General features: G+C 67.4%; 52 protein-coding genes and 2 tRNA genes (1 of these 54 only partly in view). 32 read left to right on the forward strand and 22 right to left on the reverse strand.

The window, feature by feature from the left end; translation table 11 throughout:
* A partial coding sequence (locus tag A3ES_RS49590) for a hypothetical protein (protein ID WP_040456338.1) occupies window positions 1-278 on the forward strand: 278 nt, incomplete at its 5' end.
* A 71-nt stretch (window positions 279-349) separates the two neighbouring features.
* Here the strand turns inward: A3ES_RS49590 and A3ES_RS0135770 are convergent.
* Window positions 350-1576 (reverse strand): MFS transporter, encoded by a 1227-nt coding sequence (locus A3ES_RS0135770; protein WP_026163513.1) that lies wholly within the window; start codon window positions 1574-1576, stop codon window positions 350-352.
* 72 nt (window positions 1577-1648) lie between these two features.
* Entirely contained in the window at window positions 1649-2890 is a 1242-nt protein-coding gene (locus tag A3ES_RS0135775; RefSeq protein WP_020391655.1) for an MFS transporter, read from the reverse strand.
* 320 nt (window positions 2891-3210) lie between these two features.
* Here A3ES_RS0135775 and A3ES_RS0135785 point away from each other — a divergent pair.
* The 3 genes from A3ES_RS0135785 to A3ES_RS0135795 all read left to right on the forward strand — a co-directional run bounded on the left by A3ES_RS0135785 (window position 3211) and on the right by A3ES_RS0135795 (window position 6477).
* Window positions 3211-3299 (forward strand) — tRNA-Ser (locus A3ES_RS0135785).
* Window positions 3300-3620: 321 nt separating this feature from the next.
* The gene (locus A3ES_RS0135790; protein ID WP_020391657.1) at window positions 3621-4700 is read left to right on the forward strand and encodes a hypothetical protein; all 1080 of its coding nucleotides are present in this window, start codon (window positions 3621-3623) and stop codon (window positions 4698-4700) included.
* Window positions 4701-5457: 757 nt separating this feature from the next.
* On the forward strand, window positions 5458-6477 hold the full coding sequence (locus A3ES_RS0135795) for a hypothetical protein (RefSeq protein WP_157630919.1): 1020 nt from the start codon (window positions 5458-5460) through the stop codon (window positions 6475-6477).
* Window positions 6478-6553: 76 nt separating this feature from the next.
* Here the strand turns inward: A3ES_RS0135795 and A3ES_RS0135800 are convergent, their stop codons facing one another.
* Window positions 6554-6967 (reverse strand): hypothetical protein, encoded by a 414-nt coding sequence (locus tag A3ES_RS0135800; RefSeq protein WP_020391659.1) that lies wholly within the window; start codon window positions 6965-6967, stop codon window positions 6554-6556.
* A gap of 136 nt (window positions 6968-7103) precedes the next feature.
* On the opposite strand from A3ES_RS0135800, the gene A3ES_RS0135805 reads away from it, so the two are divergent.
* Genes A3ES_RS0135805 through A3ES_RS0135815 form a run of 3 tightly spaced genes read left to right on the forward strand, consistent with a single transcriptional unit; the run spans window position 7104 to window position 9144 of the window.
* Window positions 7104-7760, forward strand: coding sequence for a class I SAM-dependent methyltransferase (locus A3ES_RS0135805; RefSeq protein ID WP_020391660.1), 657 nt, complete (start codon window positions 7104-7106; stop codon window positions 7758-7760).
* A gap of 39 nt (window positions 7761-7799) precedes the next feature.
* Entirely contained in the window at window positions 7800-8540 is a 741-nt protein-coding gene (locus tag A3ES_RS0135810) for a class I SAM-dependent methyltransferase (protein WP_020391661.1), read from the forward strand.
* Between the two features lie 49 nt (window positions 8541-8589).
* Window positions 8590-9144, forward strand: coding sequence for a dihydrofolate reductase family protein (locus tag A3ES_RS0135815; protein ID WP_020391662.1), 555 nt, complete (start codon window positions 8590-8592; stop codon window positions 9142-9144).
* Here the strand turns inward: A3ES_RS0135815 and A3ES_RS0135820 are convergent.
* Window positions 9085-10011, reverse strand: coding sequence for a phosphotransferase (locus tag A3ES_RS0135820; protein WP_083933912.1), 927 nt, complete (start codon window positions 10009-10011; stop codon window positions 9085-9087). The genes A3ES_RS0135815 and A3ES_RS0135820 overlap by 60 nt on opposite strands.
* On the opposite strand from A3ES_RS0135820, the gene A3ES_RS0135825 reads away from it, so the two are divergent.
* On the forward strand, window positions 9991-10344 hold the full coding sequence (locus A3ES_RS0135825) for an NUDIX domain-containing protein (protein WP_020391664.1): 354 nt from the start codon (window positions 9991-9993) through the stop codon (window positions 10342-10344). The two genes, A3ES_RS0135820 and A3ES_RS0135825, sit on opposite strands and share 21 nt — an antisense overlap.
* On the opposite strand, the gene A3ES_RS0135830 is transcribed toward A3ES_RS0135825, so the two are convergent.
* The 3 genes from A3ES_RS0135830 to A3ES_RS0135840 form a co-directional block, all read right to left on the reverse strand.
* Complete coding sequence (locus tag A3ES_RS0135830; protein WP_020391665.1) at window positions 10341-10766, reverse strand: nuclear transport factor 2 family protein; 426 nt, start codon at window positions 10764-10766, stop codon at window positions 10341-10343. The two genes, A3ES_RS0135825 and A3ES_RS0135830, sit on opposite strands and share 4 nt — an antisense overlap.
* Before the next feature lie 78 nt (window positions 10767-10844).
* Complete coding sequence (locus A3ES_RS0135835) at window positions 10845-11798, reverse strand: sigma-70 family RNA polymerase sigma factor (RefSeq protein ID WP_026163514.1); 954 nt, start codon at window positions 11796-11798, stop codon at window positions 10845-10847.
* Window positions 11799-11924: 126 nt separating this feature from the next.
* Window positions 11925-12257, reverse strand: a complete 333-nt coding sequence (locus tag A3ES_RS0135840; RefSeq protein ID WP_020391667.1) for a LamG domain-containing protein — start codon at window positions 12255-12257, stop codon at window positions 11925-11927.
* A gap of 92 nt (window positions 12258-12349) precedes the next feature.
* Between A3ES_RS0135840 and sigJ the strand changes: the two genes are divergently transcribed.
* Window positions 12350-13225, forward strand: a complete 876-nt coding sequence (gene sigJ, locus A3ES_RS0135845) for an RNA polymerase sigma factor SigJ (protein WP_020391668.1) — start codon at window positions 12350-12352, stop codon at window positions 13223-13225.
* Between the two features lie 96 nt (window positions 13226-13321).
* Window positions 13322-14611: an FAD-binding oxidoreductase gene (locus A3ES_RS0135850; protein WP_020391669.1), complete on the forward strand. Its 1290-nt coding sequence runs from the start codon at window positions 13322-13324 to the stop codon at window positions 14609-14611.
* Between the two features lie 56 nt (window positions 14612-14667).
* Here the strand turns inward: A3ES_RS0135850 and A3ES_RS0135855 are convergent, their stop codons facing one another.
* Window positions 14668-15639 carry a VldE C-terminal domain-containing protein gene (locus A3ES_RS0135855; RefSeq protein ID WP_237745153.1) on the reverse strand — a complete coding sequence of 324 codons (972 nt, stop codon included), beginning with the start codon at window positions 15637-15639 and terminating at the stop codon, window positions 14668-14670.
* Between the two features lie 176 nt (window positions 15640-15815).
* On the opposite strand from A3ES_RS0135855, the gene A3ES_RS0135860 reads away from it, so the two are divergent.
* The 4 genes from A3ES_RS0135860 (at window position 15816) to A3ES_RS0135875 (ending at window position 18052) form a co-directional block, all read left to right on the forward strand.
* Window positions 15816-16595, forward strand: coding sequence for an enoyl-CoA hydratase/isomerase family protein (locus tag A3ES_RS0135860; RefSeq protein ID WP_020391671.1), 780 nt, complete (start codon window positions 15816-15818; stop codon window positions 16593-16595).
* A 97-nt stretch (window positions 16596-16692) separates the two neighbouring features.
* Window positions 16693-16848 (forward strand): DUF6131 family protein, encoded by a 156-nt coding sequence (locus tag A3ES_RS55230; RefSeq protein WP_020391672.1) that lies wholly within the window; start codon window positions 16693-16695, stop codon window positions 16846-16848.
* Between the two features lie 76 nt (window positions 16849-16924).
* A complete protein-coding gene (locus tag A3ES_RS0135870; RefSeq protein ID WP_020391673.1) occupies window positions 16925-17269 on the forward strand; it encodes a YciI family protein in 345 nt (114 codons plus the stop codon).
* Between the two features lie 45 nt (window positions 17270-17314).
* Window positions 17315-18052 (forward strand): GNAT family N-acetyltransferase, encoded by a 738-nt coding sequence (locus A3ES_RS0135875; RefSeq protein WP_020391674.1) that lies wholly within the window; start codon window positions 17315-17317, stop codon window positions 18050-18052.
* On the opposite strand, the gene A3ES_RS0135880 is transcribed toward A3ES_RS0135875, so the two are convergent.
* Window positions 18023-19429, reverse strand: coding sequence for an MFS transporter (locus tag A3ES_RS0135880; RefSeq protein ID WP_020391675.1), 1407 nt, complete (start codon window positions 19427-19429; stop codon window positions 18023-18025). The genes A3ES_RS0135875 and A3ES_RS0135880 overlap by 30 nt on opposite strands.
* 186 nt (window positions 19430-19615) lie before the next feature.
* On the opposite strand from A3ES_RS0135880, the gene A3ES_RS0135885 reads away from it, so the two are divergent.
* The 3 genes from A3ES_RS0135885 to A3ES_RS0135895 all read left to right on the forward strand — a co-directional run bounded on the left by A3ES_RS0135885 (window position 19616) and on the right by A3ES_RS0135895 (window position 21965).
* Entirely contained in the window at window positions 19616-19969 is a 354-nt protein-coding gene (locus tag A3ES_RS0135885; RefSeq protein ID WP_237745155.1) for a YciI family protein, read from the forward strand.
* Complete coding sequence (locus A3ES_RS0135890; RefSeq protein ID WP_020391677.1) at window positions 19966-21198, forward strand: RNA polymerase sigma factor; 1233 nt, start codon at window positions 19966-19968, stop codon at window positions 21196-21198. The genes A3ES_RS0135885 and A3ES_RS0135890 overlap by 4 nt, the downstream gene beginning before the upstream one ends.
* Before the next feature lie 71 nt (window positions 21199-21269).
* Window positions 21270-21965 carry a hypothetical protein gene (locus A3ES_RS0135895; RefSeq protein ID WP_020391678.1) on the forward strand — a complete coding sequence of 232 codons (696 nt, stop codon included), beginning with the start codon at window positions 21270-21272 and terminating at the stop codon, window positions 21963-21965.
* A gap of 116 nt (window positions 21966-22081) precedes the next feature.
* Here A3ES_RS0135895 and A3ES_RS0135900 read toward each other — a convergent pair whose 3' ends face one another.
* The 3 genes from A3ES_RS0135900 to A3ES_RS0135910 form a co-directional block, all read right to left on the reverse strand.
* A complete protein-coding gene (locus A3ES_RS0135900; RefSeq protein WP_020391679.1) occupies window positions 22082-22627 on the reverse strand; it encodes a DUF4240 domain-containing protein in 546 nt (181 codons plus the stop codon).
* A gap of 69 nt (window positions 22628-22696) precedes the next feature.
* A complete protein-coding gene (locus tag A3ES_RS0135905) occupies window positions 22697-23644 on the reverse strand; it encodes an aldo/keto reductase (RefSeq protein WP_040456342.1) in 948 nt (315 codons plus the stop codon).
* A 109-nt stretch (window positions 23645-23753) separates the two neighbouring features.
* Complete coding sequence (locus A3ES_RS0135910) at window positions 23754-24938, reverse strand: LacI family DNA-binding transcriptional regulator (RefSeq protein ID WP_237745154.1); 1185 nt, start codon at window positions 24936-24938, stop codon at window positions 23754-23756.
* Between the two features lie 206 nt (window positions 24939-25144).
* Between A3ES_RS0135910 and A3ES_RS0135915 the strand changes: the two genes are divergently transcribed.
* The 11 genes from A3ES_RS0135915 (at window position 25145) to A3ES_RS49595 (ending at window position 40679) form a co-directional block, all read left to right on the forward strand.
* Complete coding sequence (locus tag A3ES_RS0135915) at window positions 25145-26650, forward strand: sugar ABC transporter ATP-binding protein (RefSeq protein WP_020391682.1); 1506 nt, start codon at window positions 25145-25147, stop codon at window positions 26648-26650.
* Entirely contained in the window at window positions 26647-27696 is a 1050-nt protein-coding gene (locus A3ES_RS0135920; RefSeq protein WP_020391683.1) for an ABC transporter permease, read from the forward strand. The genes A3ES_RS0135915 and A3ES_RS0135920 overlap by 4 nt, the downstream gene beginning before the upstream one ends.
* Window positions 27686-28708, forward strand: a complete 1023-nt coding sequence (locus A3ES_RS0135925; RefSeq protein WP_085955599.1) for an ABC transporter permease — start codon at window positions 27686-27688, stop codon at window positions 28706-28708. Before A3ES_RS0135920 ends, A3ES_RS0135925 begins: the two co-directional genes overlap by 11 nt.
* 26 nt (window positions 28709-28734) lie before the next feature.
* The gene (gene rhaS, locus A3ES_RS0135930; RefSeq protein WP_020391685.1) at window positions 28735-29826 is read left to right on the forward strand and encodes a rhamnose ABC transporter substrate-binding protein; all 1092 of its coding nucleotides are present in this window, start codon (window positions 28735-28737) and stop codon (window positions 29824-29826) included.
* A 22-nt stretch (window positions 29827-29848) separates the two neighbouring features.
* Window positions 29849-30184, forward strand: a complete 336-nt coding sequence (locus A3ES_RS0135935; RefSeq protein WP_020391686.1) for an L-rhamnose mutarotase — start codon at window positions 29849-29851, stop codon at window positions 30182-30184.
* Window position 30185: 1 nt separating this feature from the next.
* The gene (rhaI, locus tag A3ES_RS0135940) at window positions 30186-31343 is read left to right on the forward strand and encodes an L-rhamnose isomerase (protein ID WP_020391687.1); all 1158 of its coding nucleotides are present in this window, start codon (window positions 30186-30188) and stop codon (window positions 31341-31343) included.
* Window positions 31340-33379 (forward strand): bifunctional rhamnulose-1-phosphate aldolase/short-chain dehydrogenase, encoded by a 2040-nt coding sequence (locus A3ES_RS0135945; protein ID WP_020391688.1) that lies wholly within the window; start codon window positions 31340-31342, stop codon window positions 33377-33379. Before rhaI ends, A3ES_RS0135945 begins: the two co-directional genes overlap by 4 nt.
* A 10-nt stretch (window positions 33380-33389) precedes the next feature.
* The gene (locus tag A3ES_RS0135950; protein ID WP_020391689.1) at window positions 33390-34850 is read left to right on the forward strand and encodes an L-fucose/L-arabinose isomerase family protein; all 1461 of its coding nucleotides are present in this window, start codon (window positions 33390-33392) and stop codon (window positions 34848-34850) included.
* Window positions 34851-34855: 5 nt separating this feature from the next.
* Window positions 34856-36307: a rhamnulokinase gene (locus A3ES_RS0135955; RefSeq protein WP_020391690.1), complete on the forward strand. Its 1452-nt coding sequence runs from the start codon at window positions 34856-34858 to the stop codon at window positions 36305-36307.
* A 5-nt stretch (window positions 36308-36312) separates the two neighbouring features.
* Window positions 36313-36639 carry a LuxR C-terminal-related transcriptional regulator gene (locus A3ES_RS53065; protein WP_020391691.1) on the forward strand — a complete coding sequence of 109 codons (327 nt, stop codon included), beginning with the start codon at window positions 36313-36315 and terminating at the stop codon, window positions 36637-36639.
* Between the two features lie 110 nt (window positions 36640-36749).
* Window positions 36750-40679, forward strand: coding sequence for a family 78 glycoside hydrolase catalytic domain (locus A3ES_RS49595; RefSeq protein WP_020391692.1), 3930 nt, complete (start codon window positions 36750-36752; stop codon window positions 40677-40679).
* On the opposite strand, the gene ilvA is transcribed toward A3ES_RS49595, so the two are convergent.
* Window positions 40676-41947: a threonine ammonia-lyase IlvA gene (ilvA, locus tag A3ES_RS0135970; RefSeq protein ID WP_020391693.1), complete on the reverse strand. Its 1272-nt coding sequence runs from the start codon at window positions 41945-41947 to the stop codon at window positions 40676-40678. The genes A3ES_RS49595 and ilvA overlap by 4 nt on opposite strands.
* A gap of 231 nt (window positions 41948-42178) precedes the next feature.
* On the opposite strand from ilvA, the gene A3ES_RS0135975 reads away from it, so the two are divergent.
* The gene (locus tag A3ES_RS0135975) at window positions 42179-43045 is read left to right on the forward strand and encodes an HIRAN domain-containing protein (RefSeq protein ID WP_020391694.1); all 867 of its coding nucleotides are present in this window, start codon (window positions 42179-42181) and stop codon (window positions 43043-43045) included.
* 70 nt (window positions 43046-43115) lie between these two features.
* Here A3ES_RS0135975 and A3ES_RS0135980 read toward each other — a convergent pair whose 3' ends face one another.
* The 3 genes from A3ES_RS0135980 to A3ES_RS0135990 are packed head-to-tail and all read right to left on the reverse strand — an operon-like array spanning window position 43116 to window position 46107.
* Complete coding sequence (locus A3ES_RS0135980) at window positions 43116-44075, reverse strand: acetylxylan esterase (RefSeq protein ID WP_020391695.1); 960 nt, start codon at window positions 44073-44075, stop codon at window positions 43116-43118.
* A 39-nt stretch (window positions 44076-44114) separates the two neighbouring features.
* Window positions 44115-44573 carry a hypothetical protein gene (locus A3ES_RS0135985; protein ID WP_157630920.1) on the reverse strand — a complete coding sequence of 153 codons (459 nt, stop codon included), beginning with the start codon at window positions 44571-44573 and terminating at the stop codon, window positions 44115-44117.
* 55 nt (window positions 44574-44628) lie between these two features.
* Window positions 44629-46107 carry an LCP family protein gene (locus A3ES_RS0135990; RefSeq protein WP_020391697.1) on the reverse strand — a complete coding sequence of 493 codons (1479 nt, stop codon included), beginning with the start codon at window positions 46105-46107 and terminating at the stop codon, window positions 44629-44631.
* A 344-nt stretch (window positions 46108-46451) separates the two neighbouring features.
* On the opposite strand from A3ES_RS0135990, the gene A3ES_RS0135995 reads away from it, so the two are divergent.
* Window positions 46452-46541 (forward strand) — tRNA-Ser (locus tag A3ES_RS0135995).
* A gap of 229 nt (window positions 46542-46770) precedes the next feature.
* Here A3ES_RS0135995 and A3ES_RS0136000 read toward each other — a convergent pair.
* Window positions 46771-47160, reverse strand: a complete 390-nt coding sequence (locus tag A3ES_RS0136000) for an LLM class flavin-dependent oxidoreductase (RefSeq protein WP_083933914.1) — start codon at window positions 47158-47160, stop codon at window positions 46771-46773.
* A gap of 44 nt (window positions 47161-47204) precedes the next feature.
* Complete coding sequence (locus A3ES_RS0136005; RefSeq protein WP_020391698.1) at window positions 47205-49541, reverse strand: beta-L-arabinofuranosidase domain-containing protein; 2337 nt, start codon at window positions 49539-49541, stop codon at window positions 47205-47207.
* Between the two features lie 114 nt (window positions 49542-49655).
* Between A3ES_RS0136005 and A3ES_RS0136010 the strand changes: the two genes are divergently transcribed.
* Entirely contained in the window at window positions 49656-50645 is a 990-nt protein-coding gene (locus A3ES_RS0136010; RefSeq protein ID WP_020391699.1) for a LacI family DNA-binding transcriptional regulator, read from the forward strand.
* 77 nt (window positions 50646-50722) lie between these two features.
* Window positions 50723-50956, forward strand: coding sequence for a hypothetical protein (locus A3ES_RS0136015; RefSeq protein ID WP_020391700.1), 234 nt, complete (start codon window positions 50723-50725; stop codon window positions 50954-50956).
* A gap of 144 nt (window positions 50957-51100) precedes the next feature.
* On the opposite strand, the gene A3ES_RS0136020 is transcribed toward A3ES_RS0136015, so the two are convergent.
* The 4 genes from A3ES_RS0136020 to A3ES_RS0136035 all read right to left on the reverse strand — a co-directional run.
* On the reverse strand, window positions 51101-51514 hold the full coding sequence (locus A3ES_RS0136020; protein WP_020391701.1) for a PPOX class F420-dependent oxidoreductase: 414 nt from the start codon (window positions 51512-51514) through the stop codon (window positions 51101-51103).
* Between the two features lie 101 nt (window positions 51515-51615).
* A complete protein-coding gene (locus A3ES_RS0136025) occupies window positions 51616-53490 on the reverse strand; it encodes a phosphoenolpyruvate carboxykinase (GTP) (RefSeq protein ID WP_020391702.1) in 1875 nt (624 codons plus the stop codon).
* Between the two features lie 363 nt (window positions 53491-53853).
* Window positions 53854-55035: a hypothetical protein gene (locus A3ES_RS0136030; RefSeq protein ID WP_020391703.1), complete on the reverse strand. Its 1182-nt coding sequence runs from the start codon at window positions 55033-55035 to the stop codon at window positions 53854-53856.
* A protein-coding gene (locus A3ES_RS0136035; RefSeq protein ID WP_157630921.1) for a hypothetical protein crosses the window boundary here: on the reverse strand, window positions 55032-55521 show its 3' portion. Its footprint extends 107 nt past the window's final position; only the last 490 of its 597 coding nucleotides appear in the window; the start codon falls outside the window, past its right edge; it ends in the stop codon at window positions 55032-55034. Before A3ES_RS0136035 ends, A3ES_RS0136030 begins: the two co-directional genes overlap by 4 nt.

The raw sequence follows: 55521 nt of genomic DNA on the forward strand, positions 1-55521 counted from the left end.
GTGCGGCGGCCGGACCCAACACCACCGGGGCACTGGAGGAGTTCTTCCACCAGCTCGACGAGACCATCGGCGACCGCGCCGCCAAGCTCACCAACAAGGTCCGCACCGACGCCCTGCTGAAGCTCATCGCCGCCCGCCGCAACGGCTGGACCAACCAGACCCGCTGGGCCGAACTGATCCGCGAACACCTCACCCGACACCACGGCCACGCCCCCCAGCAGCGCCAGCACACCGACCCCAAAGGCGCACCCAGCCTCCGCTCACCATATCCACCCTAAGCGACATAGGACACCTGTTCGAAGACCGCAACTCTGTCTGACCCGTCAAATTTCGCCCACTGCACAGCGGCTCAGGTACGACGGGTAGCAGCGTCCGGAAGCACCCGCTCGAGCACCACGATCACCACGCCGGCTGCCAGCGCCAGTACCGACATCGCGATCCAAGGCAGCTCAGGCCGGACCTCGAAGAGCTGAGCGAAGAAGGCCGGCACCAGCACGCTCGCGAAGGTGAACGAGTACTGCCAGTACGACAGATACTTCCCCCGCCCATTGGCAGGCGCCACGGCCGCAGCGAGCGCGTTCCCAGTAGCGGCATGCAGCAGGTCGGCTCCAGCAAAAACCGCCGTCGCCAAGATCAACCCCGGCACCACCAGCCAAGCCGGCACGTGCAGCAACCCCGCCATCAGTACGCCCCACACCGCCCACAGCGCACCGGCGACCACGAGCACCTGCGTACGCCGTCGCTGCTCGGTATGCCGCACCACCAGCGTCTGCCCGGTCGCCAGCACCACCGACGTCGCGGCCAGCAGCACGCCCACCAACCACTTCGGCGCCTCCGGCAGCGCTTCGGTCACGTAGACCGGAAGCCCCACCCCGAACAGCATCGTGCACAACGCCAGGATGGTGTTCGCCGCGATCAGTACGAGGAAGGCCTTGTCCTTCCGCAGCAGTGGCGCCGGCCCGCTGTCCTGAGCGGCCGCAGCCCGCGCGTCATGCTTGGCCCGAAGCCGGAGCAGCAGCACTCCCGCGATGAAGAAGGTCGCCGCGTTCACCGCCATCCCGATCAGGAACGGCCGATCCCCGTCGAAGCTCAGCAGTACGCCGGCTGCCAGCGCTCCAAGCCCGAACCCGGCCGCCTGCATCATCCCGCCGAGCCCGAACCAGCGGTCCCGATCGCCCGGATCCGAGACGTCCGACAGCAGGCTGAAGATCGCTGACCAGAACACCCGCTGCCCGGTCGTCGTCACCAGCGCGCAGAGGAACAGCAACCAGAGCGACCGCCCGAAGAAGAACCCGGTGAACCCCAGCCCCTGCGCGAACTGCGCCCCGATCACCAGGTTCCGCGGTCCAACCCGGTCGATCACCAGGCCGACAACCGCCGGTGCCGCGATGGAGAACATGGTCGCGACGGTCAGCATCAACCCCGCAGTACCGAGGGGAATGTCCGCGACGCGCACGAAGAAGAGCAACAGGAGCGGTCCGGCGCAGCCGCCGCCGAAGGAGTCGATGGCCAGCCCGGCGAGCAGGGGCGCCCGGCCGCGCATGTTCGGCAGTCCGAGGGATGTGGCTGTTGGCATCTGATTTCCCCGGCGGCAGTTGGACTCTCGACCGTGAAGAGTAACAATCCCCGGCCGAGAGCCTCTAACTGTTTACCGCTGCGCGGCCGATTCCCGTACTACGACGTGCCGCAACGGCCGCCACGCGAGCACGGTCATGATCACCATTCCCGCGAAGGCGAAAACGAACGGCACCGTCAGGCCGAACCGCTGAGCAAGTACGCCGCCCAGCAACGCCCCGAGCGCGGCCCCGCCGATCGAGGCCAGCGTGTAGACGTTGTTTACCCGTCCCATCAACGCGTCAGGCGTGGCTAGCTGTCTGGCCGTAGTCGAAACGATGCCCCAGACAACGGCGTGTACTCCGAACACCGTCATCGTCGCGACCACCACGATCGGACTCGTGGCGACAGCCAGGATGAGATGGACCGTCGTTTCCACCACCAGCCCCGCCCGGAGCAGCGCCAGACTCCCGACCCGGGGTTCAAGCAAGTGGTAGACCGGCATCCCCGCGATCGCGCCGACCGCGCTCGCGGAGATCAGCAACCCGAACTGCGTCTCGCTCAGCCCGAGCCGCTGCTTGGCGAACAGCACCCAGGTCGCGAATGCGGCCATGAAGGTGATGTTCATGATCAGGATCGTCCACGCGAGCGTACGAACGCCTGCGTGGTTCCACAGCCACTGAACGCCCTCGCGGACGTCGGTCCACAGCGCAGTACGGGCTGCGTCTTCCCTGGCGACGGATGGCCGGACCGTCACCCTGGCGATCAAGATGGCGGCCGCCGCGAACGTCACGGCATTCATCACCAGCGGTACTCCGGTGCCGACGGCAAACAACAGGGCGCCGATCGGCGGACCGCCGAGTTGGTTGGCAACCGTGCCGGTCGCATAGAGCCGCGCATTCGCCTTGCCGAGATGCTCTCTCGGTACTGCGTTGACGAGCAGCGCGCCTGATGCGCTGTCCGCTAAAGTCTCCGCAGTACCGAGGAGGAAGAGCGTCAGGTAGACCGCCCACAAAGGCGAAACGCCAACCAGTACTGCGATTCCGAGTGCGCCCAAGATGATGGCGCGAAAGGTGTTGGAGGCAACCACCACCAGGCGGCGGTCGAGTCGGTCGACCAATGCCCCACTGAACAACGCGAACAGCAGCCAAGGAAGTTGCTGCACGAAGACAGCGGTGCCGACGGCAAGGGGTTGATCGGTGATAGAGGCAACCAACAACGGGCCGGCGGCAAGCATGGCGCCGTCGCCGAGGTTGGAGATGGCCGAGGCCGGCCAGATCTTGCGGAAGTCCCGTCCCAGTTCAGCGGGCAGGACGAAGGTACGAAGGGATTGCATCGAAGCTCCCAGAGGGCATGACGGCAGACTGGACGGGCGACGTCGACCGACGCCGCCGGATCGTCCGGTCAGTCACCCCGCGTCAGCAGCAGCTGATCAGCGAGCCGACCGGACGGTGCAAGCCATGTCCTCCGATGACCTAGACATCGCTCCCACCTCCGTCTCCGATGCAGGACGAGTGGCACGTCCACCCATCACGCCCCAGACCCTACCGGCGCCCGCAGCCACCCGCCCACCCCTTTACAGCCGTCCCGATCCACCCGCCACTCCCAAGGAGCGCTATCCTCGATCCTCGGCAGCCACCCCTCGGGTGACCGCCTGGAGGGCTCGCATAGTGGCCGAGTGCGCTGGTCTTGAAAACCGGTATGGCGGGTGACCGTCATCGTGGGTTCGAATCCCACGCCCTCCGCTCATCGACGCCAAAAGGGCCTCTCACCTGCGGAAACGCAAGCGAGAGGCCCTTTCCTGTGTCAGTCCGGTGGTGTCCGGCCACGTCCGGCTGAAAGCCGCCAGTTTCGGCCAGCCGTGCAGAATCCGTGCAATGGCTTTGCCGTGGAGGACCCGGCCGGCGCTGAGCCGTCAGCCTGCCTCAGATGGCCCAGTGGAGCTCGCTCGACACAGGACCACTGGCAAGCCTCATACGTGACTCTGGCCGCGCGGTGAAAACCGCAAGGCGGATGTCGGCTCTCCGAGGCACACTTGGTCCGTCTAACGCAGGAGGGCGAAGGGTGTGAATATCGGCTTGAAGGTCCCGATGGCCGAGGAACTCGTGTGGGCAAATGTGATGCGCCCGCGTATCCCGCTGGTGTACCTGGACCTACACGTGGCCATCCGCATGGCGCGCGCATTGAGGGGCGACACCACGGTACCGGCTGAGTACCTCCAGCTTTACCGGGCAGCGCTGCGCGCCAAACTTGAGAGGCGCGCCATGTTCCCGCTCAGCGGCGAGCACATGTGGGAGATCCTGCAGATCACCGATCCCAAGCAGCGCGGCGACCTCGCCGACATCTTTGCGACGCTGTCCGACTACTGCTACTTGCCCGGGCGCACGCTTATCGCAGAACTTGAGATCGAAGCGGGCATGGCGAAGATCTTGGGCGAGGACATCTCTGATCGGAGTATTGCGCTTGTGCGGTCGACCTTCGGACATGCGTTCGGGATGGTCGGCGGAATGAAGATCGTGAACCACGACGGTGGCGACGCCTCCGACGCGGTCCGTGCCCAGATGTCAGACGCCGAGTTCGACACGCTCATTGCGAGGATGAATTACGAGATGGAGCGTCGCATGCTGCGCGGTCCGTCCGATGAGGACCTCGAGCAGCTCCGGGCCGATCCCGCGTTCCAGCCGGAGGTGGCGGCTGAGGGTCAGAGAAGCCGGGTCGAATGGGAGCAGGACACCGAACGGGTATTGAACGAGAATCCGAAGTGGCGCCGCGGTCGTCTTCGTGACCTGATCGACGCCCGCGAGTTCGTGCACGAGTGGATCGACATGTACACCCGCACGCGGATCGAGCGCCAGGAGGCGGGCTTGCCCGACTTCGATCCGCCCGACGACGAGCTGCGACGGTTCATGGGGGCGATGCCCCACACTCAGGTCGCGGTGAGCGTGAAGACCAGGTACCACAACAATCCGCAGCACAAGTGGACTGTGAACGACATCGTCGACATCGACGCTGTGTCGGTGGCATACGCGTACTGCGAGGCGGTGTTCCCAGACAAGGCGATGCGCAACGCTCTGTTGAGTTCCAGAGAGCTACTGTCCATCGGAACATACGTGCCCCGTCGCCCCGGGATCTCGCCGCGTGGCTGAACTCGCTACCGACTGTCATCGCGCCGGACTTCTTAGTACCGCACCCGCTGAACCGGTCGACGCCGACCACCCGCTGACGCGACGAGCGGGCGCACCACCCGACGGAGGACACCGCACAGAGGGACGTCGTTTGCCGAATACTGTGCAGTATTCGTGCAACGGTGCCGACCGGTGGATCGTCAGCAGCTAGCGTTTATGCAGGTCAGCGCCACAATTCGGCGGTCCGGGTAGCTTGGCCTTGAAAACCGGTTTGGCGGGTGACCGTCATCGTGGGTTCGAATCCCACGCCCTCCGCCGATGTGATGTCTCAAGACATCCCGGACAGGTGAACCCACGTTTTGTGGGTTCACCTGTTCTTTTTGGGGATGGGTCCGGGTGGCATTCCGGTGGGTTGGTAGTCCTTGGTGGGGTCGAGGACGAGTTCGCGCAGGAGTTCGCCGGTGGCGGATGGTCGAAGGAGAGCTGACCATGCGCTGCTGGAGCGCACCGAAGTCGAGGCGGTCCCGCGGTCCACACGACCAGCTCGCCGTCGAGGACGCGGTGATCACCAACCGGGCCTTCGACATGCCCGAGCATCCACGACCTGTTCGCCGATGTCGTGAGACACCCGTCCGGTATGTGTTTAACCACAACACCACGCCCTCCGCCGACAGTTAGACCTCAGTCGAATGCCCGGTGCGCCGTGAACTTCGGCTCCCAGGGTGCCGTCTGTTGGGCACCGGCGTTGCAGCCGGGCCCAAGCGGACCTGGAGGGGATATGAGGAGATTCGTCGTCGGAGTGAGTGCACTGGCATTGCTGGCCGGACTGGGGAGTGTTCCGGCTGTTGCGAGTACTGCGGCTGATGCTCGCGTAGGGGCAGCTTGTGCGTACGAGAGGCTGGCTTTGCCGGAGGGGCACTCGTGGGCGAGCAGGGTTCTGGCTGCTGACCAGACTGGGCGTCACCTGATCGGCCAGGTGCGGCATGTCGATGGGACGGACAAGCCGGTGTTGTGGACCGATGGGCAGCCGCAGTGGCTGATTCCGGAGGAAGGGCTGCCGAGTCAGACGGCGGAGGCTGTCACGAATGACGGCCGGGTTGTCGGCAGTACGTTGCAGAAGGACTACAGCCGGACGTACTGGATCTACCAAGCGGGCACGTATCAGCCGCTCGCGGTGCCCGCTGAGCTGAAGTTCTTCGACATCACCTCGATCAACAATCGTGGTGACCTCGTCGGCTACGGCTGGGACGACCAGCTGCAGGCGAACGTCCCGCTCGTCCGGCCGGCCGGCGGCGAGTGGCAGCGGCTGCCGAACCCCGGTGCGGGCGACGCCCGGAAGATCAGCGACGAGGGGCTGGTGATCGGGATGGCCGGCCCGGAGTACCCGAACACCGGCGTGGTCTGGGATTCGTGGACCACCCCGCCGAGGAAGCTGCCGGGGAAGACCCAGGAGACCACCCAGGTGAAGGACATCCGCGGCGAGTGGATCGTCGGCTACGAGGCGATCGGGGCGCAGTTCGAGTTCCGGGGCTTCCGCTGGCCCACCAACGGTGAGCCCGCGGTGAGCTTCGAGGGCTACGACATCGCGTCGGTGAACCGGAACGGCGACCTCGCGACGGCAACCGGCCCGACGGCGGACGGCTCCACCGTGATCCGGCGCGATGGCAGCGAGATCACCTTCCCCATCCAGACCGATCTGCGGCACCTGTTCGACCGCGGTGAGAAGTACACCGCCGCCGGCTACATCGGCACCCAGGCGGACCCGCTCGCGGTCGTCTGGAAGGACTGCGGTCTCTGACCGACCTGGTCGCCCGCCGGCTGGTCCGTGGTTTCGGCCGCGGACCAGCCGGCGACGAGTCAGCCCGGCGAGGGGATCAGATGAGGGTGGTCCAGATCTTCGTGCTCTTCTCAGCGCCGATGAAGGGCTGGTTGACGGCCCACAGCAGACCCTCCTGGTTTTCCGGCAGGTCGAAGTTGCACATCACCCAGCCGCCGTCCGCGCCGCGGTGGTTGAAGCACTCCCGGTACCAGGTGGTCGACGACTCCTGATCCTGGAGCGTGGCCGCGGCGGAGTCACCGTTCGCCGCGGTGTCGTCCACCCAGACGCGGTCTCCGTACTCGGCGAAGCACGCCTTGGCGCCGGTCACCGACACGCACCAGACGCCATATCCGGTCGGCGGTGGGCCGCTCGGAACCCCCGTCGCCGCCGACGCCACGACCGTAGTACCGGCCGTGATGAGTACCGCCGCCGCAGGGATCCCGATCAGCGCGCGCACCAGCCTGTTCATGCACTCTCCTCACTCGACAAATCCAAACACTCGTTTGACCCACGGAAGTCAATCATTTCTCGATCCCGCCTCTTCAGGCGCCCTGGTGGAGTAGCTGGGCATGCACTGTCGGTGGTGGTGTCTAGGGTCTGGGGGCATGGTGGATTCGGGGTTTGTCGCCGCTACGCGGGACTCGTATGACGCTCTGGCTGCTGAGCATGCGGAGGTGGTGGCTTCGGGGCTGGATGACCGGCCGTTGGATCTGGCGCTGTTCGGACTCTTCGCGGAGTTAGTGGTTGCTGGAGGCAACGGTCCTGTTGCTGATGTCGGGTGTGGGCCGGGGCGGGTGACGATTCTGCTGTCCAGGTTGGGGCTGGACGCGTTCGGGATCGACTTGTCGCCGGGGATGCTGGCGTTGGCGCGGCGGACCTATCCGCAGTTGCGGTTCGAAGAGGGGTCGATGCTGGCGTTGGAGTTGCCGGACGATTCCCTTGGTGGGCTGCTCGCCTACTACTCGATCATTCACATCCCGTGGGAACAGCGGGCGCAGGTCTTCGCCGAGTTTCACCGGGTGCTCGCACCGGGTGGGACGGTGATGCTGGTCTTCCAGATCGGCGGGGACCGGGGGCGGCGTACGGAGTTCTCCGGTACGCCGGTCGCGCTCGACTGGTACCGGCAGCAACCGGCTGAGGTGGCCGAGCTGCTCCGGGAGGCGGGCTTTGAGCTGTGGATGACGGCGGTTCGCGAGCGTGCGGATGAGGAGAAGACCACCCAGGGCTACCTCCTGGCCAGGAAGCCCGCGAATGGCGGATAAACCTTTGCGGGGGTGGGCGCAGCTCCATAGCGTGCCCGTATGACTGCGGATCCGTATGGCGATGAGCGGCTGGTCGTGCTTTACGACGGGGACAATGCGGCTGGGGATGATCACGAGTACTACCTGAAGCTCGCCGATGCCATCGGGGCCAGGAAGGTTGTCGACTTCGGGTGTGGCACCGGGCTGCTGACTCGCGCCTTTGCGCGGCCGGGACGGGAAGTGATCGGCGTTGATCCGAGCGCGACGATGCTGGGGTTCGCGCGGAGGCAGCCGGGGGCTGAGGCGGTCACTTGGGTCGATGGTGATGCCGGCGCGATCGAACGCACTGGAGCTGCGGACCTGGTCGTGAGCACCGGGAACGTGATGATGCACATCGGCCGGGACGAGTATCCCTGGGTGCTTGGGTCCCTGGCCGGTGCGTTGCGACCGAGTGGGGTCTTCAGCTTCGAGAGCCGCAATCCGGCGGTACGGGCCTGGGAGCAGTGGAATCCGGAAGCGTCGTACTTCGAGCGCGATACACCGGCCGGGCACCTTCGGGAGTGGGTCGAGGTCACCGAGGTGGACCAAGGGCGGGTGGTCTTCGACGCGCACAATGTGTTCGAGGACGGGAGCGACGCCGTCTACACCACCGTGTTGTACTTCCGCACCGCCGAGGAGATCCGTACCGACCTGGAGAGCGCCGGGTTCGGTGAGATCGAGGTGTATGGCGGCTGGCATGGGGAGCCGGCCTCGGCGGAGTCCCGGCTCTTCGTGTTCCGGACGGCTGCATGTCGAGGGTAGGTGGTTGGCTTCGACGTACCGCCCAAAGGCGATCGAAGGAGGTAGGAGCATGCGGGATCTGGTGGTCACCGAGAACATCACGGTCGACGGCGTGATCGACGCCAGCGGAGGGTGGTTCAACCCGGGTGACGCCGGTGAGGTGGACCTGTCCGACGTACTGGCGGCTCTGGAGGTGCAGCGAGAGAGTGCTGATGCGTTCCTGGTCGGGCGGCAGACATTCGAGGACATGCGTGGCTATTGGCCGCTCCAGACCGACGACCAGACCGGCATCTCCGAGTACCTCAACGCGGTGTCGAAGTACGTGGTCTCCACAACCCTGCAGGACCCGCAGTGGGAGAACTGCACCGTACTGCGTGGCCTGGACGACGTAGAGGCCCTGAAAGCCCAACCAGGCAAGGACATCGTAACCACCGGCAGCATTAAGCTAGTCCACTCACTAGCAGCAGCCGGCCTGGTTGACGAGTACCGCCTGTTCGTCTACCCAGTCGTACTAGGCAAGGGCCAACGCCTCTTCCCCGACACGACCACCCCATCCACCCTCCACCTAACCGAAACCCAACCCTTCCACTCCGGCATCACCCTCCTCCGCTACCGCACCCACTAGCAGGGGAAGGTCCCTCGCGACGGCGGACAGCCGGGCGAGGGTGTCCGCTGTCTCAGTGGCGTTGCCGGTCGCCGCGACGTGGTCCAGCCATCCGCCCTGCGCTCCAACCCATCCAGCGAAGACCCACGGCTCGGCCGGGATCTCAATGCCGCTGGCATGCTCATAGAGCGCTATGGCCGTGCGGAAGCCGTCAATGTCGTCCGTCCAGTCGAGCGCGACAGCTACGGCGTCCTGTACTGCGCTGGTGGGTCCGGCAGCGTCCCAGTCGAGGGCGACCAGTACGCCGTCCGCGCGGCGGAGCGTGTTCTTACGGTTGAGGTCGCGGTGGCTGTCGACCTCCACCCGTTGGTCCGGGCCGGTGTCGACGACACGGGCGAGGGCAACCACATCCTCTGGCCACCCGACGGCCTTCCATCCCGGAGACCGTCCAGCGAGCCGGGGAGCGCCTGCCGCGTGGATCTGCGCCAGTAGCTCGACGGCGCCGTCACAGGAGCGGGGAGTAGTCCCGTCGGTCCAGGTGTGCACGCGGACTACGTCCCCGCTCACGCGAGCCAGCGCGCGACCGGCGTACGGGATCGGCTCGGGCATCGGGACGCCTGCGGCGACGCAGCGGGCCTCGATCGCGTATGCCGCCTCGATGTTGCTCACGAAGCCTGTTGCGGACGCGTTGGTCAGCATGCGCTTAACTGCAAACGTTCCCTCGGTGGTCGTCGCTCGCCAGAGCTCGTTCGACAGCCCGCCCGCGACCGGCTCGGGGGCGGAGACGAGCTCACCAAGTCCGAACAGCCGGACGACCTCTGCGATGTCCACGGTCACAGCGTTCCATGGGTCGGCGATACTGCGGGCATGGTTTTTGAGGGCTCGCATCTGTGGAAGTTGCGGCAAGTGGTTGGCAAGCAGTTGTTGTTGGTGCCGGGGGCTCAGGTGGTGGTTGTGGATGAGCGGGAGCGGGTGCTGTTTCAGCGGAGGGTGGACTCGGGAGCGTGGGAGTTGCCTGGTGGGGCTGCTGAGCCGGGGTTGAGTTTCAGGGAGACTGCGGCGCGGCAGTGGATGGGTGAGCTGGTGCCGGGCGCCGATGAAGTGATTGAGGCACGCTTCTTCGAGCCCGGCGAGGTCCCGGCGCCGTTGCAGCCGCAGCAGGAGGCGGTGTGGGAGATGTACGCCGCCTACCGTGCGACTGGGCTCTTCCAGGGGCGCTAACGATCCCGTACTGCGGACGCCGTGTCGGCCGTGTCCTCCAAGGGGAACGAGTGGTGCTCGTGCGACACCACCCACCGGCCGGCCTCCTTGCGCAGGCCGAGCGTCAGCCGTAGCCGCGACGGATTGGCGGGGAACTCCTCGCCCGGCCCACACCGCAGCAAGGCGAATGCGAACGCCACGTCTTCACCCGTCGTCACCTTCAGCGAGTCGATCTCGAAGACGGCCCCGGACGCCTGCCACTTGAAGAAGCCGGGCCAGGTGTCCCGGTACGCGTCGAGCCCGCGCACACCGGCATACGGCGGCGGTACGTCGAACATCACGATGTCGTCAGCGTGATCCTCGAGGACAACCTCCAGTTCACCGGTGTGGACAGCCGCGGCCCAGCGCTCGATCAGGGTGCGGATCTCTTGCTCGTTCGTCATCGTTCCAGTCCTCTCTCGAAGCAACCTGTCACGACTACAACCCGCGCAACCCGCCAAACTCATCGCGCTGAGCCAAATTCATCCGGGCAGCGAGTCAGGCAGCCCGAAGCTGGGGAAGTCGGCCTCCAGGAACGACACGACCTCAGCGATCGCCGGCCCGCGCAGTACGAGCAGGTCGAGGCCCTTGGGGATGTAGCGGCCGTCCTCCCACAGGTAGGTGCCGAAGGCGAGCTGCCCGTTGGCCCAGACGGGCAGGATCTTCCACTGCCACTTCAGTGGCCCGTCGAGCAGGAACCCGCGGATGCCGTCGCGGCCCTCGAACCACTGCGGCAGCGGCGGCATCGAGTACTTCGCGTCGTCGGTCAACAGCGCCACGATTGCCTCCACGTCACCCGCTTCCCAGGCGTCCATGTACCGGCGAGCCAGGTCCCGCTGCGCAGCCTCACCGAGGCTGGCGAGCGTCGCCTGTTGAGTGGGGGCGCCAGTGACGACCTTCCGCGCCCTCTGCAGAGCGCTGTTGACCGCAGCGACTGTCGTGTCGAGCAGGTCGGCCACTTCGCTCGCGGCGAAGGCAAGAACGTCTCGCAGCAGCAGTACTGCGCGCTGCAACGCCGACAGGTGCTGTAGCGACGCCACGAACGCCAGCTCCACGCTCTCCAGCGCAACTACGCGCGCCTCTGGGGTCAGCTGCGCAGTCCAGGTGAGCCGACTCGCAGGGTACGGCTCTAGCCAGGCCGTCTCGGCCTGCGGCGCGCTGAGATCAGTGGGGAGCTCCCGGCGTCCCCTGCGCTCGATCAGCGTGAGGCAGCGGTTGGTGGCGATCTTGTAGAGCCACGGCCGCAGTGACTCCCCGTCGAATCTTCCCAGGCTGCTCCACGCCCGCAGCAACGTCTCCTGCACGCAGTCCTCGGCGTCGTGGTCCGAACCGAGCATCCGGTAGCAGTGCGCGTGCAGCTCATCCCGCAGCGGCCCGACCAACTCGCCGAAGGCGTCCTCGTCCCCTGCCCGGGCGAGCTCTATGCGGCGATCCATCGTGCCAGTGTTGCAGCAGCCCAGCCGCTGTCGATCGCCTCTGCGCACTGCTCGAGTCCTGCACCCAACTGCTCGACCAGCGGCCGATCAGTCATCTTCGCTACCGCTACAGCCGCGGCAGCATTGCTACGTCCCGCACCGGGCTGGGTCGCCGGCGAGCACAGAGCCAGGTACACAGGCGTTGGCGGCCGCAGTACTACCTCGCAAGTCGGCCAGCGATGACAGCGGCAGGCCTAGCGAGCGGATGCCGGAGACGCGCATCGGTGGCGTGTGGTCGTCCTCACACCACAGGCCCCGATCGGGCGGGATGAACAGCCGCAGACAGGAGTCCTTCCGCTCGTACTGCGCGGCTGTCGCGGCGCGAGAGCTCCACTGGGGCAGGTAATGCGGGCTCCAGACGGCGGGATCGAGCGTCGGCCCGTCGAAGTGGTCCTCGAAGATCAGCTGCCGTTCGGTCATGGTCAATGATCAGCGGCAAATCGGATCGCTGTCACATGATGGGGCTTCGAACCGTCAAAGCCTTGACGGACCGCGACGAGAGATTGTGACCTGTGGACGAATACGACCAGCTGGCGGGCAAGTTCGAGCAGAACCGCGCGCAGTTGCGGGCAGTGGCGTACCGGATGCTCGGTTCGGTCAGCGAGGCCGAAGATGCCGTCCAGGAGGCCTGGCTGCGGCTGAGCCGGTCCGATCCGAGCGAGATCCAGAACCTCGGCGGCTGGCTGACGACCGTGGTGTCGCGGGTCTGCCTCGACCAGTTGCGCAGCCGCAAGACGCGCCGGGAGGACCCGCTCGACGACATGTTCGTCCCGGACCCGATCCTCAGCACGCTGGACCCGGAGGAGGAGGCCGTCCGGGCCGACGCCGTCGGGCTGGCGATGATGGTCGTGCTGGAGAAGTTGTCGCCGGCCGAGCGGCTCGCGTTTGTCCTGCACGACATGTTCGGGCTCAGCTTCGACGAGATCGCGGAGATCGTCGACAAGACCCCGGCCGCCGCGAGGCAGCTCGCTTCGCGCGCCCGCCGCCGGGTCCAGGGCGCCCCGATCGCCGACAACGACCTGAATCGGCAGCGCGAGGTGGTCGACGCCTTCCTCGCGGCCTCCCGCGGCGGCGACTTCGAGGCGCTCCTGTCCCTACTGGACCCAGACGTCATCCTCCGAGCAGACGCCGGTACTACGGAAGCGCGCGGCCCGGCGGTCTCCAAGCTGGTCCGGGGTGCACTCGCAGTCGTCGAGCAAGCCCTCATGTTCTCGAGGATGTCCCCCCACAGCCGCCCGGCCCTCGTCAACGGCCGCCCCGGCATGATCACCGTCGTGGGCGACACTCTGATGGGCGTCATGGATGTCACTATCCGCGATGGCAAGATCACCGAAATCAACATCCTCGCGGACATCCCCCGGCTCAAATCCCTCCCGATCCCGGCCTGACGGGAAACTCAAAGAAAGTTCTCAAGGCCGTGTCTATCCCAGCCGATCTCCTTCGACGTGTGTGTAAGAGCCAGGGACACACGAGGGAGCACCAGGATGACCACGCAGGCGATCTGCAAGACAGAGGCCACCGGTAGCGACGTTGTCGCGGGGCTGCTCGGCGCTGGGTTCAACGGAGAGATCCACCGGCCCGGCGACGCGCAGTACGACGTACTGCGGCAGTCGATCGTGCCGGGCTTCGACTCGCGGCCCCTGGTGGTTGTGGAGGCCTACAGCAGGTCAGACATCCAGGCCGCTGTCCGCACTGCCCGGCAATACGGGTTGCCGCTCGCAGTACAGGCGACTGGGCACGGGACTCGTGTACCGGCCGACGGCGGCATCCTGCTGAGGACCTCCGCCATGACCTCGGTACTGGTCGACCCGCAGCGCAAGGTCGCCAAGGTCGGCCCCGGTACGCGATGGGGCGCCGTGATCGACGCCGCCGGCCAGTTCGGGCTGGCGCCGCTGGCAGGCTCCTCGCGGGACGTCGGAGTCACCGGCTACACGCTGGGCGGCGGTGTCGGCTGGCTGGCTCGCAAGTACGGGTTTGCGGCCGACAGCGTGATCCGCGCCGAGGTAATCACAGCGGACGGCCGGGTGGTCACTACGAGTGCCGACGAGCACCCGGAGCTGTTCTGGGCGATCCGCGGCGGCAGCGGCAACTTCGGCATCGTCACCTCGCTCGAGTTTCGCCTGTACTCCGTGCCGCAGGTCCACTCCGGCATCGTGTACTTCGGTATCGACAACGCCGCCGAGACGTTGAAGTTCTACCGCGACTGGTCCGCCACTATCCCCAACGAGCTGAGCACCGCGATCCTGCTCACCCGCCTCCCCGACTCGGGCACCCGAGCTCTCGCGATCAAGGTCACGTACGCCGGTGAGGCCGAGCTGGCCGAGCACCTCCTCAAGCCACTGTTCGAGGTGGCCGGCCCGGTCCTGGCCGGCGAGCTGAAGACGACGCCGTTCGGTGAGTCGGCGATGGGCGGCACGCCCGCTCGCTACCTCGACCTGGTCGACACGCTCGCGGACGACCTGCTCGACGAGCTGGCCAAGCTGCCCAGCGCGACCGTGGAGATCCGCCACTGGGGTGGCGCGATGGCTCACCCCGGTCCCGGCGCGGGCCCGGTCGGCCACCGCGAGGCGACGTACTCGCTGATCATCAACGAGGAGGTCCCCGAGCTGTCCGCCGTACTGCGGAACTCCGGCCGCACGTTCCTCAACTTCCTGGCCGACCCGGCCAACGCGAAATCGGCGTACTGCGAAGCCGACCTCGCCCGGCTGCGCTCGGTCAAGCGCGCCTACGACCCGGACAACTTCTTCCACCTGAACCACAACATCAAGCCCTGAAACGACGAACGGCCTGGCTCCTCGATGAACAGAGGAGCCAGGCCGTTCGAGTGAGATCAGGCCGTGCCGGAGTTGCCGTAGACCGAGACGTGCACGTGGTCGTAGTGGTTGGCGGTGTCGCCGCCGCGGTCCTCCATCGAGCGCCAGCCTTCGCTGCTGCGCTGGACCGTCCAGATGCGCTGCGACCAGATCAGCTCGCTGACGCCCATGGCCTTGCGGTTGGCCCGGAGCCAGTCGGCGATCTCCTGGCCGGTCCCGCCGCGAACCATGATGTCGAGCGCACGGCCGCTGGAGTGCTCGCTGCCGCTGTCGCCGCTGCGGAGCCCGCCGTACGACGTGACCGACGGGAACATGTTGCAGATCGCCCGGTGCACCCGGATCGCGTCAGGCGTCAGGCCGTCCTCGACACTCGAGCCGGACTTGCAGGCGGCCTGTGAGGGGCTGCCGTCTTCGACGGGCTTGTCGATCGGCTTGGTCGCCGACAGGTACTCCGCCTTGACCCAGCGGGAGACACCGTCGCGGACGATCTCGGCCCAGGCACCCTGGAGCTCGCCGGTCACGGAGACCTTGGTGCCCTTGTCCAGAACGGTCAGCAGACTGCCCGTCAACGGAGTGGACCAGACGTTCAGGTCGGTGGTCGTGTACTTGATGCCGGTGATCTTCGGCGGCAGTTTCGCCTTCACGCTCTCCGACGCCCGCGTCTTCACCGACGACGGCTTGGGGATCGGGGCTTGCTTCTTCAGGTGCTTCGCGACCGGCGGAGCCTTCGGCTTCGGCGCCTGGGTCGGGCTGAGGTCCAGCGGGGGACGAAGAGCGTCCCGGCTGGTCGGTGCCTCACGCTGCAGCTGCAGGGGCGAGCTGGCGGTAGACACTTCCTGCTTCGGTGTTTCGTCGGGAAAAGCTACTGCGGAGCCGGTGGCCAGCAGAGCCACCGCGGCGCCGGGAATCGCAACCTTCACGATGCCGGGGCCGATCACCTTCGGGCGCGGTTGACGGTGCCGCGCCTGTCTATGCCGTCCTTCAGCCACTGAAGCTCACCCAATCTGTCGAGATCAAAACGTTATCGACCGGAGGAGTCAAGCACACATCCCGGCAGGTCTCACAACCGGCGCGGACATTTAACGAATTGCGAACATGCCGCACGCTCAGCGGCGTGTGATCCAGCATGCGGCGCCGCAGTGTGCTCTCTGTTTGACTGCCCGTCATGGATGACCTCGGATTCAGCGTCGAGACCGGTGTGGTGTCACGGCTGGTGATCGACCGGGTTGCCAAACGAAACGCACTCACCCGGGCGATGTGGGAGGTGCTTCCGGGGCTGCTGGCGGAATTGGCCGCAGATCCGAAGGTGAAGGTCCTGGTGGTCACCGGCGCCGGGTCGAGCTTCTCCGCGGGCGCCGACATCGGCGAACTCGTCTCCGGCGCCGACCCGGCCGACCCGATGGCGGAGCTTCGCGCTCACAACCTGAGGGCCCAGGCGGCTCTGCGGGAGTTCCCGAAGCCGACGATCGCGGTGGTCCGCGGGCACTGCATCGGCGGTGGGCTCGAGATCGCGGTCAACTGCGACTTCCGCTTCGCTGCGAGCGGTTCGACGTACGGGGTGACGCCCGCGCGGATCGGTGTCGTCTATCCGCCGGCCGCGATCAAGGTACTGCTCGATCTGGTCGGCCCCGCGACTACGAAGTACCTGCTCTTCAGTGGTGACCTGCTGACGGCCGAGGAGGCCTACGCCAAGGGTCTGGTCGACCGGGTCTTCGCCGAGGACGCGCTCGACGCCGGCGCGGCCGATTTCGCCGCGACCCTGATCTCGCGGTCCCAGCTGACCATTCGCTCGGCCAAGGAGACCGCCAACGCGCTCCTCGCCGAGACCGACGCGGAGCCGCTCGCCTTCCAGCGCTACCAGGAGACGATCGCCGTCGGTGAGCTGGCGGAGGGCATCGCCGCTTTCCAGGCCAAGCGCGCTCCGAAGTTCCCCTGGCGAGGCTGATTTCCGGTCCGGCGGATTGGCGGCGATTACGGCTGGGCACCAGAGGTGGGAGCCGCCAACCCCCGCTCTGGCGGCCAGAGCAAGCTAAGGAGGCTTCATGCTCATCCTCGGACTGATCCTGTTGATTCTGGGATTCGTGTTGAGTATCCCGATCCTGTGGACGATCGGCGTCGTGTTGCTCGTCGTCGGAGCTGTGCTGTTCCTGCTGGGATCCACCGGTCGTGCTGTCGGGGGACGGCGACACTGGTTCTGATCTGCTGAGCGGGCCGAACCTCGCGAGTGGGCAGCTCGCGGGGTTCTGTCCGTACGCCCGGTTACGATCCGGCGGTATGAAGTACCTCGTACTGATCTACGGCGATGACACCTGGACCGGCGCCGCGGCGGAGCTCCAGGCGATCGGAGCCTTGACGAAGTTCAAGGACGAGCTGGCCGGTAGCGGCGAGCTGGTCAGTTCCGAGGGGCTCACCTTCCCCAGCGAGGGCCGCGTGGTCCAGGTCCGCGACGAGCTGAAGGTGGTCACCGACGGCCCGTTCGGCGAGGCCAAGGAGCAGCTCGCGGGCTTCTTCCTGGTCGACGTCGCCGATGACGAGCGGGCCCAGCAGGTGGCCGGGCGGGTCTCCGCCATCGTCGGCGATCGCGTCGAGCTCCGCGGGACCGTGCTCAGCGCTCCCTGAATAAGTATGTTGCAATCGGAATATCCATTCATCTAGCCTGGCCGCATGAGTGATGCCTGGCAGATCGAGCAGTACGCCGCCAAGGCCTGGCCGGCCGCCCGCGCCAAGGAGGCCGGCGGCTGGTTGCTTCGCAGTACGCCGGGTGTGAGCCGACGCCGGTCGAATGCCGCCCTGCCGCTGGGTCCGGGCGAGCAGTCGATCGCCACGGCTGAAGCCTTCTTCGCCGAGCATCAGCTCCCGGTCTGCATCCAGATCGCCCCGGCTGAGTTGCACACCGCCCTCGACGCCGAGCTGGCCGCCAAGGGCTACCAGCAAGCGGCCCCGACTCTGGTTCTCACTGCGCGCACAGAGCAGGTGATCGCCCGGACCGCGCTGCACCCGGCGGTGCCGATCGAGCTGAGCGACAAGCCGACAACCTCTTGGCTACAAGGGTTTGCGGAGCTCGACGACCACGGCGACAGCGCCACCGTGGCCGAGACCGTACTGGCCCGGATAGCCGAGCCGGCGGCGTACGTGAGTGTCACGCTCGACGGTCGCATCGCCTGCTCAGCTGTCTTCGTGGCAGGACCCGGTCTGGCCGGCCTGTTCTGTATGGCGACCCGACCCGAGTACCGCCGCCGGGGCCTCGCCACCGCCGTCATGTACGCCGGTGCCGACTGGGCCAGCCGCCAAGGGGCTGAACAGCTCTATCTCCAGGTGGAGGACGGCAACGGCCCAGCCCGGCGTCTCTATGCGACTGCCGGCTTCACCCGCTCACACACCTACCACTACCGCGTCGCGTGAGGCCGTGCGCTTCTTGCTGACCAGCAGGCTGGTGCCGACCAGACCGACGGCGATGAATGCCCAGCAAGCCGCGAAGGCGACCCGGTAGCCGGACACCAGGTCTGTCGGCGTCGCCCCACTCGTGTTCCCGATGGCGACGGCCGACAGGACCGCGATCCCCACCGCACCACCGATCTGGAACGACGCGTTCTGCAGCCCGGAGGCCACGCCCGAGTCCTCGCCGGCGACCTCGCTCAGCGCGGCGATCGACCCGGCCACGGAACCGGCTCCGAGCCCGGCGCCGAAGATGGTCAACCCCCAGAACGCGACTTCGAAGTACCCGGAAGAGACCGTGAGCAGGCTCATCACTGTACTGCCGATCCCGGCCAGGATCAGCGAGCCGGCAGCGATCGGGCGAGGGCCGATCCGGGTGACCAGGTTCTGCCCGACGATCGATCCACCCACGGCAGCGGCCGCGAGGACCGACGACATCAGCCCGTACCGGACTGCCGACGTTCCCAGCGCGAGCTGCGCGTACTGCGTATAGACGAAGTTCAAGCCAAAAGCCGCCAATCCCCAGGTCATCCCGATCAGGTTGCCGCCCACCACTGCTCGCGACCGGAAGATCCGCAACGGCACGAGCGGTGCCGCCGAACGCTTCTCCACCAGCACGAACAACGCGAAGAGGGCTGCTGAGGCGAGTGCCAGCAACGTGGTCCGCCCGGCCGATGATGACGGCGCCTCGATGACGGCGTACACGAGAACGATCAGTGCAGCGGTAACGGTCACGGCGCCTGCGAGGTCGAACGCGCGTCGCCCGGGTCCACGGCTGTCCTTGAGCAGTACCGGAGCCAGCGCGACCACGAGCAAGCACACCGGCACGTTGATGAAGAAGATCCACTGCCAGCCGAGTCCGTCGGTGACCGGGCCGCCGACCAGCGAGCCCGCCGTACCGCCGACGCCACTGGTCGCTCCCCAGATCCCCAGTGCCTTGTTCCGCTCAGCGCCGTTCGGGAACGTCGTCATCACGATCGAGAGCGCACTAGGAGCCAGTACTGCGGCCGCGATCCCCTGCAGGCCGCGGGCGAACACCAGTGCATCCCCTGTCCAAGCAAGGCCGCACAGCAGCGAGGACGCCGCGAACAGCAGTAGCCCGGCGATGAAGACGCGCCGCCGGCCCAGGAGGTCCGACACTCGCCCGCCGAGCAGCAGTAGTCCGCCGAACATCAGTGCATAACCGCTGGGCACCCACTGCACGCCGCCGCTCGAGAAGGTCAACTCACGCTCGATCGACGGCACCGCGACCAGCAAGATCGACGCGTCGAGGATGATCATGAACCCCGCCAGACAGAGCAGGGCGAGCGCGAACCAGCGCTTCGGATCGGGAGTGTTCTCCATGGTGCACGGCCTCCAGTACTGCGGACGCCCGGGCTGAGCGTCACCTGCCCGGTACGTCGGACTCCGCGCCGGGGGCTCGACATATTTCGCCCGGTACGTCGAAATAGCCTGGGGTTGTTCCGACGTACCGGGTGAGAGGAGGTCGCCGGGACCTCCGCGACCGTCAGGATGGTGCCTGTGAAGTACATGCTGCTGATCTATAGCAACGCGGAGAGCTGGGCCGGTCTGTCGGCCGAGCAGCGCGAGGGCCTGGCCCGGTCGCACGAGGAGCTGGCCAAGGAGCTCACCGAGCAGGGCATGCTGGTCAGCTCCGCCGGTCTGGCCGATCCGATCACCACCAGGACCGTCTCGGTGCGTGACGACGCCCGGACGACCACCGATGGACCGTACGCTGAGGCCAAGGAGCACCTGGCAGGCTTCTACCTGGTGGAGTGCGACAACATCGACCAGGCGATCGACTACGCCGCCCGGATGCCGGACGCGAAGTACCTCGCCGTGGAGGTGCGACCTGTGATGGACAGCTCCGGGCTGGAGATGTGAGCGACTTCGAGCTCCTGCTGCGGGAAGAGACGCCGCAGGTGCTCAGTGCGCTCGTCCGGCACTACGGCCACTTCGACCTGGCCGAGGAGGCTGTGCAGGAGGCTCTGCTCGCTGCTGCCCAGCAGTGGCCGACGGAGGGCGTTCCGGACAATCCGCGCGGCTGGCTGATCCGGGTCGGCTCGCGGCGGCTGACCGACCTGCTCCGCAGCGAGTCCGCCCGGCGCCGGCGGGAGGAGAACGCGGCCAACCTGGCCGCGCCGGAGGAGTTCGTCGCCTCGGCTCCGGATGTCGATGATCCGGGTGGGCGGGACGACACGTTGACGTTGTTGTTCCTGTGCTGCCATCCGGCGGTGTCCGCGGCGTCCCAGATCGCCTTGACTTTAAGGGCTGTCGGCGGTTTGACCACCGCGCAGATCGCCGCCGCGTTTTTGGTGCCTGAGGCAACTATGGCGCAGCGGATCAGCCGGGCCAAGCGCAGTATCAAGCAGGCGGGCAGCACGTTCGAGATGCCGCCCGAGGCTGAGCGCGATGCCCGGATGGGTGCGGTGCTGCACGTTCTCTACCTGATCTTCAACGAGGGCTACACCGCGTCCTCCGGTACTTCGTTGCACAGCGCGGAGCTGACAACGGAGGCGATCCGGCTGGTGCGGGGCGTTCGCCGGTTGCTGCCCGATGACGGCGAGGTCGCGGGCCTGCTGGCGTTGATGTTGCTCACCGACGCGCGGCGCCCGGCCCGGACCGATCCGGATGGCGGGCTGGTTCCGCTGGCCGAGCAGGATCGCTCGAAGTGGAACAAGGACGCGATCGTCGAAGGCGAGGCGCTCGTCACCGACGCGCTCTCCCGGACCCAGCTCGGGCCGTATCAGGTGCAGGCGGCGATCGCCGCAGTACATGGGACTGCTGAGCGGGCCGAGGATACTGACTGGCCGCAGATCGTCGCGCTCTACCAGGTGCTGGAGCAGCTGTCCGACAACCCGATGGTGACGCTGAATCACGCGGTGGCGGTGGCGATGGCGACCGGGCCGAAGGAGGGGCTCGCGCTGCTGGAGCCGCTCGAGTCCGACCAGCGGATCACCGAGCACCACCGGCTCGAGGCAGTCCGCGCGCATCTGCTGGAGATGTCGGGAGATCTCGACGGCGCCCGCGCGAGCTACCTGCAGGCGGCTCGGCGTACGACGTCCATCCCGGAGCGCAACTACCTGCAGTCGAAGGCGGATCGGCTCAGCTGATTTTCGGGGTGATTTCGTGCTGACCCGGATGCCGAGTCGCGATGACCGCCTAGGTGTGTCAGCGTTGAAGCGTGGACCTCACCAAGGCATCGCTCCTGCGCGAGATGCTGACCGGGACTGAGCTCGGCAGCCGCACGACCGAGTTCGCCCACTCGCTGCGCAGGTTCACCACCCGGATTGGGGGCCTGATGCTGTTCGGCCCCGCCGACGACGAACCGTGGCACCTCACCGCACACCTGGACGACGAGCTGCATCGCGCCGGGATCGAGGACATCCGCCCAGCCCTGGTCCGCTGGGCCCCGCCGCCGGACGCTCCACCCCATCTGTCGATCGGCCTCGACCGGCTCCGCGAGGCGGGTCGTGGCGAGTCGCTGCTGATCGTCTCCGAGCAGACGCCCGCCGACACGTTGCTGGAACGCATCGACGACGTACGCCGCCGCGGTACGACGATCTTCAGCATCGACAACGGCAACCAGGACCTGGCGTCGCTCTCCCACGAGTCGCTGGTGCCCGAGCTGCTGGTACCCAACAGCTTCGGCTCAGGCTGGGTCAGCCACCCGGTCGGCCAAGACCACGACGAACCAGACCACGGGCGGCACGCAGTACCGGACGAAACCCTGACCGCACTCCGAGACGCCGTCGCCGGCTTCGAAATGACCCAACACCTGGTCAGCCTCGCCGTAGCCGACGAAGACGCCGCCCAATCCACCGGCTGGCGCCGCACCCTCCGAACCTTCATAGAACGCCTCAGCGGAGAACCCGCCTAAGCACCTCCGTTTGTGTCCCGATGGACAGGACATAGTGCCTCTGCTCCACCTTTTCGCGGAGGCTCTGAGCGTGGAGTGGCGAAGGTGGGGCGACTATGTCCTGTCGGTCGGGACGGTTAGTCCTGGAGGCCGGCCAGCAGCGGGTAGCGGGTTTCGAGTTCGTTGCTGTCGTCGAAGTCGAAGTTTTCGCCGGTCGGGACATCCGGGATGTCGATGCCGGCGCCCTCGACCGCTTCCCAGTAGTCGCCGTTGGAGCCGCCCGAGGACTGGTAGGCGTGGACCGCGACGCTCAGCATCCCCTCGCCGTCGAAGCCCTCGAACCCCTCACCCAGGTCTTCGTCGACCACGTCGGCCAGCGAATCGGGGTCGGCCAGCGCCGCGTCCCAGATCTCCCGGCCCTGCGCGACCAGCCAGCCACGGAAGTAGTCGAAGCCGTCGTCGGAGGCGCCACCGTTGATCAGGTACGCGGCACCCCACAGATCCCACCGGTAAGACTCCGCCTGCAGCCGCTCCAGCTCCACGCCGAACCCGGCGATCTCCGCCAGCGTCAGCTCGCCCAAAACCTTCGTCAACGAGTCGGCGACCCCATCAGGATCCGCGACCGTGTCATCCACCTCAGCCCGAGCCGCCTCGACAAGCTCCCAGAACCCATCCTTGTCCACCCCGAAATCGTGTCACGAAACCTGGTCCACAAGCACGGGGTCAGCTGAACTTTTGGGACAGCTCGTTTGTCACCAGGCTTGGTCGAGGAGGGTTCTCAGGGGGGTGGGGAGGGTTAGGTGGGCGCCGGCGAGGGCGGTGGTGAGGTAGTCGGGGGTGCTGATGCCGATGATGGGGGTGACGGCTGGGGTGCCGCCGGTGAGCCAGGCGATGACTGCTTCGTTTCGGGTGACGCCTAGTTCGGTGGCGACCTTGGTGAGGGCTTCCAGGCGGCGGGTGGTGCCGGGGTGGTCGAAGGCCTGGTGGATGGGGCGGTCCTCGCGTTCGTAGCCGCCGGACATCAGGGGGCTGTAGGCGAACAGTTGCTGTTCGGAGTTGCGGTCGGCGTAGTCGAGGACTTCGTCGGTGATCCAGCCGAAGCGGTGGTCGTGGGCGTTGTCGCGGACGAAGGGCCTCGGCTGCAGGTACGAGTAGCGCAACTGCAGCGCGGTCGGAGCCTCCACACCCTGCTGCTCCGCCAGGCCGCGCATCCTCTCCACCCGCCACAGCGCGTAGTTCGAGAGGCCGATCCGGCCGACCGTGCCGGCTGCGGCGTGCTTGCCGAAGGCGGCGACGGTCTCCTCCAGCGGGGTCTCGAGGTCGTCCCGGTGGGCGAAGTACAGGTCGATGTGGTCGATGCCGAGGCGGCGCAGCGAGGTCTCAACCGCGGAGTCGATCGCCTTGGCGCTCAGGCCTTCGGTGTGCTCCGGGAAGCTCCCCGGCCACAGTGGCTCGCAGCCGACCTTGGTGGCGAGCTTGACCCGGTCGCGGACTCCAGGCCGCGCCGCGAACCAGCGGCCGAGCAACTCCTCGCTCTGACCACCGTGCCCGCTCTCGTGTTGCCAGAAGGCGTAGCAGTTGGCCGTGTCGATCCAGACGCCACCGGCGTCGACGTACGCGTCCAGGAGAGCGAAGGAGGTCTTCTCGTCGATGCGGGTGCCGTACTCCATGGCGCCGAGCGCGAGGTTCATTTCATTCATGTCGCCAGCCTCGATGCTGGAGTTCACTCAAGGTCAATCCCTGCATCCACCAACCGAGACGATCAGTGTCAAACTGCGGCCAGTTGAGCGCTGAGTGGAACCTCCGGTACTACGTATTGCCGCGCGTCGACGTCCTGACCACGAGTTCTGGGGTGAAGGTGACTCGTTGGTGTTCGTGGTCGGGGTTGGAGGACTCGTCGAGAAGTAGCTCCGCCGCGGTGCGGCCGAGCAGGTGGCGTGGTTGCCGGACAGAAGTCAGCGGTACTGCGGCCGCCGCGGCGAACTCGATGTCGTCGTAGCCGACGATGGCGAGGTCCTCCGGTACCCGCAGGCCGAGGCTCACGCATTGCTGCAGCAATCCCAACGCCAGCAGGTCGTTCGCGCAGAATGCCGCGGTGGGCCGGCGATCCGCCGGTAGCCCGGCAAGTCGTTGCCCAGCGCCCCTTCCTTCGGCGACGGTGAGGGCGCCGGTCAGAACGTCGACCAGGTTTCCGGCGGGCAAGCCGGCTTGCCGCAAGGCAGCGCGGGCGCCTGCGCGCCGATCGGTGACCTGGCCGATCGTGTTCGGTCCGCCCACGAAGGCGATCCGCTCGTGGCCTAGCTCGATCAGGTGGGTCAGCGCGACCTCGCCGCCGAGCACGTCGTCGACCGCGACCGAGCAGTGTTCGCCGTCGTCGATCGCGCGGTCCACCACGACGACCGGCGTACCGCGGTCGGGGAGCTTGCTGAGGCGTGCCGAGTCGGGGTCGATCGGGGTGATCAGGACGCCCTGAACGCGTTGCTGTTCGAGCAGGTCGAGGTAGTTCGCCTCGCGGGCCGCGTCCTCGTTGCTGTTGCAGAGGAAGACCGACAGGCCGGCCTTTTCGGCGGCCTCCTCGACGCCGCGGGCGACGTCGGTGAAGAACGGGTTGCCGGCGTCGAGCATCAGGTAGGCGATGATCCGGCTGGAGCCGGCCCGCAGTTGCCTGGCTGACTCGTTCCGGACGAAGCCGAGGGAGGCCATCGCGGCCTCGACCTTGGCGCGGGTCGTGGGGCTGACCATCTCCGGCCGGTTCAGCACGTTCGAGACGGTGCCGAGCGAGACGCCCGCCGCGGCCGCGACGTCTTTCACGCCGGCCGCCGTCCGGCTCGTCGCGCCTTGTCGCAACCGCCGCGCTTGCCGGCGCACGCTGGGCTTGGGGGTGCGCGCGGGCTCGGCCGAGGGCGTCCGGCCGGAGCGGCCTGGCGTCGGGCTCGGGGTACGGGCCGGGTCCGGCGTACGGCGTGCGCGGTCCGCAGCGCCACTCGGTGTCACGCGGCCTCCCCGTGGTTGAAACGTGATAGCGGAGGAAGCGTACCCCGCTTTCTGGTGGAAAACCTCAGTGTCCCCCTTGTGGTTCTCCACAGACTTCCCAACCAGGTCTTGACGGCCGGACTGGCTCGCGCTTACCTTCGTGCAATCTTCTTGAAACCTTTCACAAACTTACTAATCCGTACCAACCGATCCCGCCGGAGGTGAGCATGCCGACCGAAGCCCCTGTACTCCGGGTGCGCGCGGTGTCCAAGTCGTTCGGCGCCGTCGCCGCCGTCCAGGGCGTCTCCTTCGACCTGTACGGCGGGGAGGCGCACGCGCTGGTCGGTGAGAACGGCGCAGGCAAGTCCACCATCGTGAAAATGCTGGCGGGCGTCCATCGCCCGGACGCCGGCACGCTCGAGCTGGACGGCGTGCCGATCGAGCTGAACACCCCGGCGGACGCCAAGGCGGCCGGCATCGCGGTGATCTACCAGGAGCCGACGCTGTTCCCGGATCTGTCCGTCGCCGAGAACATCGCGATGGGCCGGCAGCCACTGGGTCGTTTCAAAACCATCGACCGGACGGCGATGATCGAGCAGGCCGAGCAGCTCTTCACCAGGCTCGGCGTCTCGATCGAGCCGAGCCGTCCGGCCCGGGGTCTGTCGATCGCCGACCAGCAGTTGGTCGAGATCGCCAAGGCCCTGTCCGCGGATGCCCGCGTGGTGGTGATGGACGAGCCGACCGCCGCGCTCACCGGAGTCGAGGTTGAGCGGCTGTTCGCGGTGGCGAGGTCGCTGCGGGATCACGGCGCCGCACTGGTCTTCATCTCGCACCGGTTCGAGGAGGTCACCGCGCTGTGCGAGCGAGTGACGATCATGCGCGACGGCCGGCACGTCTCCACCGATCTGGTCAGCGAGGTCAGCGTCGACGAGATGGTCCGGCGGATGGTCGGCCGCGAGCTGGGTGCGCTGTTCCCCAAGCAAGAGGTGACGCCGGGCGCCGTGGTGCTGAGCGTGGCCGGGCTGACTCGCGATCCGGTCTTCGTCGACGTCTCCTTCGAGGTCCGGGCCGGTGAGATTGTCGCGTTGGCCGGGCTGGTCGGCTCCGGCCGCTCCGAGGTGGTGCAGTCGATCTTCGGCGTCGATCCGCGCGACGCGGGCACAGTCACCGTCGCCGGCAAGACGTTGAAGCCGGCCTCACCGCGGGCCGCGATGGCCGCCGGGGTCGCGCTGGTCCCGGAGGACCGTCGTCAGCAGGGCCTGGTGATGGAGCTGTCGATCGAGCGCAACGTGACGCTGCCCAGGTCCCGCGCGCTCTCCCAGCTCGGCTTCCTCACCGGCAGCAATGAGCGCCGGTCGGCCAAGGAGTGGACCCAGCGCCTGAAGACGAAGTACGGCCGGCTTCAGGACGAGGTCGGCACCTTGTCCGGTGGCAACCAGCAGAAGGTCGTGCTGGCCAAGTGGCTGGCGACAGCGCCGAAGGTGCTGATCGTGGACGAGCCGACGCGCGGTATCGACGTCGGCACCAAGGCCGAGGTGCACCGGCTGATGTCCAGCCTCGCCGCGGAAGGAGTTGCCGTTCTGATGGTCTCGTCGGAGCTGCCCGAGGTGCTCGGGATGGCCGATCGGGTGCTGGTCATGCGCGAGGGCCGGCTCGTCGCCGAGCTCGACCGTGAGCGGGCCACCGAGGAGTCCGTGATGTTCGCCGCGATGGGACAGGAGGCCACGGTATGACGGCCGCACCCGCCCGCGCCGACTCCGCCGTCGAGCTACCCACGGCGGTGACCCGGCGATCCTCGCTCGACCTCGTACTGCGGGCGCGGGAGCTCGGCATCGTGCTGGCGCTCGCGGCGCTGGTTGCCGTGACCGCGATCTCCAACCCGCGGTTCCTGTCCGGCCAGAGCATCCGCGACATCCTGCTCGGCACCGCGATCCTGGCCGTTCTGGCGGTCGGCCAGGCCGTGGTGGTGATCACCCGCAACATCGATCTCTCGGTGGGATCCGTGCTCGGACTGAGCGCGTTCACCGTGGGCACGCTGCTGCGGGACAACCCCGGGCTGCCGGTGGTGGTCGCCCTGTTGATCGGCGCCGCCGTCGGAGGAGCTTGTGGCGCGGTCAACGGCGTACTCGTCCGCTATGGCAACGTCCCGGCCCTGGTGGTCACCCTCGGCACCCTGTACGTCGTTCGAGGCATCACCTACTTCTGGGCAGGTGGCCAGCAGATCAACGCCGACGAGCTGCCAGCCGGCTTCCTCGACTTCGGCAACGCGACCTTCCTGGGTATTCCGTACCTCGTCCTGATCGCGCTGCTGGTCCTGGTGATCACCGGCGTCGTACTACGGAACTACCGCCTCGGCCGCGAGCTGTACGCGATGGGCTCGAGCCCGCAGGCGGCAAGGCTCGCGGGCATCTCGGTCGGGCGACGCACGATCGGCGCCTTCGGAGTGAGCGGTGCACTGGCCGGTTTGGCCGGAGTCCTGTTCGCGGCCCGCTTCGGCACGATCGACGCGGCAGCGGGCACGGGGTACGAGCTGAACGTCGTCGCCGCTGTCGTCGTGGGTGGCGTAGCGGTCTTCGGTGGGAGCGGTTCGGTCTGGGGCGCGGCGCTCGGTGCGCTGCTGCTGACCACGATCGGCAGCTCGCTCGCGGTGCTGGAGATCAACCAGTTCTGGCAGCAGGCGATCGTCGGCGGGCTGATCCTGCTCGCGATCGGCGCCGACCGGCTCGTCGCCGCCCGAGTCGCGGCATCCCTCAAGAAGCGAGGCTCTCATGTCAGCTGAAACCGCTGTGGCCGAGAGCCGGACCGCGGGACTGACGGCCCGGCTCGCCAACTGGAACGTCGCGATCATCGCTGTCACTGTCGTCGTGCTGATCATCGCGGCGGCGACCGTGGACAACTTCGGGACCTCGCAGAACTTCGGCTTCCTGGTGCTCGACCTGTTGCCGATCGCGCTCGTCGCGTTGCCGATGACGCTGGTGATCGTGACCGGCGAGATCGATCTGTCGGTGGCGAGCACGCTCGGTCTGTCCAGTGCCGTGATGGGTTCGCTGTGGAACTCGAACCAGCCGATCGAGACGATCATCCCGCTCTGCCTGCTGCTCGGCGCAGTGCTGGGTGCGGTCAACGGCTTCTTCGTCACCGTCCTCGGCCTGCCGTCCCTCGCCGTCACCATCGGCACCCTCGCCCTGTACCGCGGGCTGGCGTTCGTCGTCCTGGGTGATGGTGCGGTCGCCGACTTCCCAGCCGTCTACACCGACTGGGTGACCGGCAACATCGCCGGTACGTCGATCCCGAACGTGCTGCTGATCATCGCCATCCTCGCCGTCGTCTTCGGTGTGGTGCTGCATGCGACGCCGGTCGGCCGGGCGGTCTTCGCGGTCGGCGCGAGTGAACAGGCCGCCCGGTTCGCCGGCGTCCGCCCCGGTCGGCTCAAGTTCTGGCTGTACGTCGTCAGCGGGCTGGTGGCCGGTCTGGCCGGAGTGCTCTGGACGCTGCGCTACTCCAGCGCCCGGGCCGACAACGGCGCCGGACTCGAGCTGGCGGTGGTCGCCGCCGTCCTGCTCGGTGGCGTCTCCATCTTCGGCGGCAAGGGCGCACTGCCTGGCGTGATCGCCGGTGTGCTCCTGCTCGCCTCGCTGCAGAACGCCCTGCGGCTGTCCGACGTGTCGAACGAGGCGCTCAACGTCGTCACCGGCGTGCTGCTGATCGTCTCCGTTCTGGCTCCCAATCTTGCCAATGCCGTTCGTGGCTCGGTCCAGCGCCGCCGGCACCGGACCACCAAACCCCTGTAAGGCCACTTGTCCAGAAAGGACAGCTCATGTCTTTCCGCTTCTCACGCCGCCTGGCGGTGCCGCTGTCGACGGTGGCCGTCGTCTCGCTCGCACTCACCGCGTGCGGCGGTGGCACCACCAAGTCGAGTACCGCGGGCGAGGCCACTGACGCCCCGAGCAGCACCGGGTCGGCCAAGGCCGACCCGAACGCTCCGCTCAAGGAAGGCCTGAAGATCGCCTACCTGCCCAAGCAGCTGAACAACCCCTACACCGACGTCGAGGTCGGCGGCGGCAAGGTCGCGGTCGGCGAGCTCAAGGGCGAGTACAAGCTGGTCGGCCCGAACGACGCGAGCGCGTCCTCGCAGGTCAGCTACATCAACACGCTGATCCAGCAGCAGCAGGACGTGATCGTGGTCGCGGCCAACGACCCGAACGCGGTCTGCCCCTCGCTGAACCAGGCCCGCAAGGCCGGCATCAAGGTGGTCGCGTTCGACTCCGACGCCTCGAAGAGCTGCCGCGACGCGTTCATCAACCAGGCCACCACCCAGGGCATCGGCGAGAGCCTGGTGAAGATGGCGAGCGAGCTGGCCGGCGGTTCTGGTGAGATCGCCGTCTTGTCCGCGACGCCGAACGCGACCAACCAGAACTCCTGGATCGCGGTGATGAAGACCGAGCTGGCCAAGCCGGAGAACGCCAAGCTGAAGCTCGTCAAGGTTGCCTACGGCAACGATGACGACCAGAAGTCGTTCACCGAGGCGCAGGGCCTGCTGCAGTCCTACCCGAACCTGAAGGTGATCGTGTCGCCGACGACGGTCGGCATCGCCGCCGCCTCGCGGTACGTGAGCGCCTCGGCCTACAAGGGCAAGGTCGCCATCACTGGGCTGGGACTGCCGAACCAGATGCGCCAGTACGTGAAGGACGGCACGGTGAAGAAGTTCGCCCTCTGGAACCCGGCCGACATCGGCTACCTCGCCGCGTACGCCGGTGCCGCGCTCAAGTCCGGCCAGATCACCGGCGCCGAGGGCGAGAAGTTCAAGGCGGGCAAGCTCGGCGACTACACCGTCGGCGCCGATGGCGAGATCGTGCTCGGCCCGCCGACCGAGTTCACCGCCGCGAACATCGACCAGTTCAACTTCTGATCCACCTTCTTCTGGGGAGACCGTGAATCGCTACTGCTTCTGCCTCCAGGTCAGACCTGACCGCCTGGACGAGTACGTCGAACGGCATCGCGCCGTGTGGCCTGAGATGCAGGCCGCACTGCGCGAGTCGGGCTGGCACAACTACTCGCTCTTCCTCCGCGACGACGGACTGCTGGTCGGGTACGTCGAGTCCGACGACCTGGAGGCGGCGCAGCATGCGATGGCGGCGACCGAAGTGAACACCCGCTGGCAGGCGGAGATGACCGAGTTCTTTACAGGAATCGACGGCCGGCCGCCAGACGAGTCGTTCGTGCTGCTGCCCGAGATCTTCCATCTGACCCCGAGTACCGAGGATTGACATGACCAGCGTGACTGATGCCCTCAGCCGTCAGGAGATCGAGCTGCCCTCATGGGCGTTCGGCAACTCGGGCACCCGGTTCAAGGTGTTCAGCCAGCCCGGCGTCCCGAGGTCGCCCGAGGAGAAGATCGCGGATGCCGCGGTCGTGCACAAGTACACCGGGGTGGCGCCGAGCGTCGCGCTGCACATCCCGTGGGACAAGGTCGACGACTACGGGGCCCTCGCGGCGTACGCCAAGGAGCAGGGCGTCCGGCTCGGGGCGATCAACAGCAACGTCTTCCAGGACGACGACTACAAGCTGGGTAGCGTCACCAACCCGGATCCCCGGATCCGGCGCAAGGCGACCGACCACCTGCTCGAATGCGTCGACATCATGGACGCCACCGGTTCGCGGGACCTGAAGCTGTGGTTCTCCGACGGTACGAACTATCCCGGCCAGGACGACCTGTGGGATCGCCAGGACCGGCTGTCGGCAGCGCTCAAGGAGGTGTACGACCGGCTCGGCGACGACCAGCGGATGCTGCTGGAGTACAAGCTGTTCGAGCCGGCCTTCTACGCGACCGACGTGCCCGACTGGGGCACGTCGTACGCGCACTGTCTGGAGCTGGGGCCGAAGGCGACGGTGTGCATCGACACCGGGCACCACGCGCCGGGGACGAACATCGAGTTCATCGTGGCGTTCCTGCTCCGGGCCAAGAAGCTCGGCGCGTTCGACTTCAACAGCCGGTTCTACGCCGACGACGACCTGATGGTGGGGGCGGCCGACCCGTTCCAGCTGTTCCGGATCATGAACGAGATCGTTCGTGGCGACGCGCTCGACCCGGATCGCGGGATCGCCTTCATGCTCGACCAGTGCCACAACATCGAGGCGAAGATCCCGGCCATCATCCGCTCGGTGATGAACGTCCAGGAGGCCACCGCGAAGGCGCTGCTGGTCGATCGGGACGCGCTCCGCAAGGCCCAGCAGGACGGTGACGTGCTGGCCGCGAACGCCGCGCTGATGGATGCCTTCAACACCGACGTCCGCCCGTTGCTCGCCGACCTGCGCACCGCGCAGGGCCTCGACCCCGACCCGGTCGCCGCCTACCACCGCAGCGGCTACTTCGAACAGATCAGCAAGGACCGCGCCGACGGCCAGCAGGCTGGATGGGGAGCATGACAGTGTTTGAAACCGCAGCCGAGCTAGTTGCCCGCAGCAACAGGCTGGGTGCCGATCCGCGCAACACCAACTACGCGGGCGGCAACACGTCCGCGAAGGGCACGGCCACCGACCCGGTGACCCAGCAGCCCGTTGACCTCGTGTGGGTGAAGGGCTCCGGCGGCGACCTCGGCACGCTCACGGAGAAAGGTCTTGCCGTACTGCGCCAGGACCGGCTGAACGCCCTCGTCGCGGTCTACCCCGGCGTAGACCGCGAGGACGAGATGGTCGCCGCCTTCGACTACTGCCTGCACGGCAAGGGCGGCGCCGCGCCGTCCATCGATACGGCGATGCACGGCCTGGTGGACGCCCCGCACGTCGACCACCTGCACCCTGACTCAGGGATCGCGCTGGCCACCGCGGCCGACGGCGAGAAGCTGACCGCCGAATGCTTTGGCGATCGAGTCGTCTGGGTGCCGTGGCGGCGACCCGGGTTCCAGCTCGGGCTGGACATCGCCCAGGTGAAGAAGGACAACCCGCAGGCGATCGGCGTCATCCTCGGCGGCCACGGCATCACCGCCTGGGGCGACACCTCCGCCGAGTGCGAGGCCAACTCGCTCGACATCATCCGTACGGCGGAACGCTTCCTGGCCGAGCGGGGCAAGCCCGAGCCCTTCGGCGCCGTAGTACCGGGGTATGAGGCGTTGCCCGAGGCGGAGCGGCGGCTGCGGGCGGCTGCGTTGGCACCCGTCATCCGTGGGCTCGCGTCGACGGACAACCCGCAGGTCGGCCACTACAACGACTCTGAGGTCGTGCTGGAGTTCACCGCTCGCGAGCGGCTCGGCGAGCTGGCCGCGCTCGGCACTTCCTGCCCGGACCACTTCCTGCGCACCAAGGTCCGGCCGCTCGTCCTCGACCTGCCCCCGACGACTTCGGTCGAGGAGGCCACCCTCCGGCTCAGAGAGCTGCAGCTGCAGTACCGCGAGGACTACGCGGCGTACTACGAGCGGCACGCGACGCCGGACAGCCCGCCGATGCGCGGCGCCGACCCGGCGATCGTGCTAGTGCCGGGCGTCGGGATGTTCAGCTTCGGCAAGGACAAGCAGACGGCTCGGGTGGCCGGCGAGTTCTACCTGAACGCGATCAACGTGATGCGCGGTGCCGAAGCCGTCTCGACCTACTCGCCGATCGACGAGAGCGAGAAGTTCCGGATCGAGTACTGGGCGCTGGAGGAGGCGAAGCTGCAGCGGATGCCGAAGCCGAAGCCGCTCGCCACCCGAGTCGCCTTCGTGACTGGCGGTGGTTCCGGTATCGGCAAGGCGATCGCTCAGCGCTTGGCCGCCGAGGGCGCCTGCGTCGTCGTCGCGGACCTCGACCTGGCCGCGGCCGAAGCCGTCGCCAAGGAGATCGGTACTGCGGACAAGGCGGTGGCTGTCGGCGCGAACGTGTCGGACGGCGCCGCTGTCGACCAGGCGATGCGGGAAGCAGTGCTCGCCTTCGGCGGCGTGGACCTCGTCGTCAACAACGCTGGTCTGTCGATCTCGAAGCCGCTGCTGGAGACGACCGAGAAGGACTGGGATCTGCAGCACGACGTGATGGCCAAGGGCTCCTTCTTGGTCTCCCGGGCCGCGGCCAAGGTCCTGATCGACCAGGGCATCGGTGGCGACATCGTCTACATCTCCAGCAAGAACGCGGTCTTCGCCGGTCCCAACAACGTCGCGTACGGCGCCGCCAAGGCCGACCAGGCCCACCAGGTCAGGCTGCTCGCGGCCGAGCTGGGCGAGTACGGCATCCGCGTCAACGGCGTGAACCCCGACGGGGTTGTCCGGGGCTCGGGCATCTTCGCCAAGGGCTGGGGTGCCAAGCGCGCCGCGGTGTACGGCGTACCGGAGTCGGAGTTGGGTGCGTTCTACGCGCAGCGCACGCTGCTCAAGCGCGAGGTGCTGCCGGAGCATGTGGCCGCGGCCGTCTTCGCGCTAGCTGCCGGGGATCTGTCCCAGACCACCGGCCTGCACGTACCCGTCGATGCCGGTGTCGCCGCCGCCTTCCTGCGCTGAGGAGATCGCTATGTGGAGCAGTGATCCGAGTCGTTCGGTGGACGGGCATGGCGTGCTGCCGTGGGTCGAACCGCGGAAGGCGCGGATCGGGCTGGTCGCCGGCGGGCTCGGCGCCTACTGGCCGCAGTTCCCGGAGTTGCTGCCCCAGTTGCAGGCGTCGGCCCGGCGCGTGTCGGAGCGGTTCTCGGCGCTCGACTGCGAGGTGATCGACGTCGGCTTCATCTCCGACGCCACCGAGGGCGCGGCCGCGGCGGAGAAGCTCAGGCTCGCGGACTGCGACCTGATCGTCGGCTTCCTGACCACCTATATGACCGCGTCGATGCTCGTCCCGATCGCGCAGCGCAGCGGGGCGCCGGTCCTGCTGCTCAACCTGCAGCCGACGGAGTCGATGGATCACGCCTCCTTCGACACTGGCGCCTGGCTCGCGTACTGCGGCGCCTGCCCGCTGCCGGAAATGGCGAACGCCTTCGAGCGCTGCGGTATCGACTTCCGCTCGGTCTCCGGGTACGTCGAGGACGAGCGCGCGTGGGCCCGGATCGAGCGGTGGCTCAAGGCAGCGGGCATGCGGGCCGCGTTGCGGCACGGGCGGCACGGTCTGCTCGGTCATCTCTACCCCGGCATGATGGACGTGATCACCGACCCGACGCTGGTCTCCGCGCAGCTCGGCGGGCACGTCGAGATCCTGGAGATCGACGATCTGCGGGTCCGGGTGGAGAAGGTCACCGCGGCCGAGACGGACCAGCGGATGAAGGTCGCCCGGGAGATTTTCACCCTGGACGACTCGGTGGTCGAGGACGACTTCCGCTGGGGCGCGACGGTCTCGGTCGCGCTGGACCGGCTGGTCGAGGACTTCCAGCTGGACACGTTGGCCTACTACCACCGTGGGCTCGACGGCGAGACTCACGAGCGGGTCGCCGCCGGGATGATCCTGGGCGCATCGTTGCTCACGGCAAGGGGTGTGCCGGCCGCGGGGGAGTACGAGTTGCGGACGTCGCTGGCGATGCTGGTGATGGACAAGCTGGGTGGCGGTGGTTCGTTCACCGAACTGCAGGCATTGAACTTCCACGACAACGTGGTCGAGATGGGTCACGACGGGCCGGCCCACCTGGCGATCAGCGCGAAGAAGCCGCTGCTCCGGGGGCTCGGGGTGTACCACGGTAAGCGTGGCTGGGGAGTCTCCGTCGAGTTCGACGTGAAGCATGGACCGGTGACCGCGCTGGGGCTCGGGCAGTTGCGCGATGGCTCGTTCCGGTTGATCGCGTCCGAGGGTGAGGTCGTTCCCGGCCCGCTGCTTCAGATCGGCAACACCACCTCCCGCGTCGACTTCGGGTGCGATCCTGGCGAGTGGACTGACGCCTGGTCCGCTTCCGGCGTGGCCCACCACTGGGCGCTGGGCACGGGGCATCGCGTGGCAGAGCTGAAGGCAGTGGCCGATCTGCTCCACCTCGACCTCCGCATCGTGAAGGTCTGAGGGCCATGGGCGTGAACCTCGCAGCGGTGGACCTGGGAGCCTCGAGCGGCCGGGTCATGCTGGGCCGCGTTGAAGCCGGCACCGGCGCCGGGCGTCTGGACCTCACCGAGGTGCACCGCTTCTGGAACGGCCCGGTGCGCCTGGGCGAAACCCTGCACTGGGACATCCTCGCGTTGTACCGCGAGATGTTGGTCGGCCTTGGACGAGCGGGTGCGGTGGATGGGGTCGGGATCGATTCGTGGGCTGTGGATTACGGCTTGCTCGACGCTCACGGGAAGCTGCTCGGGAATCCCGTGCACTACCGCGATGCCCGGACGAACGGGGTGATGGAACGCGTTCTCGAGAACATCTCCGAGGACGAGCTGTACGCCGCGACCGGGTTGCAGCAGTTGCCGTTCAACACGATCTACCAACTGGCCGCCGAGGAAGGGCTCGAGCGGGCCACCACCTTGCTGATGATCCCGGATCTGCTCGGCTACTGGCTGACGGGCCAGCGGGGTGCTGAGGCGACGAACGCCTCGACCACCCAGCTGTACGACGTCCGGGCCCGCGGTTGGAACGAGAGCCTGGCCAGGCGGATCGGCGTACCGGGTGGGTTGTTGCCGGAGATTCGGGAAGCGGGGCAGGTGATCGGGGCGTTGCTGCCGGCGGTTGCCGAGGAGACCGGGCTTGATCCGGCGACGCCGGTGATCGCGGTTGGGTCGCACGACACCGCGTCTTCGGTGGTTGCGGTGCCGGCCGCCGAGGGGGAGCGGTTCGCCTACATCTCGTCGGGGACGTGGTCGCTGGTCGGGCTGGAGCTCGACGAACCCGTGCTCACGGCCGAGGCGCAGCAGGCGAACTTCACCAACGAAGGGGGTGTCGACGGCCGGATCAGGTTCCTGCGGAACGTGATGGGGCTGTGGATTCTGCAGGAATGCCTGCGGGTCTGGGGAGACGACGACTTGCCGGGACTGCTGCGTGAGGCCGCCGCGGCGCCCGCGTTCGCAGTACTGATCGATCCGGACGACCCGAGCTTCCTTGCCCCCGGCAACATGCCGGGCAGGATCGAGGAGTTCTGTGCACGCTCCGGGCAGGAGGCGCCGCGGTCGCGGGCTGCCGTCGCCCGCTGCGTGCTGGAGAGCCTCGCGCTGGCGTACCGCCGGACGTTGCGGCTGGCGCAGACCGTTGCCGGCCGGGAGATCGACGTCGTTCACGTGATCGGCGGCGGTTCGCAGAACGAGCTGCTCTGCCAGTTGACCGCGGATGCCTGCGGGCTGCCCGTCCTGGCCGGGCCGGTCGAGGCCTCCGCGCTGGGCAATGTGCTGGTCCAGGCGCGAGCGCTCGGCGAACCGTTGCCCGACCTGACCGCGATGCGCGCACTGGTCCGCGCGACCCACGAGCTGCGGCGCTACCAGCCGCAGGGCAAACCGGCCGACTGGGACGCCGCCGAGTCCCGGGTGTTCGGAACAAGGTGAACCCGATGACCATTCTCCAGAACGACCTGCTCGCCCCAGAGAACCACACCCAACCCCATCCGTCCGATCGCTCCGACTTCCCGCACCTGCGCGAGGTCGGCCGCGATCCACAATTGGCTCGGGCCGGCCGGGGAGCTCCCCGCGAGATCAGCCACGACGATCTCCAGTTGTTGCGGCTGCTCGCGACTGGTCTCCCGATGGACTCGGTCGCGCGCCGCCTCGACCTGTCCGAGCGCACCGTACGCCGGCGTACCCGCGCCGCTTGTGACCGTCTCGGCTTCGGAACCGCTGTGGAAGCCATCGTCTGGGCCGCCCGCCGCGGCCTCCTGTAACCGCCAACCTCCTGCAGCCGTCTACCCGCCAACCCGACCCGCAGCCTCGCCTGCACCGAGTGCTTGCTCCCCCAGTAGATCCGTCCATCTCTTGTGAGGAGTCCGTCCCGATGTCTCTCCGCACCCGTTTCGGCTGCCTGCTGGCAGCTGCCCTCCTGCTGACCCCACTCCTGCCTGCGACGGCCGCGCCAGCCAGCGCGGCCCCTGCAGAGGCGACAAGTCTCCGGACCAACAGCCTCACTAACCCCCTAGGCATCGCCGCCGGCGTGCCCCGCCTGAGTTGGCAGCTCGACGGCAGCCGGCGAGGCACGGCCCAAACGCGGTACGAGATCCATGTCGCCTCCACCGCCGCCAAGGTCTCCAAGCCGGATCTCTGGAACAGCGGCGTCGTCAGCTCCGATCGTTCAGTCGACGTCCCGTACGGCGGCCCAGCCCTCACGCCCTACACGCAGTACTTCTGGACCGTCCGAGTTTGGGACGACACCGGTACTGCGTCGGACTGGTCGCCCGTCGCCACCTTCGAAACGGCAGCCCTCCAACCGCAGGAGTGGCGAGGCGACTGGATCGGCGCCGACAGCCAGCCGGGCGCGGAGTGGACCGACTACACGATCGATTCCGACCTAACTCTCACCAAGGACGCGTTGGGGATCTTCTTCCGCGGTCGCGCCGGCAACGGCTACATGTGGCAGCTCAACCAGGTGGACGACGCCCGTCCACTCCTGCGCCCCCACGTCAAACTGGCCACTGGGTACTCCGTACTCGGCGAGATCCCGCTGAGCGTCAACCTCAAGCAGCGGCATCACCTGCGGATCACCGTCAGCGGGCACACCATCACGACCTGGATCGACGACGTCCAGGTGGACCGAAGGGACCGCTCCGACCATGACGCACCCGGCCTCGTCGGCTTCCGTACCAACGGCGCGGAAGCAGGCATCGTCCACACCCTGAAGGTCACGAATGCGGCCGGTCAGGCCTTGATCGACACCACCTTCCCAGCAGGCGACCAGACGTTCCCCGACGGCACCGTCCTGCCCGCCGGCGGCCTGCAGGTGAAGGGCAACACCGACCTCTGGCTGCCGGGCAAGGCCATCCCGGTCTTCCGCAAGAGTGTTTCGTTGCCCGGGGCAAAGAAAGTCGCCAGGGCCAGGCTGTACGCCGCCGCCCAGGGCATCTACGAGCTGAGCCTGAACGGCCAGAAGGTCGGCGACCAGGAGCTCGCCCCGGGCTGGACGGACTACGCGCACCGGATCCAGTCGCAGAGCTATGACGTCACGAAGCTGCTCGCCAAGGGCACCAACACGATCGGGGCGGAACTCGCGAGCGGCTGGTTCACGGGCAACCTGGCCATGTTCGGCTCGAACAAGTACGGCAGCGAGACCGCCCTCTCCGCCCAACTCCGGGTCACCTACACCGACGGCAGCACCGACACCTTCGCCACTGACTCAACTTGGGAGACGGCGCCGGGCGCAGTACGGGCTGCTGATCTGCTCAATGGAGAGACCTTCGACGCGCGCCGGACGCCGACCGACTGGTCGCCGGTTCAGGTCAGGCCGAGTGCGACCGCCAAGCTTGCCCAGCAGACAGATCAGCCCGTCCGAGTCACGGAGGAGCTAGCGGCCAAGGCGATCCCGTCGCCCACACCCGGCGTCTACCTGTACGACCTCGGCCAGAACATGGTCGGCGTTGCCCGGCTGCAACTGACCGGCACTCCCGGCCAGACCGTCAAGATCCGGTACGGCGAAGTGCTCAATCCCGACGGCACCCTGTACACCGACAACCTGCGCAGCGCGAAGGCCACCGACCGCTACACGTTCGCCACCAGCGGCCCGGAGACCTACCGACCGCGCTTCACCTTCCACGGCTTCCGGTACGTCGAACTGAGCGGCCTGCCCGCCGCGCCACCGGCCAGTGCCATCACCGGCGTGGTGATGGGCACCGACGGCTCCAAGGTCAGCAGCTTCATCACCAACTCGCCCCTGGTGAACAAGCTGCACAGCAACATCGTCTGGGGTCAGCGCGGCAACTTCCTCTCGATCCCGACCGACACCCCGGCCCGCGACGAGCGGATGGGGTGGACGGGTGACATCAACGTGTTCGCCCGCACCGCCGTCTACAACCTGGATTCGCAGGCGTTCCTCATCAAGTGGCTGCAGGACCTCCGCGACAGCCAGGCGTCGAACGGCGCCTATGCCAGCGTCGCGCCAACGGTGCCCAACTCGTTCGACGGCGGTCTGGGCAACGCCGGCTGGGCCGACGCGGGCGTCAACGTCCCGTGGACGCTCTGGCAGGCGTACGGCGACACGTCGGTGATCAGCCAGCACTACGACTCGATGCGCCGGTACGTCGACTACCTGGTCTCCAGCTCCAATGGACTCATCCGCGGCGGCGGTGACTACGGCGACTGGCTGAGCCTCGACGACCCGACCCCGGGCGACCTGATCGGTACGTCGTTCATCGCCAAGGGCGCTCGGCAGTTGAGTCAGATGGCGGCCGCGATCGGCAACACCGCCGATGCCGCGAAGTACCAGAAGCTCTATCAGGACACGCGATCCGCCTTCGCGGCTCACTTCGTCGGGACCGACGGCAGGGTGGGCACGGACAGCCAGACGGGGTACATCCTCGCCTTCACCAGCGACCTGATCCCGGCGGCCAAGCTCGGTGCCGCTGGTCAGCACTTCGCCAACGCGATCCTGCGACGCGACACTCACCTGTCGACCGGCTTCCTCGGCGTCGACGGACTGCTGCCGGTGCTCACCAAGATCGGCCGCTCCGACCTGGCGTACCGGCTGCTGCAGAACACGTCGTACCCGTCCTGGGGTTACGAGATCGGCAAGGGCGCTACGACGATCTGGGAGCGCTGGAACTCGATCAACCCGGACGGCACCTTCAACGACGTCGGGATGAACTCCTTCAACCACTATGCGTACGGCGCCGTCGGCGAGTGGATGTATCGCACGCTCGCGGGCGTCTCCGCGGCCGAGCCGGGGTACCGCAAGGCGCTGATCGCGCCGACTCCTGGCAAGGGGATCGACTCGTCCGACTTCCGCTACCAGACGCCGTACGGTGAGATCGCGAGTCGGTGGAAGGGGTCAGCCGAGTACGGGCTGACGCTGGACGTGACCGTGCCAGCCAACACCACGGCGACCGTGCGGATCCCGGCTCTGAACCCGGCCCAGATCAAGGAGAGTGGCCGGCCACTCGGCGCGGCGGACCAGGTGAAGGACGTCGTCGACGAAGGCTCCACCGTCTCGATGACGGTTGCCTCCGGCACCTATCGGTTCGTGGTCGAGCCGAGGCCGGTTCGCTTCGCAGCATCCATTGCTCCGGCTTCCGGCGAGCCCGGTACGGCGACCAGGGTGGCGGCGGTGGTCCAGAACCGTTCGAGTTCGACAGTGACCGGGCGACTCGACGTGGCCGTGCCCGAGGGGTGGGCCGTCCCTGCGACGGCGCCTGTGACGTTGGCGCCAGGCGCTCAGGCCACGGTTAGCGCGCAGGTCGTAGTACCGGCTGAGGTCGATGCGGGTCTGGTGGGCTTCACGGCGAAGTTCTCGGATCCGCGCGGTGAACTGGCGTCCACGCCGATCGCGTTCAGCGTCACGGAGTCCTTGCAGCCGACGAATGCCATCGACTACGTGGATCTCGGTGAGGCGGCGTCGGAGACGGCGCATTCGCTGACGGCCGCACCGTCGTCGGGGATGACCGTGGAGAGCGGCCGGACGAGACGGTACGCCGGGATGGCGGTGCCTGGCGCGTGGTTCGAGTTCGATCTGGGGATCAAGGCGGGGCAACCGTTCGTGATGCGGCTGGTGGAAACGTACGACAAGGCGCAGGTGAAGGACTACGAGGTGCTGGTGAACGGCACGGTCGTCAAACACCGCGAGATGCGGAAGGCGGGCGGTGGGCTGGAGACGTACCAGTTCGTCGTGGACGATCCTGCGCTGCTGACCGACCCGTCCGTCCGCGTGCGGATCCGGCACAACGCGACCGCCTCGGGTCACGATCCATCTCTTGCCGACGTGTGGGCGCTTCCGATCCCTTAGATCAGATAGCGGAACTCGGCTGAGCCGGGTTTGATGCGTTCGATGTCGAGAGGGGCCGCCTCCATCCGGTCGAGCAGACCGGTGAGGTCAGTGGGGCGGCCGATCTCGATCCCGACCAGGGCGACGCCGGTCTCCCGGTTGTTCCGCTTCACGTACTCGAACAGCGTGATGTCGTCGTCCGGCCCGAGTACGCCGTCGAGGAACTGCCGCAAGGCGCCTGGCTCCTGGGGAAAGGTCACCAGGAAGTAGTGCTTGATCCCTTCGTGGACCAGCGAGCGTTCCAGGATCTCGCCGTACCGGCTGACGTCGTTGTTGCCACCGGACAGCAAGCAGACAACCGTCTCGCCGGGCTTGACCTCGACCGCGGTGCCCAGAGCCGCCGCGGCCAAAGCTCCTGCCGGCTCAGCGATCAGCCCGTCCGTCTGATAGAGCTCCAGCATCTCCGAGCAGACCAGCCCCTCGGGCACCGACGTCATCTCCACCTGAGCAGCCGAAACCAGCGGGAGCGTCACGTCACCGACCCGGCGTACGGCGGCGCCGTCCACGAAGCTGTCCAAGTGTGGCAGGGTGACCGGCTCACCAGCGGCCAACGCAGCAGCCATACTCGCCGCGCCACCAGGCTCCACACCAACCACCCGTACTCCGGGGTGCCGCTGCTTCAGCCACGTCGCCACACCGGCGATCAGTCCACCTCCACCGACTGGCACCACCAGTACGTCGGGTGCCTCGCCGAGTTGCTCCACTAGCTCGATAGCGACTGTGCCCTGCCCTGCAACGGTTCTGGGGTCATCGAAGGCGGGGACGAGGGTCGCGCCAGTGGCAACAGCTTCGGCGAGCGCAGCGGCCGCCGCATCGTCATAGGTATCGCCTGTCACGATGACCTCGATCTGCTGGCCACCAAGGGCCGCGATCCGGTCCCGCTTCTGACGCGGCGTTGTCCGCGGCACATAAACGCGGCCGTGCACGTCGAGCGTGTGGCACGAATACGCCAGGCCCTGTCCGTGGTTTCCAGCGCTCGCACACACTACGCCGGCCTTTTTCGAGACGTCATCTAGCTGCGCGATCAGGTTGTAAGCCCCGCGCAGCTTGTACGAACGGCCGATCTGCAGGTCCTCGCGTTTCAGCCACACCTCCGCGCCGGTGCGTGCGGAGAGTCGCAGGTTGCGCTGCAACGGGGTCCGCGCCGCAACCCCGTGGAGCCGCCGGACCGCGGCCTCGATCTGCTCCGCGTCAACCGTGCTTGAAGCAACTGAATGACTCCCCTGCATGACGTTCCTTCCCGTGCATCTGCACGATCTACAACGATTTGCTCGCTGCACAAGACACGCTACGTCCAGAGTTCGGACCGGACGGACACCGTTCCGCAACAGGTCCTTATTTCATGCGTGAAACACCTCTGGCGTGGGCAGTCTAGTTCTCATACGCTCACTCGGTGTAACGGCCAGGGGTCTGGACGGGATAAGCCGAGTAAACCGGTCAACGGGGACTGGAGGGCAGAGATGGAATCGATTCCGTTCAGTCTGTGGGGCGATGCGTTGTGGTGTGGACAGGAAGTCGTGCGGGAAGCTCCGCACGAGCAGGCGATCCGTCGCCTGTTCCCTGATCCCATCCCGGCGCGCGGCGCAGACCTGGACACCACCGCGGACCTGGTCCCGGAACCGCGGAACCGCTTTGACCCGCGCTCGATCGCTGTTCGGGTGCAGGAAAAGGTGGTCGGCTACCTGCCGAGGGACGATGCACACCGGTACCATCCGGTGCTGTCGGAACTGGTGGCCCAGGGCCTGCAACCGCAGGTGCCTTGCCACTTGTGGGTCAGTGAATGGGAACCCGCCGATTGGGAGGGCAAAGGCGATCAGGGCACCGAGTTCCACGCCAGCGTCGCCGTCGCTCTGGGCCAGCCGCACATGCTGGTCCCGGTGAACCTGCCACCGCCCGGGAGCTACCACCTGCTGCCACCGGGCAGCGGGATCGTAGTACCGGGCAGTGGGGTCCATCCGGACGTTCTCGCGCCGTTCTTCCGGCCGGAAGGCGAGTGCTGGACGTACGGGACGATGCACGCGGTCGAGGAGGAGGACGGGTTCGAGGACCGCCACCAGATGGTGGTGGAGGTCAGACTCGACGACGAACCTGTCGGCCGGCTGAGTCCTCGCCTGAGTGCGGAGTTCCTGCCGGCCATCCACTACCTAGCGGACATGCGTGCTGAGACGGCCGCGCGAGTCGCCGTACGCGGCGACCGGACTGCATCGGAGGTGATCCTTTACGCGGCTCGGAGTCACGACCTGCCGGCTACCTGGCCGGATGGTCTGACCCGGTCTCCAGTGGCTTCTCCGCCATGGCACTACTGGGTCGGTAAAGAAGCGAACTGATCCCAAGGCGGCCGCGCAGTACTCACCTAAAAGGTGGAGGCGGGTACTGCGGGGCTACCGAGGGGATCCGTCAGAGCTTCTGGCTCAGGGACTGGAAGATCTCGTCGTGGGCGCCGGGCAGGTCGTCATGGCCGAAGTCCGGGTAGACGCGGAGTTGCTTGGCGCTGGTCAGCTTGTTGTACGCCGCGTACTGCGTCGACGGCGGGCAGACCTGGTCCTCCAGGCCGATGTAGAGGGTGACCTCGGCCTGGACCCGGGCCGCCAGGTGCTGCACGTCGATGTACCCGAGCGTGGTGAACACCTCCTGCTCGCGCAGGTGCCGGGGGTCGCGCTTCCTGAACCAGATGCGGATCTCGTCGTACGGGTTCGTCTCCAGGTTGAGGTCCCACGCGCGCTGGTAGTCGGTCAGGAACGGGAACACGCTCGCCGTGTACTTGATCTGCGGCGTCAGCGCGGCGCAGACCAGGCTGAGCCCACCACCCTGGCTCCAGCCGGTCGTGCCGATCCTGGTGGCGTCGACCTCGGGCAGGGCGCCGATGATGTCCGCGAGCCGGCGGGTGTCCAGGAAGACGTGCCGGTACAGCAGCGCCTCCGGGCCGCCGTCCAGGCCTTCCACGAGATGGTTGCGCAGCGAGAAGCTGTTGTCCTGCTGGGACTTGGTCCGGAACGCCACCTGCTCGCGCACGTCCAGGGCGGCCACGGTGAACCCGCGAGCGGCGTACGGGATCAGGTCGACCCACTTCGGCTGCTCGCCGCCGTACCCGTGGAAGATCAGTACGGCCGGTCCCTCGGCCTGGTGCGGGCGGATCACCTTCGCGTGCACGCGGTAGCCGCCGGTGCCGGTGAAGTAGAGGTGCTCGGTCTTCGCGAACGGCAGCGGGAAGTCGGTCGCCTCGGCGAACTCGGTCTCCGGCTCGGTCGCGGCCAGCTCGATCAGCGACTTCTCCCAGAACTGGTCGAAATCGGCCGGCCTGGGGTTGGTCCCCTGGTAGGTGAGCAGTTCCTCGGACGACATCTCGAACGACAACACGGTCTCCGGACTCCCTTTGTCAGCTCAAACGGATGACCCTCATTCTGCGGGCTCATCCGGCTCAGCGGCAGTGCCGTCCCAGATGGTGTAACCGTTTGCCGTGTTCAGCCGCTCGCGCAGTTCGGTCTCGAGCTTGTCCAGCCGCCCGGGAGCGAGCCAGTGCAACGGGATCAGGACCGAGTGCTCCTCCTGCTTGGTCCGCAGGACGACAGCCTCACCTTGCGTGGTGCCGGTCCGGCCGACCTCGGTGATGTCCGCCCAGCTGGTCCGCAGTCCCCGGACCTGGACATCGTCAGGACCCAGCTTGAGCAGCACTGGCGGCCGCGCGAGGATCCCCAACCCGGCCAGCACGACGAGCACGCCCAAGACGGCGAAGACCGCCACCACGGCATCGGGCAGCCCGATACCCCAGAGCACTGCCGCCACCCCGAGAAGGATCAATCCAGCAGCCGGAATCCCGAGAAACCGCCCCGGCCGCATCCGGTACGTCGTACGCATCGCCCCAGGATCTCACCGGTACTCCGCCCACCCACCAGCGGGACTGCTCGGTGGGTCAGTTGCCGGTCTGGTTGGGGTTGTAGGCGCAGGCATCGTTCAGGTTCTGCGGCTGGCCGACGGGGGCCTTCGTGGTTGGCGCGGTCGGCTTCTTCGTCGGCTTCTTCGTCGGCGTGGTCGACGGCTTGCTGGACGGGGTCGACGCGACCGGCAGGGTCTTGGGCTGGATCGCCTTCTGGACGAGCTCGCGCATCGCCTCGTACTTCGGGTTCTGGCCGGTCGGGAAGTTCTTGGACTTGTCCAGGTCGACGTTCGTGACGTTGGCGTTCTTCACCTTGAGGCCGAGCTCGACGAAGGCCCCCAGGATTTCCCCCGGGATGTCGGTCCGCAGCAACTGCTTGCCGGCCGCGGCGATCTGCTGGTACTTCGTCACCAGGGTGGCTGGGTTCGCGCTGTTCACCAGCGCGTGGATGGTGCAGCGCTGCCGCTCCTGCCGCGACGGGTCACTCAGGCCGTACCGGCCGCGGGCGAACCACAGGGCGTCGCGACCGCCCAGCTTCTGGTCCGGGCCGGGCTGCAGGTAGCCGGAGGGCTTCTTGTGCCCGTTGGACCCAGGGCCGGCGCCGTAGTCGCCACCGATCGGCACCTTGTAGTTGATGTTGACAGTGATCCCGCCGAGCGCGTCGATGATCTGCTCGAAGCCCTTGAGGTTGACCTGCATGTAGTAGTCGATGTCGAGGCCCATCGCCTCGCCTACCGACACCTTGAGCGCGTCGGCGCCCTCGTTGTCGGACGCGCCGAGAATGCCCGGGTGCTGCTTCGGGATGTTCTCGTACATCGAGTCGAGGTAGTACTCCGCCTGCTCGGCCGGACCGTTCGGGTCGTAGTACCCGTCGGGGTAGACCTTGTGCAGCGGGGAGTTCTCGGGGAACGGCATCCGCATCCAGTTGCGGCTGAGCGAGATCAGCGCGGTGTCGCCGGTCTTGGTGTCGATGCTCGCGACGATCACGGTGTCGGTCCGGGTGCCTTCACGGCCGACGCCGTCGTCAGCGCCGAGCAGCAGCAGGTTCAGCCGGGGGGTCTTCGCCCACGGGTCCTTCTTGTCGACGTTCGGCCGGGTGGCGCTCTTCGAGTCCTTCTCGGACTTGAAGACGCCGCCGACCAGGTCGCGCTGGGCCATCACGGTCTGCGCGGCGAACGTGGTCGGCACGGCGATACCGAAGCAGAGCAGCCCGACGAAGGCCGAACCGGCGAACCGGCCGACCGAGGTCAGGCTGATCGGGCGGAGCAGTTTGTGCGAGGAGACGACGATGCAGATCCACAGCACGCCGACCACCAGGACGCCGCCGGTGGCCAGCAGCAGCTGGCTGGGGTCGACGGCCAGGGCGACGACCGTGTCACGCTGGGTGAGTCCGATGAAGGCGGCGAGCAGCAGCAGACCGGCGTACAGGGTGATCACGAACGCGCCGAGCTTCTTGCGGCCGCCCAGCACGAAGCCGAGGCCGGGGATCAGCGCGCCGAGCAGTGTCAGGCCCATCGCCTTGGAGACGGACCTGGCGCGGTAGGCGCGGTGACGGGATCGGTTGGCGCGAGGCGCGGACCTGTGTCCAGCTGCGCGAGTACTCCGCGTCATGGCTCCGTTCCCTGATCGACGACGTGGCGGCGTGCGGGACCGTCAGAGGATGGTCCCCGGTAGTCAGACGCCGACACGGCCTCCTTGGTTGACGTGACGTTACGACCCCCGTCGATTCGGCCAGGTTACAGGTGAACGAAACCGACCCCCAAGATGGCCGCCCGGGTGTCCCGACCAGCCCGCTTTGCTGCCGGGCCGGTTGTCCGGATAGTCTTGGCCGTCGTCGCATCGCAATGGGATGCAACGGAGGAGGCGTCGCCTAGTCCGGTCGATGGCGCCCGCCTGCTAAGCGGGTTGAGGGTAATCCCCTCTCGAGGGTTCAAATCCCTCCGCCTCCGCACGCAAGAGAGCCACCCCGCGCGCAGCACGGGGTGGCTCTCTTGCGTGCGGAGCCGGAGGGAATTTCGGGAGGCGCAGCCGGTTCCCTCCGCCTCCACACCCAAGGCCCGCTAGCCCGAAATGCGCGCGTTGTAGTGGGCGCTCACCCAAAGGCAAGCCGCCTACCCTCCGCCAGCCGTTCGACCGCGTCGACCGAAGCCCTAGACTCCAGGCCCGCTATCAGGTGGGTCACGCCGAGCGCCTCGTAGTCCTTGAAGGCCCGGGCGAGTTCCTCCGCCGTACCGGCGATGCTGTTGGGCTCTTGCTCCCGGACACCAGGTCAGCCGTCGCGGCCATCTTCGCCGTCAGCCCGGGATCCCGGAACGAGCCGCACAACACCATCGTGCCGAGCTCGACCCGCTCGGTCACCGCGGCGACCGCACTGAGCAGCGTCCACGCCTCGTGCATCCCGTAGACCGTTGAGTCGGGCGCCCGGTAGAAGAAGTGGTCCGCGAACCAGACCGACTCCAGCCCGGACCGATCCGCCACGACTGCCACTTCCCGGATATCGGCCCAGGTGGGGCTGCCTCCATCGGGACCGTCGTTCCCACCGACAGGCAGCATCACTCCGATTTTCATCTCGCCAACCTAGTCGGCGTCAGCGAGAGCTGCCTCCCGATTAGTCACCCGAAGTCGAGCTCGAGGATTCCGCCGGAGTACGCCGGCCGGAGTACAGCCTCGACGCGAACGAACTGGGTAAGCACCGGGACGAAGGAGACCTGGTTGAAGCGATCCCGCTCCACGCCGTACGCCGTTGCGCCGGCGACCGGGCGCCAGGTGGAGCCGTCCAGCCAGAGCACGCGCCAGGCGGCCGGTACGCGGCACTCGCCGAACCCTGTGTCGTCGAACCAGTAGGCAGCCGCTTCCGACACCTGCTGCACCTCGCGGAGGTCGTACTGGATCCACTCGGTCGTCCCGCGCCGGTCCCACCAGGTGAAGCGCGGGACAGAGGTGTCTGCCGACGAGCTCGGGGTACGGCCGTCGTCAGGGGCCTCCAGTGAGTCGCCGTCGTTGACATGCGACGCGGTAACCCTGGTCCGGTATCGCCAGGGCTCACCGTCCTCGGCCACGGATGGGAAGGAGCTGATCCGCAGCCGGGCCGCTCCCATCGGTACCAGCGTCACCGGCTCGACTGGTTGCTCCGACCTAGCCGGGCTGGGCTGCAGTAGGCCGACCACGTCTTCGGTGTCTGCCTGCCATTGCGGAATGCGCTTGGCCTCGGCCTTCAGCAGTAGCGGCGTCCCCTCGTGGGTGAACGGATTGGCGCCGCGCGGGACAGTACGCCGTACTAGGTCGAAGCCGGTGCCGGCGACGAGGCCGTAGTTCCATGCAGACTCCGGGTAGACCGCTAGCTCGGGCCACTCCTCGGTGCCGCCGATCTTCTCGTAGCGCTCGTCGATCGCCAGGGAGTAGGTCAGCGGCCCTCTGCTGACCGACACGGCTTGCTGGTTGTCCTCCCAGACACATGTGCTCGTGCGCATCGGCAGGATGAGCTGCACGCGGTCGCCTGGATGCCAGATGCGTTCCAGCTTGACCCAGCCGCCCTCGGCTGTGGCTGGCGTCTGGTTGGAGTTGACCGTGACAGTGAAGTCCGTAGCCCAGCCAGGAACCCTTAGATAGAAGGGGAAGCGAGTACTGCGAGCTGCCTGCACAGTGAAGGTGATTGTGTCGTCGAACGGATAGTCGGTGTCCTGCATGACGCTGACCGGCGTACCGGCTGTCCCTACCTTGGCGGTGACCTTGCTGGCGGCGTACATGGAGGCGGCGAGGCCGTTGTCGGTAGTGGCCAGCCACAGCTCTTGTGCGTAGTACGGCCAGCCCATGCCGTAGTTGTGGGGACAGCAGCGGTACTGGTGGACGCCGTCCTTGTAAGCCTGCATGGCGAAACCGTTCTGGAACTGCCCGTGCTTCACCCTGTCGTCCAGCTGGATGCTGTTGGCGCAAGTGACGTAGTGCATGACCCGCTGCCGTTCGTCGTACGAGGCAGGCAGCAGGTTGAAGGCGAGTTCCTCGCAGCGGTCGGTCCAGTCGGTGTCGCCGGTGAAGCGGGTGAGCATCTCGAACGTGTGCATCAATTCGACGATCCCGCACGTCTCGAAGCCCTGCCGCGGATCGCCGAAGCCCGGTCGCGAGTTCTCGTCGCCGGCGAACCCACCGTCGGGGAACTGCCCATAGAGCCCCATGATCGTCGCGTAGTTCCGGTACGTCGCTGCGCTGTGGCTGGGGTCGCCACTCAGCAGCCCGTACTGCAGTGGCTCACGGAACCCCTGGGCGAGGTTGACGTTGTGCCAGTTGGGGATGCCGCTGACGTAGTCGGCTGAGCCGGAGTGCATCTTGCCGACCAGGTCGAGCAGCCAGTCGTCGCCGGTGCGGTTGTAGAGCCAGTAGGCGCTGTCGATGTTGTCACCCCAGCGGAAGGCGCCCCACGAGCGGTTGAAGACCTCTGCCGGCTGGGTGTGCTGGAACTGCAGGTAGCGGGTCATGAAGGGGATGACGCGCTCGTCGCCGGAGTACTCGTGCCAGGAGCGGAAGGCGGCGAGCAGCGGCATGCCGGGCCAGAAGTCGGGGCCGTTCTCCAGTGAGGTGCGTAGCCGCTCCGGGCCGAACCAGCCGTCTGGCGCTTGGGTGGCGAGGATGCCGTTGAGCCAGCGCTCTGTCCTAGTGAGTACGCCGGTGTCGCCGGTGACGTAGCCGAGGTCGCCGAAGCCCCGGAGCCAGTAGGGGAGCTCCTCCCAGGCTGACTGCGTCGGGTCGACCCAGCCGTTGCCGTCGTACCGGAGGAAGTCGGACACCTCGTCGTACCGGCCGCAGAGGCCTTTGGCTTGCAGGTCGAGCTGCTGGGCCAGCCAGCCGCGGGGCTCGATCGCGCCCGGTGGGAGCTTCTGGAACGGGACTGGCTGCAGTGGTGCACGGTTGGGGACGTAGTGGCCGCCTCTGGAGGCGGCTCCGGGAACAGGCACGGCGGAGGCCTTTCGGGTGACGGATCGAGGGATTCTGCGGAAAAACGGCACACGTTTTCCGTGATCGATACTAAGCTGCTGCCAGACGGATGTGCAGGTCTTGGGAGGAAAAAGATGAGGCAGCAGTCGCGGATCGTGGACGTGGCCGCGCTGGCCGGGGTGTCCGCCGGTACCGCGTCGAAGGCGCTGAACAACACCGGCCAGCTGAGCGCGGCCACCCGCGAACGCGTCCGTCGGGCGGCCGAGCAACTCGGGTTCACGCCGGACACCCGGGGTCGCGCGCTGTCGTCGGGGCGGACTTACACGGTCGCGTTGCTGACCACCGACAGCTCGGGACGGTTCAGCATCCCGATCACGCGGGGTGTCGAGGATGTGCTCAGCGCGGGCGAGCTGGCGACCATACTGTGTGACACCCGCGACGACCCGCTCCGCGAACAGCACTACTTGCGGTCCCTGGTCGCCCGGCGGGTCGACGGAATCGTGGTGACCGGCCGCCGGACCGAGCCGCGGGCGCCGATCGACGTACCGCTGCCGGTTGTCTATGCGCTGGCCGCGTCGACCGATCCGGGCGACGCGTCGGTGATCGTCGACGACACCGGCGGGGCGGTGTCAGTGGTCACGCATCTGCTCGGGCTCGGCCGTTCGCGGATCGCGCATGTCACCGGTCCGCCCAACCATCGATCTGCGGCTGAGCGGGCGCGGGCGGTTGCGACTACGGCGGGCGGGGCCTTTGTCGGCGAGCCACTCTTCGGTGAGTGGAGTGAACGCTGGGGGCGCCAGGCCGTCGATGTTTTACTGCGCTCGCATCCGGACCTCGATGCCATCACCTGTGGCAGCGACCAACTCGCCCGCGGCGTCTGCGACCGCCTTCGCGAACTAGGCAAGTCCGTCCCCGCCGATATAGCCGTCACGGGCTACGACAACTGGTCCGTGATGGCCCTCGCGAGTCGCCCACCACTTACCTCGGTCGACCTCCAACTAGAGCAACTCGGCCGCCGTACTGCGAACTTGTTGCTGGACGCGATCGCGGGAGACCCGCAGCACGGCGTACTGGAGCTGCCGACTCAGCTGATTCCACGAGAATCCACGTTGGGGATGTCCTGACGGGTTGAGCGACGTCGTGTTGGTACTGTCGAAACATCTGGTTCGTGAGGCACCTCTCACGGAAGGAAGTAGTGGTGATGACGGACTCGGTGGTCCGGCCGCCGGCGTACGAGCTCAAGTCGATCTTGGGGCTCGATCTCCCCGCACACGTGCTTGCCCTGATCGACGACACCTGGCGCCCGGCGTGGCTGATCAGCCGCCTGCATCACGCGGACGGCTGGATGGGCCTGATCCAGTACACCGACGCCGACGGCTGCGAACAAACCTGCCGCGTCCCGACCAGCCGGCTAGGCCCAATGCCAGTCAGTTGAGCGGTTCGGGGAGGTTTCTGACCGAGCTCGGGGTGGATTTTCCCGTCCAGACGGTGCAAAAGTCTCCACAAGCCGCCTGCACGAGCACGCCGACAACCTCCGAGCTGTCATCCACAACCAGCTCCTCGGCCAACCATAGTGCGATCAGGCCCAGGGACCGACGCCTGAGATCTTGTCGACGCGAATGTGCGTGATGTACCCGCCGGGCAGATTGTCGGCGGGCAGGAAGTCGGCGTCCGGCCCTTGATAGGTCTTCGCCAGCTCCCGCAGCAACTCGACCGCGCCGCCCTCGGTGATCCGCGCCGTACCCTTCACCACCAGGTACTCCGTCAGCCCCATCTCGTTCTGCCGACGGGTCTCGATCGAGAGCGTCACCCGGCCGTCGCGCCGGATGTTCTGCACCTTGCGGTTGTGGGGCACATGACCGGCGACGATCTCGTCCCCGTCGACCCCGACCCAGACGACCGAGACCTGCGGACTCCCGTCCGGATTGATCGTCACCAGATGAGCCAGCGCAGCCGACTCCAACAACTCCCGAGCACTGTCCGGAATCTCCATGCTTCAACCTAAGCCAAGCGCCCCGGCTTGAGGCCGGGGCGCTTTGCTTTGCAGTCCGACGGGCTGGCTTCCGGGTCAGCTGTCGGAGTACGGGGGTCAGGTCAGCCGAGGCGGGCCTTCAGGTTGTCGAGCTCGAGCTTGAGGGTCGCCGGGACCTTGTCGCCGAGCTTGGCGAACCACTCCTCGATCAGCGGGAGCTCGGCCTTCCACTCGTCGGCGTCGACGTTCAGCGCGACCTGCAGGGCCTCCGGGCTGAGGTCCAGGCCGGTGACGTCGAGCGCGTCGGGGGCCGGGACGTGACCGATCGGGGTCTCGACCGCGGCGCCGGTGCCTTCGAGGCGCTCGATCACCCACTTGAGCACCCGGCCGTTCTCGCTGAAGCCCGGCCAGACGAACTTGCCGGCCTCGTCCTTGCGGAACCAGTTGACGTAGAAGATCTTCGGCAGCTTGGCCGCGTCGTTGTCCTTGCCGACGGTCAGCCAGTGGTTCAGGTAGTCACCGGCGTTGTAGCCCATGAACGGCAGCATCGCCATCGGGTCGCGGCGTACGACGCCGACCTCGCCGACCGCCGCGGCGGTGGTCTCCGACGACAGCGTCGCGCCCATGAAGACGCCGTGGTCCCAGTCGCGTGCCTCGGTCACCAGCGGCACCGTCGTCGCGCGGCGGCCACCGAACAGGATCGCGGAGATCGGTACGCCGTTGGGGTCCTCGTACTCGTCGGCGATGATCGGGCACTGCTTGATCGGAGTACAGAACCGGCTGTTCGGGTGGCTGGACAGCTCGCCGGACTCCGGCGTCCACTCGCGGCCCTTCCAGTCGGTCAGGTGGTTCGGCGGGGTCTGCGAGTAGCCCTCCCACCAGACGTCACCGTCGTCGGTCAGCGCGACGTTGGTGAACAGCGAGTTGCCCTTCTCGATCGTGCGCATCGCGTTCGGGTTGGTCTTCCAGCCGGTACCGGGCGCGACACCGAACAGGCCGAACTCGGGGTTCACGGCGTACAGGCGGCCGTCCTCGCCGAAGCGCATCCAGGCGATGTCGTCGCCGAGCGTCTCGACCTCCCAGCCTTCCAGCGTCGGGTCGAGCATCGCCAGGTTGGTCTTGCCACACGCGCTCGGGAACGCCGCCGCGATGTAGTGGACCTTCTTCTCCGGCGAGATCAGCTTCAGGATCAGCATGTGCTCGGCCAGCCAGCCCTCGTCGCGGGCCATCGCACTCGCGATCCGGAGTGAATAGCACTTCTTCCCGAGCAAGGAGTTGCCGCCGTAGCCGGAGCCGTACGACCAGATCGTCCGCTCCTCGGGGAACTGGACGATGTACTTCTCGTCGTTGCACGGCCAGGCGACGTCCTTCTGACCCGGCTGCAGGGGAGCGCCGACGGAGTGCAGGCAGGGCACGTACTTCGCGTCGGTACCCATCGTGGCCAGTACTTCGGCGCCGGTGCGGGCCATGATCCGCATCGAGGCGACCACGTAGGCCGAGTCGGTGATCTCGACGCCGAACATCGGCTTCTCGGCGGTCAGCGGGCCCATGCAGAACGGCACGACGTACAGCGTCCGGCCCTTCATCGAGCCGCGGTACAGCTCGGTCATCAGGGCCTTCATCTCGGCCGGCGCCATCCAGTTGTTGGTCGGGCCGGCGTCGGCCTCGTCGACCGAACAGATGAAGGTGCGCTGCTCGACCCGGGCCACGTCGGACGGGTCGGTGCGGGCCCAGAACGAGTTCGGCTTCTTCTCGTCGTTGAGCCGGACCAGCGTGCCACCGGCGATCAGCTCGTCGGTGAGGGTCTTGTACTCCGCGTCGGAACCGTCGACCCAGTGGATCCGGTCCGGCTGGGTGAGTTCGGCGATCTCGGCAACCCAGGCCAGCAAACCTGCGTGCTCAGTCGGGGCGTCGCTCAGGTCGTAGGTCGTCGGGGTAACGGCGGCCTCGGCACTGAGGGCAGTCTCGGTGTGGGCAGGGCTGGAGGTTGTCGTCATCGGCGGCTCATTCCCTCTCGCGATCGTCCGACGGCGGTCCGGTCCCTCGACGCTGAGGGGGTACGACGTCGGCCGCCGGGGTCTCCGGCGGTTCGATTCAGCTGGCTGGCGGTGTGATCTGTCGCATACCAGTAGGTCCAGTGGACGTATACCAGTGTGCAAGTGGTACTAACCGTACGCGACCCGAACGGGTGTTGAGAACCGCAAACACGTGAGGACCGTCACAGAATTTCGCCGACAAGGGCTTTCCCAGCAAAAAGACCGGCCGCGCGGTGGTCGCGCGGCCGGTTTGCGGCGTCAGGTGGTCTGCTGCGGCGGATCTGCTGAGCCGCCGGGCTGTTGGGCCTGGTCAGGCCTGTCGGGTTACTGGGTTTGGCGCCAGATGTCGTTGAGCACTCGCTGGGCGGCCGGCTCCTCGCCGGCTGTGGCGGCTACAGCGACGCCCACCAGCCAGTACCGGCCTTCGCTGGCGAACGCGTGCGTCATGGTCAGCGTGTACGGCTTCTGCTCCCGCACCGTCAGCCACGTGTTTGCGTCCTTGGCCGTGGCCGGGACCGGTGCTCTGAAGGTCTTCGTCCACTCCTGGTCGAAGGCCGCGCGGTCGGTCAGGCACGCCGCGAGAGTCGTACACGGCCGGAGAGCGATCTTCGCCTCCATGCTGATGACTCCGCCTGTGCTCTCGGCCGTCACCCGTCGGTAGATCGTGGTGGCCGATGCACCCAGTTCATCCGTCGACGGCGGCCGCGGCCAGCCGAACACGAAGGGCAGGCCGAGTCCCTGCACCTGCTGTACGTCGGCGCCACGTGTGTAGGTTGCGCCGATCAGGCCGAGTGCCGGCACAGGCGGGAGGTAGGGAGCCGAACTGGGCTTGGGGATCCCCGGGAGGATTGCTGGCGATGGGAGCGGCGCAGGGCTGACTGGTGCCACGGGGGCAGGCCCGGTGGGTCGCTGCTCCTTGGTGGCTGTGCCGATCTTGGTGCCGGCGGAGTACAGGGCACTGAAGGTGATGAGGACGGCCAGAATCACCACCGGGATGGTCCAGCGGCCGAGTGCTGAACGCGCCGTGCTGGACGGTGCTAGGTGCTGTGGTGGGTGGCTGCTCTGCTCATCGCCCTGTTGCCCGTCGCTGGGTTTGACGTGCTGTGCGTTGAAGGCGGCAGGGACGGGTGCGGCGCCGTACTGCGCCAGCTGGCTCCGCACTGCGCCCAGTGACTCCTCGTCATTCCCCAGTAGACCGTCCAGGGGATCCAGGAGCCGCTCGGCGCCGGACTGCCCCGGTACTAGTTGGGTGACCGCGTAGGGCCGAGTGGCGGTGAGGTTGGCGGCCCACAGCGGGGTCTGCTGTTCCTCCGGCCCTAGTGCGGCCGTGCGGCTGGCTCGGACCAACCTCTCTCGGACTGCCTCGTCGGCGGCGCCACTGTCGCTGAGGATGAGCGCGACGACCTCCATGCCCGTGAACGAGCGGCCGCGCCAGATCTCGGCCAGTGGGTGCTCGAGCAGCCGCTGGTCGAGCTTATAGCCCGGGAGCTGCGGAGTGCTGTTCACTTGCTCTCCCAGAGGGCCCGGTCGGCCAGCACCTGCGCGGCCTGCTGCGCCGTGGCCTGCTCGATCGGGTGCGCGGCGTAGTCCACCTGGACGGTCAGGTCGGCCCGATAGACGAGTACGGAGACCCGCGAGCCTTGCCCACCGGTCCCGACCTGCCTCTCGATCTTGGTCGGGTACGGCCGGTCCTTGACGACCAGCCACGGCTTGCGGTCGAACGCCTGCTTGGCCATTTCAGCCGGGGTGAAAGGGGGCTGGCCAGAGCCGGCCCGGCGACCGGCGTACGGGGTGATCCTGATCTTGAGATCGGCGGCCGAGAACGTCGGCTGGCTCCGCTCGCTGACGGCGACCGCGCAGGTCACCTCGGTCCGGCCGGTCTGGGTCAGCTTCTCGTTGGTGGCCTTCGGCAACAACGTGGAGATGTCGCCGAGCCGCGAACACAGATCCCCAGGGAGTGTTCTGGCCGTCGCGACATCATCGGACTGGACG

The sequence above is a fragment of the Kribbella catacumbae DSM 19601 genome (genome assembly GCF_000372465.1).
In the GTDB taxonomy this organism is placed as follows: domain Bacteria; phylum Actinomycetota; class Actinomycetes; order Propionibacteriales; family Kribbellaceae; genus Kribbella; species Kribbella catacumbae.

What these genes read in the sequence shown, in the direction of transcription:
- A3ES_RS0135770 (WP_026163513.1), bottom strand. Translation starts at nt 1,576, where the DNA reads ATGCCAACAGCCACATCCCTCGGACTGCCGAACATGCGCGGCCGGGCG.
- A3ES_RS0135775 (WP_020391655.1), bottom strand. Translation starts at nt 2,890, where the DNA reads ATGCAATCCCTTCGTACCTTCGTCCTGCCCGCTGAACTGGGACGGGAC.
- A3ES_RS0135795 (WP_157630919.1), top strand. Translation starts at nt 5,458, where the DNA reads ATGAGGAGATTCGTCGTCGGAGTGAGTGCACTGGCATTGCTGGCCGGA.
- A3ES_RS0135800 (WP_020391659.1), bottom strand. Translation starts at nt 6,967, where the DNA reads ATGAACAGGCTGGTGCGCGCGCTGATCGGGATCCCTGCGGCGGCGGTA.
- A3ES_RS0135805 (WP_020391660.1), top strand. Translation starts at nt 7,104, where the DNA reads ATGGTGGATTCGGGGTTTGTCGCCGCTACGCGGGACTCGTATGACGCT.
- A3ES_RS0135810 (WP_020391661.1), top strand. Translation starts at nt 7,800, where the DNA reads ATGACTGCGGATCCGTATGGCGATGAGCGGCTGGTCGTGCTTTACGAC.
- A3ES_RS0135815 (WP_020391662.1), top strand. Translation starts at nt 8,590, where the DNA reads ATGCGGGATCTGGTGGTCACCGAGAACATCACGGTCGACGGCGTGATC.
- A3ES_RS0135825 (WP_020391664.1), top strand. Translation starts at nt 9,991, where the DNA reads ATGGTTTTTGAGGGCTCGCATCTGTGGAAGTTGCGGCAAGTGGTTGGC.
- A3ES_RS0135820 (WP_083933912.1), bottom strand. Translation starts at nt 10,011, where the DNA reads ATGCGAGCCCTCAAAAACCATGCCCGCAGTATCGCCGACCCATGGAAC.
- A3ES_RS0135830 (WP_020391665.1), bottom strand. Translation starts at nt 10,766, where the DNA reads ATGACGAACGAGCAAGAGATCCGCACCCTGATCGAGCGCTGGGCCGCG.
- A3ES_RS0135835 (WP_026163514.1), bottom strand. Translation starts at nt 11,798, where the DNA reads ATGGATCGCCGCATAGAGCTCGCCCGGGCAGGGGACGAGGACGCCTTC.
- A3ES_RS0135840 (WP_020391667.1), bottom strand. Translation starts at nt 12,257, where the DNA reads ATGACCGAACGGCAGCTGATCTTCGAGGACCACTTCGACGGGCCGACG.
- A3ES_RS0135850 (WP_020391669.1), top strand. Translation starts at nt 13,322, where the DNA reads ATGACCACGCAGGCGATCTGCAAGACAGAGGCCACCGGTAGCGACGTT.
- A3ES_RS0135860 (WP_020391671.1), top strand. Translation starts at nt 15,816, where the DNA reads ATGGATGACCTCGGATTCAGCGTCGAGACCGGTGTGGTGTCACGGCTG.
- A3ES_RS55230 (WP_020391672.1), top strand. Translation starts at nt 16,693, where the DNA reads ATGCTCATCCTCGGACTGATCCTGTTGATTCTGGGATTCGTGTTGAGT.
- A3ES_RS0135870 (WP_020391673.1), top strand. Translation starts at nt 16,925, where the DNA reads ATGAAGTACCTCGTACTGATCTACGGCGATGACACCTGGACCGGCGCC.
- A3ES_RS0135875 (WP_020391674.1), top strand. Translation starts at nt 17,315, where the DNA reads ATGAGTGATGCCTGGCAGATCGAGCAGTACGCCGCCAAGGCCTGGCCG.
- A3ES_RS0135880 (WP_020391675.1), bottom strand. Translation starts at nt 19,429, where the DNA reads ATGGAGAACACTCCCGATCCGAAGCGCTGGTTCGCGCTCGCCCTGCTC.
- A3ES_RS0135885 (WP_237745155.1), top strand. Translation starts at nt 19,616, where the DNA reads ATGCTGCTGATCTATAGCAACGCGGAGAGCTGGGCCGGTCTGTCGGCC.
- A3ES_RS0135905 (WP_040456342.1), bottom strand. Translation starts at nt 23,644, where the DNA reads ATGAATGAAATGAACCTCGCGCTCGGCGCCATGGAGTACGGCACCCGC.
- A3ES_RS0135915 (WP_020391682.1), top strand. Translation starts at nt 25,145, where the DNA reads ATGCCGACCGAAGCCCCTGTACTCCGGGTGCGCGCGGTGTCCAAGTCG.
- A3ES_RS0135920 (WP_020391683.1), top strand. Translation starts at nt 26,647, where the DNA reads ATGACGGCCGCACCCGCCCGCGCCGACTCCGCCGTCGAGCTACCCACG.
- A3ES_RS0135925 (WP_085955599.1), top strand. Translation starts at nt 27,686, where the DNA reads ATGTCAGCTGAAACCGCTGTGGCCGAGAGCCGGACCGCGGGACTGACG.
- rhaS (WP_020391685.1), top strand. Translation starts at nt 28,735, where the DNA reads ATGTCTTTCCGCTTCTCACGCCGCCTGGCGGTGCCGCTGTCGACGGTG.
- rhaI (WP_020391687.1), top strand. Translation starts at nt 30,186, where the DNA reads ATGACCAGCGTGACTGATGCCCTCAGCCGTCAGGAGATCGAGCTGCCC.
- A3ES_RS0135945 (WP_020391688.1), top strand. Translation starts at nt 31,340, where the DNA reads ATGACAGTGTTTGAAACCGCAGCCGAGCTAGTTGCCCGCAGCAACAGG.
- A3ES_RS0135950 (WP_020391689.1), top strand. Translation starts at nt 33,390, where the DNA reads ATGTGGAGCAGTGATCCGAGTCGTTCGGTGGACGGGCATGGCGTGCTG.
- A3ES_RS0135955 (WP_020391690.1), top strand. Translation starts at nt 34,856, where the DNA reads ATGGGCGTGAACCTCGCAGCGGTGGACCTGGGAGCCTCGAGCGGCCGG.
- A3ES_RS53065 (WP_020391691.1), top strand. Translation starts at nt 36,313, where the DNA reads ATGACCATTCTCCAGAACGACCTGCTCGCCCCAGAGAACCACACCCAA.
- A3ES_RS49595 (WP_020391692.1), top strand. Translation starts at nt 36,750, where the DNA reads ATGTCTCTCCGCACCCGTTTCGGCTGCCTGCTGGCAGCTGCCCTCCTG.
- ilvA (WP_020391693.1), bottom strand. Translation starts at nt 41,947, where the DNA reads ATGCAGGGGAGTCATTCAGTTGCTTCAAGCACGGTTGACGCGGAGCAG.
- A3ES_RS0135975 (WP_020391694.1), top strand. Translation starts at nt 42,179, where the DNA reads ATGGAATCGATTCCGTTCAGTCTGTGGGGCGATGCGTTGTGGTGTGGA.
- A3ES_RS0135985 (WP_157630920.1), bottom strand. Translation starts at nt 44,573, where the DNA reads ATGCGTACGACGTACCGGATGCGGCCGGGGCGGTTTCTCGGGATTCCG.
- A3ES_RS0135990 (WP_020391697.1), bottom strand. Translation starts at nt 46,107, where the DNA reads ATGGGCCTGACACTGCTCGGCGCGCTGATCCCCGGCCTCGGCTTCGTG.
- A3ES_RS0136000 (WP_083933914.1), bottom strand. Translation starts at nt 47,160, where the DNA reads ATGAAAATCGGAGTGATGCTGCCTGTCGGTGGGAACGACGGTCCCGAT.
- A3ES_RS0136010 (WP_020391699.1), top strand. Translation starts at nt 49,656, where the DNA reads ATGAGGCAGCAGTCGCGGATCGTGGACGTGGCCGCGCTGGCCGGGGTG.
- A3ES_RS0136015 (WP_020391700.1), top strand. Translation starts at nt 50,723, where the DNA reads ATGACGGACTCGGTGGTCCGGCCGCCGGCGTACGAGCTCAAGTCGATC.
- A3ES_RS0136020 (WP_020391701.1), bottom strand. Translation starts at nt 51,514, where the DNA reads ATGGAGATTCCGGACAGTGCTCGGGAGTTGTTGGAGTCGGCTGCGCTG.
- A3ES_RS0136025 (WP_020391702.1), bottom strand. Translation starts at nt 53,490, where the DNA reads ATGACGACAACCTCCAGCCCTGCCCACACCGAGACTGCCCTCAGTGCC.